At 64.0% G+C, this 56320-nt stretch carries 48 protein-coding genes and 1 tRNA gene (2 of these 49 only partly in view); 19 read left to right on the forward strand and 30 right to left on the reverse strand.

Annotated elements, in window-relative coordinates; genetic code table 11:
* Together ACPRTJ_RS12425 and ACPRTJ_RS12430 are read left to right on the forward strand one after the other, a co-directional pair.
* Positions 1 to 296, forward strand: the 3' end of a protein-coding gene (locus ACPRTJ_RS12425) for a GGDEF domain-containing protein (RefSeq protein ID WP_043863685.1). Its footprint begins 988 nt before the window's first position; only the last 296 of its 1284 coding nucleotides appear in the window; the start codon falls outside the window, past its left edge; it ends in the stop codon at positions 294 to 296.
* Positions 297 to 418: 122 nt separating this feature from the next.
* A complete protein-coding gene (locus ACPRTJ_RS12430) occupies positions 419 to 2197 on the forward strand; it encodes an acyl-CoA dehydrogenase C-terminal domain-containing protein (protein ID WP_100634783.1) in 1779 nt (592 codons plus the stop codon).
* A gap of 229 nt (positions 2198 to 2426) precedes the next feature.
* Here ACPRTJ_RS12430 and ACPRTJ_RS12435 read toward each other — a convergent pair whose 3' ends face one another.
* Positions 2427 to 3347: a LysR family transcriptional regulator gene (locus ACPRTJ_RS12435; protein WP_043863687.1), complete on the reverse strand. Its 921-nt coding sequence runs from the start codon at positions 3345 to 3347 to the stop codon at positions 2427 to 2429.
* A gap of 102 nt (positions 3348 to 3449) precedes the next feature.
* On the opposite strand from ACPRTJ_RS12435, the gene ACPRTJ_RS12440 reads away from it, so the two are divergent.
* The 3 genes from ACPRTJ_RS12440 (at position 3450) to ACPRTJ_RS12450 (ending at position 5738) form a co-directional block, all read left to right on the forward strand.
* Entirely contained in the window at positions 3450 to 4148 is a 699-nt protein-coding gene (locus tag ACPRTJ_RS12440; protein ID WP_043863688.1) for an MOSC domain-containing protein, read from the forward strand.
* Entirely contained in the window at positions 4145 to 5416 is a 1272-nt protein-coding gene (locus ACPRTJ_RS12445; RefSeq protein WP_058541824.1) for an aspartate aminotransferase family protein, read from the forward strand. Before ACPRTJ_RS12440 ends, ACPRTJ_RS12445 begins: the two co-directional genes overlap by 4 nt.
* A 163-nt stretch (positions 5417 to 5579) precedes the next feature.
* Complete coding sequence (locus tag ACPRTJ_RS12450; RefSeq protein WP_011063854.1) at positions 5580 to 5738, forward strand: YqaE/Pmp3 family membrane protein; 159 nt, start codon at positions 5580 to 5582, stop codon at positions 5736 to 5738.
* Between the two features lie 88 nt (positions 5739 to 5826).
* On the opposite strand, the gene ACPRTJ_RS12455 is transcribed toward ACPRTJ_RS12450, so the two are convergent.
* The 11 genes from ACPRTJ_RS12455 to panB all read right to left on the reverse strand — a co-directional run bounded on the left by ACPRTJ_RS12455 (position 5827) and on the right by panB (position 17437).
* Positions 5827 to 7653, reverse strand: a complete 1827-nt coding sequence (locus tag ACPRTJ_RS12455; RefSeq protein WP_426428958.1) for a S9 family peptidase — start codon at positions 7651 to 7653, stop codon at positions 5827 to 5829.
* On the reverse strand, positions 7619 to 8779 hold the full coding sequence (gene pqqE / locus ACPRTJ_RS12460) for a pyrroloquinoline quinone biosynthesis protein PqqE (protein WP_426428959.1): 1161 nt from the start codon (positions 8777 to 8779) through the stop codon (positions 7619 to 7621). Before pqqE ends, ACPRTJ_RS12455 begins: the two co-directional genes overlap by 35 nt.
* On the reverse strand, positions 8751 to 9026 hold the full coding sequence (pqqD, locus tag ACPRTJ_RS12465; RefSeq protein ID WP_043863692.1) for a pyrroloquinoline quinone biosynthesis peptide chaperone PqqD: 276 nt from the start codon (positions 9024 to 9026) through the stop codon (positions 8751 to 8753). The genes pqqE and pqqD overlap by 29 nt, the downstream gene beginning before the upstream one ends.
* Complete coding sequence (pqqC, locus tag ACPRTJ_RS12470; RefSeq protein ID WP_426428961.1) at positions 9023 to 9778, reverse strand: pyrroloquinoline-quinone synthase PqqC; 756 nt, start codon at positions 9776 to 9778, stop codon at positions 9023 to 9025. The genes pqqD and pqqC overlap by 4 nt, the downstream gene beginning before the upstream one ends.
* Before the next feature lie 8 nt (positions 9779 to 9786).
* On the reverse strand, positions 9787 to 10698 hold the full coding sequence (gene pqqB, locus ACPRTJ_RS12475; RefSeq protein ID WP_054915970.1) for a pyrroloquinoline quinone biosynthesis protein PqqB: 912 nt from the start codon (positions 10696 to 10698) through the stop codon (positions 9787 to 9789).
* Between the two features lie 67 nt (positions 10699 to 10765).
* Complete coding sequence (gene pqqA / locus ACPRTJ_RS12480; RefSeq protein WP_008365141.1) at positions 10766 to 10837, reverse strand: pyrroloquinoline quinone precursor peptide PqqA; 72 nt, start codon at positions 10835 to 10837, stop codon at positions 10766 to 10768.
* Between the two features lie 120 nt (positions 10838 to 10957).
* Positions 10958 to 13294: a pyrroloquinoline quinone biosynthesis protein PqqF gene (gene pqqF, locus ACPRTJ_RS12485; RefSeq protein ID WP_426428963.1), complete on the reverse strand. Its 2337-nt coding sequence runs from the start codon at positions 13292 to 13294 to the stop codon at positions 10958 to 10960.
* A 42-nt stretch (positions 13295 to 13336) separates the two neighbouring features.
* Positions 13337 to 14137, reverse strand: a complete 801-nt coding sequence (locus ACPRTJ_RS12490; RefSeq protein ID WP_043863696.1) for a carbon-nitrogen hydrolase family protein — start codon at positions 14135 to 14137, stop codon at positions 13337 to 13339.
* Between the two features lie 12 nt (positions 14138 to 14149).
* Positions 14150 to 15832 (reverse strand): flavin monoamine oxidase family protein, encoded by a 1683-nt coding sequence (locus ACPRTJ_RS12495; RefSeq protein WP_426428964.1) that lies wholly within the window; start codon positions 15830 to 15832, stop codon positions 14150 to 14152.
* Between the two features lie 247 nt (positions 15833 to 16079).
* On the reverse strand, positions 16080 to 16538 hold the full coding sequence (locus ACPRTJ_RS12500) for an Lrp/AsnC family transcriptional regulator (RefSeq protein WP_054915967.1): 459 nt from the start codon (positions 16536 to 16538) through the stop codon (positions 16080 to 16082).
* A gap of 77 nt (positions 16539 to 16615) precedes the next feature.
* Positions 16616 to 17437: a 3-methyl-2-oxobutanoate hydroxymethyltransferase gene (gene panB, locus ACPRTJ_RS12505; RefSeq protein ID WP_426428966.1), complete on the reverse strand. Its 822-nt coding sequence runs from the start codon at positions 17435 to 17437 to the stop codon at positions 16616 to 16618.
* Between the two features lie 87 nt (positions 17438 to 17524).
* Between panB and ACPRTJ_RS12510 the strand changes: the two genes are divergently transcribed.
* The 3 genes from ACPRTJ_RS12510 to prfH all read left to right on the forward strand — a co-directional run bounded on the left by ACPRTJ_RS12510 (position 17525) and on the right by prfH (position 20472).
* The gene (locus tag ACPRTJ_RS12510) at positions 17525 to 18316 is read left to right on the forward strand and encodes an AraC family transcriptional regulator (protein WP_054915965.1); all 792 of its coding nucleotides are present in this window, start codon (positions 17525 to 17527) and stop codon (positions 18314 to 18316) included.
* 399 nt (positions 18317 to 18715) lie between these two features.
* Positions 18716 to 19852 carry an RNA ligase RtcB family protein gene (locus ACPRTJ_RS12515; RefSeq protein ID WP_062575415.1) on the forward strand — a complete coding sequence of 379 codons (1137 nt, stop codon included), beginning with the start codon at positions 18716 to 18718 and terminating at the stop codon, positions 19850 to 19852.
* A complete protein-coding gene (gene prfH / locus ACPRTJ_RS12520; protein WP_100634836.1) occupies positions 19852 to 20472 on the forward strand; it encodes a peptide chain release factor H in 621 nt (206 codons plus the stop codon). The genes ACPRTJ_RS12515 and prfH overlap by 1 nt, the downstream gene beginning before the upstream one ends.
* A gap of 182 nt (positions 20473 to 20654) precedes the next feature.
* On the opposite strand, the gene ACPRTJ_RS12525 is transcribed toward prfH, so the two are convergent.
* The 5 genes from ACPRTJ_RS12525 to rpsU all read right to left on the reverse strand — a co-directional run bounded on the left by ACPRTJ_RS12525 (position 20655) and on the right by rpsU (position 29049).
* Positions 20655 to 20731 (reverse strand) — tRNA-Ile (locus ACPRTJ_RS12525).
* Between the two features lie 13 nt (positions 20732 to 20744).
* A complete protein-coding gene (locus tag ACPRTJ_RS12530) occupies positions 20745 to 24485 on the reverse strand; it encodes a bifunctional diguanylate cyclase/phosphodiesterase (protein WP_043863741.1) in 3741 nt (1246 codons plus the stop codon).
* Between the two features lie 127 nt (positions 24486 to 24612).
* Positions 24613 to 26466 (reverse strand): RNA polymerase sigma factor RpoD, encoded by a 1854-nt coding sequence (rpoD, locus tag ACPRTJ_RS12535; RefSeq protein WP_043863742.1) that lies wholly within the window; start codon positions 26464 to 26466, stop codon positions 24613 to 24615.
* Positions 26467 to 26533: 67 nt separating this feature from the next.
* Positions 26534 to 28513 carry a DNA primase gene (dnaG, locus tag ACPRTJ_RS12540; RefSeq protein ID WP_043863743.1) on the reverse strand — a complete coding sequence of 660 codons (1980 nt, stop codon included), beginning with the start codon at positions 28511 to 28513 and terminating at the stop codon, positions 26534 to 26536.
* Between the two features lie 320 nt (positions 28514 to 28833).
* Positions 28834 to 29049, reverse strand: coding sequence for a 30S ribosomal protein S21 (gene rpsU / locus ACPRTJ_RS12545; protein WP_002551877.1), 216 nt, complete (start codon positions 29047 to 29049; stop codon positions 28834 to 28836).
* Positions 29050 to 29251: 202 nt separating this feature from the next.
* Between rpsU and tsaD the strand changes: the two genes are divergently transcribed.
* On the forward strand, positions 29252 to 30277 hold the full coding sequence (gene tsaD, locus ACPRTJ_RS12550) for a tRNA (adenosine(37)-N6)-threonylcarbamoyltransferase complex transferase subunit TsaD (protein ID WP_054915962.1): 1026 nt from the start codon (positions 29252 to 29254) through the stop codon (positions 30275 to 30277).
* Between the two features lie 26 nt (positions 30278 to 30303).
* Here tsaD and plsY read toward each other — a convergent pair whose 3' ends face one another.
* Positions 30304 to 30873: a glycerol-3-phosphate 1-O-acyltransferase PlsY gene (plsY, locus tag ACPRTJ_RS12555; RefSeq protein WP_043863745.1), complete on the reverse strand. Its 570-nt coding sequence runs from the start codon at positions 30871 to 30873 to the stop codon at positions 30304 to 30306.
* 74 nt (positions 30874 to 30947) lie between these two features.
* On the opposite strand from plsY, the gene folB reads away from it, so the two are divergent.
* Entirely contained in the window at positions 30948 to 31301 is a 354-nt protein-coding gene (folB, locus tag ACPRTJ_RS12560; RefSeq protein ID WP_043863746.1) for a dihydroneopterin aldolase, read from the forward strand.
* On the forward strand, positions 31292 to 31801 hold the full coding sequence (gene folK / locus ACPRTJ_RS12565) for a 2-amino-4-hydroxy-6-hydroxymethyldihydropteridine diphosphokinase (protein ID WP_426428972.1): 510 nt from the start codon (positions 31292 to 31294) through the stop codon (positions 31799 to 31801). Before folB ends, folK begins: the two co-directional genes overlap by 10 nt.
* 47 nt (positions 31802 to 31848) lie before the next feature.
* On the opposite strand, the gene ACPRTJ_RS12570 is transcribed toward folK, so the two are convergent.
* From ACPRTJ_RS12570 to ACPRTJ_RS12620, 11 genes are all read right to left on the reverse strand, one after another.
* Positions 31849 to 33078: a multifunctional CCA addition/repair protein gene (locus tag ACPRTJ_RS12570; RefSeq protein WP_350488338.1), complete on the reverse strand. Its 1230-nt coding sequence runs from the start codon at positions 33076 to 33078 to the stop codon at positions 31849 to 31851.
* Between the two features lie 64 nt (positions 33079 to 33142).
* Positions 33143 to 34705, reverse strand: a complete 1563-nt coding sequence (locus ACPRTJ_RS12575) for a SpoVR family protein (protein WP_100634764.1) — start codon at positions 34703 to 34705, stop codon at positions 33143 to 33145.
* Complete coding sequence (locus ACPRTJ_RS12580; RefSeq protein ID WP_043863750.1) at positions 34702 to 35973, reverse strand: YeaH/YhbH family protein; 1272 nt, start codon at positions 35971 to 35973, stop codon at positions 34702 to 34704. The genes ACPRTJ_RS12575 and ACPRTJ_RS12580 overlap by 4 nt, the downstream gene beginning before the upstream one ends.
* A gap of 123 nt (positions 35974 to 36096) precedes the next feature.
* Positions 36097 to 38019: a PrkA family serine protein kinase gene (locus ACPRTJ_RS12585; protein WP_043863751.1), complete on the reverse strand. Its 1923-nt coding sequence runs from the start codon at positions 38017 to 38019 to the stop codon at positions 36097 to 36099.
* A 281-nt stretch (positions 38020 to 38300) separates the two neighbouring features.
* On the reverse strand, positions 38301 to 38630 hold the full coding sequence (gene glpE / locus ACPRTJ_RS12590) for a thiosulfate sulfurtransferase GlpE (protein WP_043863752.1): 330 nt from the start codon (positions 38628 to 38630) through the stop codon (positions 38301 to 38303).
* Between the two features lie 11 nt (positions 38631 to 38641).
* On the reverse strand, positions 38642 to 39517 hold the full coding sequence (locus ACPRTJ_RS12595; protein ID WP_054915960.1) for a symmetrical bis(5'-nucleosyl)-tetraphosphatase: 876 nt from the start codon (positions 39515 to 39517) through the stop codon (positions 38642 to 38644).
* Positions 39517 to 39897: a Co2+/Mg2+ efflux protein ApaG gene (apaG, locus tag ACPRTJ_RS12600; RefSeq protein ID WP_043863754.1), complete on the reverse strand. Its 381-nt coding sequence runs from the start codon at positions 39895 to 39897 to the stop codon at positions 39517 to 39519. Before apaG ends, ACPRTJ_RS12595 begins: the two co-directional genes overlap by 1 nt.
* 105 nt (positions 39898 to 40002) lie before the next feature.
* Positions 40003 to 40803 (reverse strand): 16S rRNA (adenine(1518)-N(6)/adenine(1519)-N(6))-dimethyltransferase RsmA, encoded by an 801-nt coding sequence (gene rsmA, locus ACPRTJ_RS12605; protein ID WP_253086206.1) that lies wholly within the window; start codon positions 40801 to 40803, stop codon positions 40003 to 40005.
* A complete protein-coding gene (gene pdxA / locus ACPRTJ_RS12610; protein WP_058541834.1) occupies positions 40800 to 41789 on the reverse strand; it encodes a 4-hydroxythreonine-4-phosphate dehydrogenase PdxA in 990 nt (329 codons plus the stop codon). Before pdxA ends, rsmA begins: the two co-directional genes overlap by 4 nt.
* A complete protein-coding gene (locus ACPRTJ_RS12615; protein ID WP_043863757.1) occupies positions 41786 to 43102 on the reverse strand; it encodes a peptidylprolyl isomerase in 1317 nt (438 codons plus the stop codon). The genes pdxA and ACPRTJ_RS12615 overlap by 4 nt, the downstream gene beginning before the upstream one ends.
* Positions 43083 to 45887 (reverse strand): LPS-assembly protein LptD, encoded by a 2805-nt coding sequence (locus ACPRTJ_RS12620; RefSeq protein WP_426428975.1) that lies wholly within the window; start codon positions 45885 to 45887, stop codon positions 43083 to 43085. The genes ACPRTJ_RS12615 and ACPRTJ_RS12620 overlap by 20 nt, the downstream gene beginning before the upstream one ends.
* A gap of 130 nt (positions 45888 to 46017) precedes the next feature.
* Here ACPRTJ_RS12620 and ACPRTJ_RS12625 point away from each other — a divergent pair, with 130 nt between their 5' ends.
* From ACPRTJ_RS12625 to ACPRTJ_RS12635, 3 genes are read left to right on the forward strand one after another with little or no spacing between them, the layout of a single operon-like run.
* Entirely contained in the window at positions 46018 to 47043 is a 1026-nt protein-coding gene (locus tag ACPRTJ_RS12625; RefSeq protein ID WP_426428977.1) for an aminoglycoside phosphotransferase family protein, read from the forward strand.
* On the forward strand, positions 47040 to 47711 hold the full coding sequence (gene murU, locus ACPRTJ_RS12630) for an N-acetylmuramate alpha-1-phosphate uridylyltransferase MurU (RefSeq protein ID WP_123753458.1): 672 nt from the start codon (positions 47040 to 47042) through the stop codon (positions 47709 to 47711). Before ACPRTJ_RS12625 ends, murU begins: the two co-directional genes overlap by 4 nt.
* A gap of 1 nt (position 47712) precedes the next feature.
* The gene (locus ACPRTJ_RS12635; protein WP_043863761.1) at positions 47713 to 48477 is read left to right on the forward strand and encodes a TerB family tellurite resistance protein; all 765 of its coding nucleotides are present in this window, start codon (positions 47713 to 47715) and stop codon (positions 48475 to 48477) included.
* Here the strand turns inward: ACPRTJ_RS12635 and ACPRTJ_RS12640 are convergent.
* Complete coding sequence (locus ACPRTJ_RS12640) at positions 48474 to 49478, reverse strand: alpha/beta hydrolase family protein (protein WP_255001607.1); 1005 nt, start codon at positions 49476 to 49478, stop codon at positions 48474 to 48476. The genes ACPRTJ_RS12635 and ACPRTJ_RS12640 overlap by 4 nt on opposite strands.
* A gap of 94 nt (positions 49479 to 49572) precedes the next feature.
* On the opposite strand from ACPRTJ_RS12640, the gene ACPRTJ_RS12645 reads away from it, so the two are divergent.
* The 5 genes from ACPRTJ_RS12645 to ACPRTJ_RS12665 all read left to right on the forward strand — a co-directional run.
* Positions 49573 to 51975: a PAS domain-containing sensor histidine kinase gene (locus ACPRTJ_RS12645; RefSeq protein WP_426428980.1), complete on the forward strand. Its 2403-nt coding sequence runs from the start codon at positions 49573 to 49575 to the stop codon at positions 51973 to 51975.
* Positions 51976 to 51977: 2 nt separating this feature from the next.
* Positions 51978 to 52607 carry a response regulator gene (locus tag ACPRTJ_RS12650; RefSeq protein ID WP_043863764.1) on the forward strand — a complete coding sequence of 210 codons (630 nt, stop codon included), beginning with the start codon at positions 51978 to 51980 and terminating at the stop codon, positions 52605 to 52607.
* A 270-nt stretch (positions 52608 to 52877) separates the two neighbouring features.
* Positions 52878 to 54002: an ABC transporter ATP-binding protein gene (locus ACPRTJ_RS12655; protein WP_043863765.1), complete on the forward strand. Its 1125-nt coding sequence runs from the start codon at positions 52878 to 52880 to the stop codon at positions 54000 to 54002.
* A gap of 40 nt (positions 54003 to 54042) precedes the next feature.
* Positions 54043 to 55074 (forward strand): ABC transporter substrate-binding protein, encoded by a 1032-nt coding sequence (locus ACPRTJ_RS12660; RefSeq protein WP_054915954.1) that lies wholly within the window; start codon positions 54043 to 54045, stop codon positions 55072 to 55074.
* Positions 55075 to 55139: 65 nt separating this feature from the next.
* Positions 55140 to 56320 carry the 5' portion of an ABC transporter permease gene (locus ACPRTJ_RS12665; protein WP_043863767.1) on the forward strand. It continues 67 nt past the right edge of the window, so the window shows 1181 of its 1248 coding nt (coding positions 1–1181); the start codon lies at positions 55140 to 55142; the stop codon falls past the right edge of the window.

Raw genomic sequence — 56320 nt, forward strand, 5'->3', positions numbered from 1 at the left:
TGCCGCACCTGGAGGCGGTGCGCGAGGTGATCGCCAACTACAATATCCAGCTGCGCAACCAGGACAGCCGCCCCCAGGACGACCAGCAGGGGCGACAACGCCGTGGGGCGGCCGGGGCCAGCAGCGTGTCGGTGACCATCAGCATCGGTGCCGCCGAGCGCCTGCCCGAGCACCGCAGCCCCGATGAGGTGCTCAAGTCGGCCGACCAGGCGCTGTACAGTGCCAAGGGAGCGGGGCGTAACTGCACCATGACCTACGGCCACCAGAGCAAGCGTGGAGCGGTGCGCACGGCGTGACCAGAAGTGACTATGCGGTCGCCAGATGACCCTATGTGTCACAAAAGTTGTTAGGTTACACTGGCTCGCAACTGTGTAGCGGCCCTGCGGGGCCGTCCCGACTCAAGGTGTGAGAGGTTGCCATGGCTGACTATAAAGCGCCCCTGCGCGATATGCGCTTCGTCCTCAACGAAGTCTTCGAAGTATCCCGGCTGTGGGCACAACTGCCCGGGCTGGCCGAGGCGGTCGACGAAGAAACCGCACTGGCGGTGCTCGAGGAAGCCGGCAAGGTCACCAGCCAGAGAATCGCTCCGCTGAGCCGCAGCGCCGACGAAGAGGGCTGCCATTGGGACAACGGCGCCGTGCGCACCCCGGCCGGCTTCATCGATGCCTACCGCACCTACGCCGATGGTGGCTGGGTGGGCGTGGGCGGCGACCCTGCCTATGGCGGCATGGGCATGCCCAAGGTGATCTCTGCCCAGGTCGAAGAAATGGTCAACTCCTCGAGCCTGGCCTTCGGCCTGTACCCGATGCTGACCGCCGGTGCCTGCCTGTCGATCAACGCTCACGCCAGCGAAGAGCTCAAGACGCGGTACCTGCCCAACATGTACGCCGGGGTCTGGGCCGGCTCCATGTGCCTGACCGAGCCCCACGCCGGTACCGACCTTGGCATCATCCGTACCCGCGCCGAGCCGCAGGCCGACGGCAGCTATAAGGTCACCGGCACCAAGATCTTCATCACCGGCGGCGAACACGACCTGACCGAGAACATCATCCACCTGGTGCTGGCCAAGCTGCCTGACGCCCCGGCCGGGCCCAAGGGCATCTCGCTGTTCCTGGTGCCCAAGTTCCTGGTCAACCCCGATGGCAGCCTGGGCGAGCGCAACCCGGCCACCTGTGGCTCCATCGAGCACAAGATGGGCATCCAGGCCTCGGCCACCTGCGTGATGAACTTCGACAGCGCCGTGGGCTACCTGGTCGGCGAGCCGAACAAGGGCCTGGCAGCGATGTTCACCATGATGAACTACGAGCGTCTGGGGGTCGGCATCCAGGGCCTGGCATCGGCCGAGCGTTCCTACCAGAACGCCATCGAATACGCCCGCGACCGCCTGCAGAGCCGTGCACCTACCGGGCCCCAGGCCAAGGACAAGACTGCCGACCCGATCATCGTGCACCCCGATGTGCGGCGCATGCTGCTGACCATGAAGGCACTGAACGAAGGCGGCCGGGCTTTCTCCACCTATGTTGCGATGCAGCTCGATACCGCCAAGTTCAGCGAAGACCGCGAGGCCCGCAAGCGCGCCGAAGACCTGGTGGCGCTGCTGACGCCGGTGTCCAAGGCGTTTCTCACCGATCTGGGCCTGGAAGTGACCGTGCATGGCCAGCAGGTGTTCGGCGGCCATGGCTACATTCGCGAGTGGGGCCAGGAGCAACTGGTGCGCGACGTGCGCATCACCCAGATCTACGAAGGCACCAACGGCATCCAGGCCCTGGACCTGATGGGCCGCAAGGTGGTGGGCAGCGGCGGGGCGTTCTACAAGCTGTTCGCCGACGAGATCCGCCATTTCATCGCCACCGCCGACACGGCGCTGGGCGAGTTCGTCAAACCGCTGGAGACGGCGCTGGACAGCCTCGACGAACTGACCGCCTGGGTGCTCGACCGCGCCAAGGCGAACCCCAACGAAATCGGCGCGGCGTCGGTGGAGTACCTGCACGCCTTCGGCTACACCGCCTATGCCTACATGTGGGCACTGATGGCCCGCACGGCCCTGGCCAAACAGGGTGAGGACGACTTCTACGCCAGCAAACTGGGCACCGCACGCTTCTACTTCGCCCGCCTGCTGCCGCGTATTCACTCGCTCAGCGCTTCGGTGAAGGCGGGCAGCGAGTCGTTGTACCTGCTCGACGCGGAACAGTTTTGATCTGACGGCGTCATGTAAGCATTTGCTTACATGACGTGGTGACGTTTGGCCTCTTCCGTAAGATTGGATCCACAGCTAATCTTCACCTCATGGACGTCGCGCAGGATGCGCACAGTACATAACAGGGACACGGAAGGATTTCCTGCCAGGACGGCGGGACGAAAAGGATGTCAGGGAAACAGTCTGCAAAACCCCGCTTCGGCGGGGTTTTCTTTTGCCCGGGTTTTTTCTAGCCGAGCACATCCAGAGGTGAACCGCCGATCTGGCGAGGGTCGATCTCTTCCTCCAGCAGATTGCGCAGCAACTCCACCGACGCCTGCTGGCGCTGCGCATCGCGAAACACCAGGCCTACCTTCAATGGCACCCGCGGCTCGCTCAGCGGCTTCCAGAGCAGCTCTGGATCGTCCGTGGCGTCGCGCGCACGCCCCGGCAACACGGTTGCCAGCGAGGTATGCGCCAGGCTGTCAAGAATCCCGCCCATGTTGTTCATCTCGGCCTGCACCTGCGGGCGGCGCCCGAGGTTGGCCAGTTGCGCCTGCCAGATCTGGCGTACCTGGAACTCTTCGCCCAGCATCAGCATGGGCAGTTCGGCGGCCTGCTTGAGCGAGACCTTCTTGAATTCGCGCAGCGGGTGCGTGTGCGGGATCACCAGTTGCAACTCGTCTTCGTACAGCAGCAGGCCGTGAAGGCCCGGCTGGCGCGGCGGCAGGTAGCTGATGCCGATGTCCAGGGTGCCGTTGAGCAGGCGCCGTTCGATCTCCAGCCCCGACAGTTCGTAGATCTGCACCACCAGGTGTGGTTGCGCCTTGCGCAGGCGGTCGAGCAGTTGCGGCACCAGGCTCGGCCGTACCGTCTGCAGCACGCCGATGGCCAGGGTCCGCAAGGCCTGCCCGCGGAAGTTGCGCAACGCCTCGCGGGCGCGCTGCAGGCCGTCGAGCAGGGGCAGGGCGTGGTTGTACAGGGTGTGTGCGGCCAGGGTCGGCAGCAGCCGCTTGTTGCCCCGTTCGAACAGGCTCACATCGAGGCTGTGCTCGAGCTGGCGGATCTGCTGCGACAGCGCTGGCTGCGACAGTGAAAGGCGTTCGGCGGCCCGGCCCACATGGCCTTCTTCGTACACCGCGACGAAATAACGCAGTTGGCGAAAATCCATAAGCAATACTTATCAAAAAAGCTCGAAAAACGAAATGGCCGAAGGCCCGCGAGAAGCCTAGTCTATCCCGTATTCACAAGGTTTACAGGGCCAGAAGGCGCGATGAATACCGTGTATGTGGATGGCGTTTACATAGGCAAGGCAAAAAATGTCGGTTATGGGTTACTCACCGATATCGATAAGGAACAGGTTGCAAGAAGGCTGTGGTTATGGCCACAGGGGCTGGGCAGCGACGAACACGGCGACCCGCGCTTCCATACCGGCCCCGAGCGGGCCTTGCACCACTATCCGGCCGAGCACTACGCCTGGTGGCGGCGACGTTATCCACAGATCGACTGGTGCGCGCCGGGTTTTGGCGAAAACCTCTCGACCCGCGGCCTTACCGAAGAGCACGTCTGCCTGGGCGATATGTTCCGCTGGGGCGGGGCGCTGCTGCAGGTCAGCCAGCCGCGCTCGCCGTGCTACCGCCTGAGCCATCGCTGGGGCTTGCCGAACCTGCCGCAACAGGCGCAGGACGCGCTGCGCTGCGGCTGGTTCTACCGGGTGCTCAAGCCTGGCTTCGTCAGCGCCGATGAGCCGTTCGAACTGATACAACGCAGCTATCCGGGCCTGACCGTGGCCTGGGCACTGCATACTTTTTACCGTGAACCTCTGGAGCATGCGGGTTTGAAAAAGCTGGTGGATTGTCCGGCCCTCTCGTCACGCTGGCGCGACATCGCGATCAAGCGCCTGCGCAGCGGCCAGGTCGAGGACTGGACCGCGCGCCTGCTTGGCCTGCCGCTGGAAGGGCTGCGCGCATGAACCTGTTCAATCTGCGTCGCCAGGCGGCGCGCGCTGCCGAGCAGGCACCAGCGCCGGTGGCGCTGGCCCAGGCCGAGCAGCTGTCGCGGGAATGCCTGATGCCGGCCACCGAGCGTGCGCCACAGGTGTTCGTGCGTGGCCAGGGTTCGTGGCTGTGGGACAACGAAGGCCGCGCCTATCTGGATTTCACCCAGGGTTGCGCGGTGAACAGCCTCGGGCACAGCCCCAAGGCGCTGGTGCAGGCACTGAGCAGCCAGGCCCAGGCATTGATCAACCCCGGCGCCGGCTTTCATAACCGTGGCCTGTTGAGCCTGGTCAACCGCCTGTGCCAGAGCACCGGCAGCGATCAGGCCTACCTGCTCAACAGTGGTGCCGAAGCCTGCGAAGGTGCGATCAAGCTGGCGCGCAAGTGGGGCCAGCTGCATCGCAACGGCGCCTACCACATCATCACTGCGCGCCAGAGCTGCCACGGGCGCAGCCTGGGGGCGCTGTCGGCCTCCGACCCGTCGGCGTGCAACCGCTGCGAGCCCGGCCTGCCGGGTTTTAGCAAGGTGCCGTTCAACGATCTGGCCGCGCTGCATGCAGCAGTGGACTCGCGTACCGTGGCGATCATGCTCGAGCCGATCCAGGGCGAGGCCGGGGTGATCCCGGCCACCCAGCATTACCTCAAGGGTGTCGAGCGCCTGTGCCGCGAACTGGGCATCCTGCTGATCCTGGATGAGGTGCAGACCGGCGTGGGCCGTTGCGGCGCACTGCTGGCCGAGCAGACCTACGGCGTGCGCGCCGACATCATCACCCTGGGCAAGGGCCTGGGCGGCGGTGTGCCGCTGGCCGCCCTGCTGGCGCGGGGTACGGCCTGCTGCGCCGAGGCCGGCGAGCTGGAAGGCAGTCACCATGGCAATGCACTGATGAGTGCGGCGGGCCTGGCGATTCTCGATGCCGTGCTGGAGCCGGGCTTCATGGAGCAGGTGCAGGCGTCGGGGCGGCACCTGCGTGATGGCCTGAGCCACCTGGCGGGGCGTTATGGCCAGGGCGAGGTGCGCGGCCAGGGCTTGCTGTGGGGCCTGGAGCTGAGCGACGACTCGGCCGCGGCCCTGGTCAAGGCGGCGCTGCAAGAAGGGCTGCTGCTCAATGCGGCGCAGGCCAATGTGCTGCGCTTTTCGCCGGCGCTGACCGTCAGCCGGGGCAACATCGACGAAATGCTGCTGCGCCTGGCGCGTGCCTTTGCCCGTGTGCACACGGCGCAACTCAACCAGCGGCGTGCCTGACCCGGTAGCGCCGTACCGAATTCAACGAACCGTCTCGCGTTCCTGCGCATCGCCCCGGGCCTGATCCTTTTGGCCTGGGGCGTTTTTTTATGGGGGATGGCTATTTGAACCAGTGGGGGGTGCTTGCAGTCTGTAGTTAGGACTTTAGACAAGGAGCTGCCCGATGGACCTGATCCGAATTATCTTCGCCATTCTGTTGCCGCCGCTGGGCGTGTTCCTGCAGGTGGGTTTTGGTGGCGCCTTCTGGCTGAACATCCTGCTCACCTTGTGCGGTTACATTCCGGGGATCGTGCACGCGGTGTACATCATCGCCAAGCGCTAGACCGCGTCGCGGCCATCGCGGGTCCAGCCCGCTCCCACAAGGATCATCGAGACCTTTGTGGGAGCGGGCTTGACCCGCGATGGGGGCATCAAGACTGGCCCAGTACCTCCCGGTAGAACTTCCACTCTTCTTCCAGCGCATGCGCCAGGTTCGCTGCCGTCCGGAACCCGTGCCGCTCGGTCGGGTAGAAATGCCCTTCGGCACGCACCCCATTGGCCTTCAGCGCCGCCAGCATCGAACGGGTCTGCTCCGGTACCACCACCGCATCCAGTTCGCCCAGGAAGAAAATCACCGGCACCTTGATCTGCGCGGCATGCAGCAGTGGCGTGCGCGCCTGATAACGCTGCACATCCTGCTGCGGGTCGCCGATCAGCCAGTCCAGGTAATCGCCTTCGAACTTGTGCGTGGCGCGCGTCAGCGCCAGCGGGTCGCTGACCCCGTACAGGCTCGCCCCGCCACGGAACACATTCTGGAACGCCAGCGCGCACAGCGTGGTGTAGCCCCCGGCGCTGCCCCCGCGGATGAACGCCTGCGTCGGGTCGATCAACCCTTGCCCTGCCAGGAAGTCGACCACCGCGCAGGCATCCTGCACGTCCACTTCGCCCCAGCGCAGGTGCAGGGCCTGGCGATAGGCGCGGCCATAGCCGCTGCTGCCACGGTAGTTGAGGTCGGCCACTGCAAAGCCGCGCTGGGTCCAGTACTGGATGCGCGGGTCGAGCACCGGGAAGCACGCCGAGGTCGGTCCGCCATGCACGAACACCACCAGCGGCGGCGCCTCGACACCATTCATGGCCGGGTAGAAGAAGGCGTGCGCCTGGGCATCGCCGCTGGGGTAGGTGATGCTGCGCGGCTGGCTGACCTGTTCGCTGGGCAAGGGCATCGCACCGCCGGCCAGCACCTGAACGGCATGGCTGTGGCGGTCGATGGCGATGACGGCGGGCGTGCTGACGGCAGAGGCGGCGATGGCATACAGGTACCGGTCGTCGATCTCCAGGCAGCGAAAGCGGGTGTAGACGTCACTGAAGTCTTCCAGGGTGCCATCGGCATGATGCACGCCCAGGCGGCTGAAGCCGCCCTCGAACCAGCTCGCCAGATACCCGCCGCCGTCCAGGGGCAGCCAGGTGCTGGCGCCCAGTTGCCACGGTGCGCCAGCATGGTCGGCGCGCTCGGCCGGCAGTGCTGCCCAGCCCTGCGGGGTTTCGCCCCAGGGTTGCCAGTAGCCGTCACGATCCGACAGGCAGTACAGGCGACCGTCGGCATCGAAGCGCGGCTGCTGCAGCGATTCCGGTTGCGCCTCGCTGCCGGCGATGCAGCGCGGCGCTTCCCAGGTGTGTGCATCGCGGCGTTCGGCGCACAGCAGGCGGGTGGCAGTCCAGGGTTGGTGCGGGCGGCTCCATTCGATCCAGGCCAGGCGCTGGCCGTCGGCGCTGAGGGTGGGAGCGGCATAGAAGTCGGCGCCTTCGGCCAGTACTGTGCGGGTGCCGGCGGCGATCGATACCAGCCGGTGCACATCGGCGTCTTCTTCAACCGCCAGCACCTGGCCGGCGCCCCAGCACAGGTCACCGTAGCGGCACTGGCCGTGGGTCAGCGGCTGCGGCTGCCCGCCGCCGAGCCCCTGGCTGTAGAGCTGCTGGTCGGCTTCGTTGACGAACACCAGCCCGTCGTCGCTCAGGCAGAAACCGCCGCCGCCATACTCGTAGACGCGGCTGCGCACGCTGAAGCCATCGGGGGTCAGGCAGCGGGCCTGGCCGTCACGCCACTGCCAGATGCGGCAACCGCCGTCCTGGGGGCGAAACTCGTTCCAGAACAGCCCCAGCGGGCTGCGCTTGAGTTCGGCGTAATCGGTGCCGGCGGCAACCGCCTGTTGTGCGCTGAAACGCTCAGCCGCGGGCGATGAGACGGGAGTTTCGATCATTGCGGAAGGTCATCTGGTCGATGGTCTGGGTGGCGGTTTCGGCCTCTTCCCGAGCAGCGAGGATGATCCCGTGGTCCGCCGATTTGGCGCAAACCGGGTCGGCATTGCTGGCGTCGCCGGTCAGCATGAAGGCCTGGCAGCGGCAGCCGCCGAAGTCCTTTTCTTTCTCGTCGCAGGAGCGGCACGGCTCGGGCATCCAGTCGTAACCGCGAAAACGGTTGAAGCCGAACGAGTCATACCATATGTGCTGCATGCTATGTTCGCGCACGTTTGGGAATTGTACCGGCAACTGGCGTGCGCCATGGCACGGCAGCGCGGTGCCGTCCGGGGTGACGGTGAGGAAGATGCTGCCCCAGCCGTTCATGCAGCCCTTGGGCCGCTCTTCATAGTAGTCGGGGGTGACGAAGATCAGCTTGCACGGGTTGCCCGCAGCCTGCAGCTTCTCGCGGTATTCGTTGGTGATGCGTTCGGCGCGCTCCAGCTGCGAGCGGGTGGGCAGCAGGCCGGCGCGGTTGAGCTTGGCCCAGCCGTAGAACTGGCACGTGGCGAGCTCGACGAAGTCGGCTTCCAGGGCGATGCACAGCTCGATGATGCGGTCGATCTTGTCGATGTTGTGCCGGTGGGTGACGAAGTTCAGCACCATCGGGTAGCCGTGGGCCTTGACCGCGCGGGCCATCTCCAGCTTCTGCGCGAAGGCTTTCTTCGAGCCGGCCAGCAGGTTGTTGACCTGTTCGTCGCTGGCCTGGAAGCTGATCTGGATGTGGTCCAGCCCGGCGCGCTTGAAGTCGGCGATCTTCTGTTCGGTCAGGCCGATGCCGGAGGTGATCAGGTTGGTGTAGTAGCCCAGGCGGCGCCCCTCGCCGATCAGCTCGGCCAGGTCCTGGCGCACCAGTGGCTCGCCGCCGGAAAAGCCCAGTTGCGCGGCGCCCATTTCACGCGCCTCGGCCATCACCTTGAACCACTGCTCGGTGCTCAACTCCTTGCCCTGCTCGGCGAAGTCCAGCGGGTTGGAGCAGTACGGGCATTGCAGCGGGCAGCGGTAGGTCAGCTCGGCCAGCAGCCACAGCGGCAGGCCGACTGCGGGCTTGGCCGGTACCTCACTCAAGGACGATCCAGTGTTGCTCACGGGCGACCTCCATGAATTGCTCGATGTCGTCACCGAGTTCGGGTACACCGGGGAATTGAACGTCCAGCTCGGCAATGATCGCGGCCACATCGCGCTTGCCGTCGATCAGCCCGCCGATCAGCGCGGCGCTTTCGTTGAGCTTGATCATGCCTTCGGGGTAGAGCAGCACATGGCCCTTCTGCGCCGGTTCGTACTGGAAGCGGTAGCCGGGGCGCCAGTGCGGCGTCTTCGAACGGTCGAAACTCATAAGGTGATCCCCTTGTGCCACACCCGCTCGCTGGTGACGCTGTGGTAGGGCGGGCGGTTCAGTTCATAGGCCATGCTCATGGCGTCGAGCATGCTCCACAGAATATCGAGCTTGAACTGAAGAATCTCCAGCATGCGTTGTTGACCCTGCACCGTGGTGTAGTGCTGCAGGGTGATGCTCAGGCCATGCTCCACATCGCGCCGGGCCTGGCCCAGGCGGGTGCGGAAGTACTCGTAGCCGGCCGGGTCGATCCAGGGATAGTGCTGTGGCCAGCTGTCCAGGCGTGACTGGTGGATCTGCGGGGCGAACAGTTCGGTCAGCGAGCTGCTGGCCGCTTCCTGCCAGCTGGCACGGCGGGCGAAGTTGACGTAGGCGTCGACCGCGAAGCGCACGCCGGGCAGCACCAGCTCCTGCGAGCTTAGCTGGTCGGGGTCCAGGCCCACGGCCTGGCCCAGGCGCAGCCAGGCTTCGATGCCGCCGTCTTCGCCGGGGGCGCCGTCGTGGTCGAGCAGGCGCTGGATCCACTCACGGCGGATCTCGCGGTCCGGGCAGTTGGCCAGGATCGCCGCATCCTTCATCGGGATGTTGACCTGGTAGTAGAAGCGGTTGGCGACCCAGCCCTGGATCTGCTCGCGGCTGGCGCGGCCTTCATACATGGCCACGTGGTAGGGGTGATGGATGTGGTAGTAGGCGCCCTTGGCGCGCAAGGCCTGCTCGAACGCGGCGGGGGAAAGCGGTACGGCTTCGCTCATGGGGGCTCCTACAGCTCGATGCTCATGCCGTCGAAGGCCACTTCGACGTTGCGGCGGGCCAGTTCGGCGCGCTCGGCGGAGTCTTCATCGAGAATCGGGTTGGTGTTGTTGATGTGGATAAGTACCTTGCGCTGGTCGGGGAAGCCTTCGAGTACCTCGAGCATGCCGCCGGGGCCATTCTGTGCCAGGTGACCCATCTCGCGGCCCGTGCGGGTACCGACACCGCGGCGCTGCATCTCATCATCCTCCCACAGCGTGCCGTCGACCAGCAGGCAATCGGCGTCGTGCATCAGTTGCAGCAGCTTGTCGTCGAACTGGCCAAGGCCCGGGGCGTAGAACAGCTTGCCGCCGGTGCGCAGGTCTTCGACCATCAGCCCCAGGTTGTCGCCCGGGTGCGGGTCGAAGCGGTGCGGCGAGTAGGGCGGCGCGGCGCTGCGCAGCGGGAACGGGGTAAAGCGCAGGTTCGGGCACGCCTCGATCACGAAGCTGCCTTCGAGCTCGATGCGGTTCCACTGCAGGCCACCGTTCCAGTGGCTGAGCATGGTGAACAGAGGGAAGCCGGTGCTCAGGTCCTGGTGGACCATGTCGGTGCACCACACCTGGTGCGGGCAACCTTCGCGCAGGCTGAGCAGGCCGGTGGTGTGGTCGATTTGGCTGTCGAGCAGGATGATCGCGTTGATCCCGGTGTCGCGCAGGGCGCGGGCCGGCTGCATGGGGGCGAAGCCTTGCAGCTGCGCGCGGATGTCCGGCGAGGCGTTGCACAGCACCCAGTGCACCCCGTCGTCGGACAGCGCGATCGAGGACTGGGTGCGTGCGCTGGCGCGCAAGGTGCCGTCGCGAAAGCCCTTGCAGTTGTCGCAGTTGCAGTTCCACTGCGGGAAACCGCCGCCGGCGGCGGAACCTAGAATCTGGATGTACATGGCCACTCCTGCTGCGTCCAAAAATGAAAACGCCCCGGCTGACCGAGGCGTTGTACCGCAAGCAGACTCAGCGACTTGCGAAATACATGGTCACTTCAAAGCCAATACGCAGGTCAGTGTAAGCAGGTTTGGTCCACATGGGAGTACTCCTTCCGGATAGGTCTGGGGGCGGGTGGCTACATATTTAGGCCCCCCTTTGAAACAAGGGGTTACAACGGCCCGAGTAGCGCCATCTTACTAAAATTAATGGACAGTTTGGTTAAACCTGCGAGAAAGGCTGTTGCGTTGCCGGTAACAATCCGCCCTGTGCGGCGCTGGCCAGGTACAGGGCGTTGTCGAACAGGTGCCGGGCGGCGTGTTCGAGCTGCTGTGCGGTGACGGCCAGCAGCTGCTGTCGCAGCGTGTCCAGGCTGGGGGTGTCGCTGCCTGCCAGCCGGGCCTGCCAGGCCCATTCGGCGACGTCGGCATTGCCCATGTCCGGTTCGTGGAACTGCGCCGCCAGGGCCTGACGCGCCTCGGCATCATCGGTCAGGTCATGGGTGAAGCCTGCGACCATGCAGCGCATGTGCTCGAGGATCTGTGCCGGGTCGGCCTTGGGCGACTGCACGCCCAGCAGCAGGCCGGTATGGCCCTGCACCTGGCGCAATGCGCTGAACACTGCATAGCCCAGTTGCAGCTCCACCCGCAGGCGCTGGTAGAAGGGCCCTTGCAGTCGATGTGCCAGCAGCCGGTACACCGCCTCGCTGCCGGGCGGGGCGGGGCAGAACACCAGCAGTGCGTGCTCGCCTTCGGGCAGCGGCACATGCTGCCAGGGCCCTGTGGCATCGCCGGTTATCGGCTCGGCCATGCCCGGCTGTCCCGGTACCTGGGCCAGCAGCGCATTCAGCGCCGGCTGCACCGCTTCGGTGAAGCCGCAGGTCATGCCCTGCCAGCGGGCATGCTGCCAGAGCGCATCCAGCTCGGGCTGGGCGATCAGGCAGGTCGGCAATGGCCCCGGGTCACGCCCGACGATATAGCCCGGCAACTGCTTTAGCAGCAGGCGGATCGGGATCAGCGCCGGCTCGGTGCCTGAGCCTGCGCTCCAGTCCTGGGCGGCAGGCAGGCGCAGCAGCGCCAATGCCTGCTCGACGACTGCGACAATGGCGGGCGGTGACCCGGCGCAGCGCAGTTGCCAGAGGTGCTCGCACTCGCTCCATTGCAGCTCCACCGAGGCGCGGGTGGCGCGCTCGACCAGTGGGCGCAGGGCACCTTCGAGTACGCGCCACAGCCGCGCGCGCAACGCCGAGCGCACCTGCCAGCGCAGGTAGATCACGCCGTACTGCCGCACGGCCGGCAGCGCCGGGCTGTGGATAACCCCGGCGGGTGTCGGCGTGGCGGGTGCATCGCTGAACCCGACGGCCAGCAAGGGCTCGGCAGGTGGCAGTCGCCAGGGCTGGCGGGCTTGCTCGGTGAAGGGTTCGAGCAGGCCTTGCAGTGTCGCCAGGCCCTGGGCGTCGAGTGCACTGAATGGCTGGCCGCTGCTGTCGCGGCGCGCCAGTTCCAGGGCGCCGGCGGCCAGCGCGCGTGACTGCTGGATACGTGCATATTCGCTGTTCAGCGCCGTCAGGTCGGCATCGCGCAAGAAGCTCAGCCAGTCCCGGAACAGGTCTTCGACCTGGTCGGCAGGTGCCGCGTCATTGAGCTTGAAGCGCGCGTGCAGCAGTGCCTGTGCGGCGAACTGATGCAATGCCGAAAAACTGAAATCCTCCAGCCAGCGCCGTTCGCGCAAAGCGGCCAGCAGCCCGCCCGGGCGGGTGTCCGAAAGCCAGGTGTCGAGAAAGGCGATCGCCTGGGCAGCGCCGGCGGGCAGCCGTTCATAGCCGAGCAGCACATCCCGTTGCCCGGGCAGCTGTTCAACCCGCGCAGCGCGAAGCTGCAGCGCCGGTGCCGGGCCTTGTTCGATGGGCTGCCCGGGTGCGAAGACGGCGCCGTACTGCATGGCCAGGGCTTCAAGGGTGGCCAGCGGCTGTGGGCCGACCAGGCTCAGGGTCATCTGCCCGGCCTGGTAGTAGCGTTGGTGAAAAGCTTGCAGGGCGCTCTGGAAGGCCGCGTCGGGTACCGGCAGGCTGTAGCGGTTGCCAGCGTGAAAACCGCTCAGCGGATGCTGCGCCGACACGCTCTGCAGCAGTGCGTGCTGACGCTGCGCTTCGGGGTTGCGCGCCCAGGCAATGAACTCGGCATGGATCACTTCGCGCTCGCGCAGCTGTTGCGCACGGTCGGCCTGGGGGTTGGCGAGCATTTCACACAAGCGCTCGATGCCCCCCTCGAAGGCGGCAGCCGGCACTTCGAAGAAGAAGTCGGTGGTGCGCTCCCGCGTGCTGGCATTGACCTGGCCGCCCTGGCGCTGCACGTAGCGCATCAGGGCGTCGTCGATGGCAAAGCGCGGGTTGCCGAGAAAGAACAGGTGTTCGAGAAAGTGCGCCAGCCCCGGCCAGGCGTTGGGAGCATCGTGGCTGCCGGCGCGTACCCGCACTGCCGCTGCACAGCGCTTGAGCCGCGGTGCATGGCGCAGGGTGACGTGCAGGCCGTTGGGCAGGGTGAGGTGGGCGCAGGACATGACGGCTCCGGTAACGTGCGAACCGTCATGCTAGCGGATAAATCAGTGCTTGCGCGGGCCGCCGTGGAGTTCCACACGCAGGTCGTGCAGGTACGGTGTGCTGGCGCGGCCTTCGTGCACCCGTTGCAGCTCGAGGTCGGCCACCAGCAGCGTGGGCTCATGCCCGGCCATGGCCAGCAGGCTGCCGTCCGGGCCGATGATGCTGCTTTGGCCGCAATAGTGGATCTGCTCCTCGGCGCCGCAGTAGTTGGCATACACCAGGTAGCACTGGTTCTCCTGGGCGCGTACGCGCACGGTGAACTGGCAGATGAAATCGTAGGGCTGCATGTTGGCTGTCGGCACCACGATCAGCTCGGCCCCGGCCAGGGCCAGGCGGCGGGCGTTTTCCGGGAACTCGATGTCGTAGCAGATCAACAGGCCCAGCTGCCAGCCATTGAGCGTGACCACCGGGAAATGGTCGGGGCCGGGGCTGAACATGGCGCGGTCCAGCCCGCCGAACAGGTGGGTCTTGCGGTAGTTGGCCAGGCTGCTGCCGTGGGCGTCGATCAACTGCACGCTGTTGTACACCTGGCCGTCCTCGCCAAGCTCGGGGTAGCCGTAGACGATGGCGATGCGGTTGGCCTGGGCAATTTCCACCACGGCCATGGCCGATGCGCCGTCCTGCGGCTCGGCCAGGCGTGCGACCGCTTCGCTGCCGATGTTGTAGCCGCTGAGGAACATCTCGGGGCACACCAGCAGTTCGGCGCCGCGTGCCGCCGCCAGCTGCGCCTGCTGGTGCAGGCGCTCGAGGTTGCCGGCCACGTCCATCGGGTGGGGCTGGCCCTGGTACAGGGCTATGCGCATGGGTCTCTCCTTTCAGTCGGCCAGGGCGATCGGGCCGATCTCGTTGAATACATCGCCAGGGCCGGGGTTGTCGGCGTGGGTGCGGCCACCGAAGTGGTTCATGATGCCCCATACCGCGTTGAGCGAGGTCTGCACCGCGCCTTCGACCCAGGCCGGGGTCCAGGAGACGTCGTCGCCTGCGATAAAGATGCCGCGCTGCTCGGCAGGCAGGTCCTGCTGCATGAAGTGCGCGTACATGCGCTGATTGTAACGATAATGACCGGGCAGGGCGCCCTTGAACGCCCCCAGGAAATGCGGGTCGGCTTCCCACGACACAGTGATCGGGTCGCCGATGATGTGTCCGGCGATATCGACCTTGGGGTAGATCTTCTTCAGGGCGTCCAGCGCCAGTTTCACGCGTTTTTCCACCGGGTGCGGCAGCATCTTGAGCGCATCGCTCATCCACGAGTACGACAGGCAGATCACCCCCGGCCTGTCGTCGCCGTTGTCGAACAGGTAGGTGCCGCGGGTGAGGCGGTCGGTGAGGGTCATGCTCATCAGGTCGCGGCCGGTCTGCGGGTCCTTGTCCTTCCAGAACGGGCGGTCGACCATCACGAAGGTCTTGGACGACTGCATGTAGCGGGTGCGGTCCAGGGCCATCCACATCTTCTGCGAGAACAGCGACTCCTCGCACTCGATCTGGGTGGTCAGCAGCCAGCTCTGACAGGTGGTGAGCACCGCGGCGTAATGGCGGGTGACGCCCCAGGTGTCGGTAACGGCCAGGCGCCCATCGTCGGCGCGCGCGATGCTTTTCACCCCTGAATGTGGCGTGCCACGGTGCAACGAGCTGAGGCTGGTGCCTTGCGGCCAGTGGGCGCGGCGTTGCGGCACATGCCGCCAGATGCCCAGGGGCACCTGCTCGACACCGCCCACCACCAGGTGCTGGTGATCGTCGCAGTTGGTCATCACCACGCGGAAGATCTCGAGCATCGAGTTGGGGAAGTCGGAGTCCCAGCCGCCGGTGCCAAAGCCGACCTGGCCGAACACTTCGCGGTGCAGGAAGCTGAGCTTGGCGAAGGCCTTGGAGGTGGCGACGAAGTCGTAGAAGGTGCGGTCGTCCCACAGCGGCACCAGGGTGTTCCACAGCGCCTTCAGGCGCGGCACGTCGCGATCGCGGATTGCCTGCTGGATGTCGCCGAAGCGTGCACCATCCTCCAGCGCATCGGCCCAGGCGTCGGCGACTTCCTGGAACAGTGCCGGCAGGTCGCTGAGTTTTTCGGCGTAGTGGGTCTGGCCCTCGAGGTCGATCACCGTGCTGCCGGAGGCGGGGGTCAGCGGGTTGGGGAAGGGTCTGGTCTCCAGGCCCAGCTTGTCGACGTAGTGATAGAAGGCCGTGGAAGACACCGGGAAGCGCATGCCACCCAGCTCGGCGACGATGCCTTCGGCGCCGGAGAAGGTCTGCGAGCGCAGGCGCCCGCCCATTTTCGACGCCTCGTACACCACCGGCTTGAGGCCCAGCTTCATCAGCTCGTAGGCGGCCACCAGGCCGGCGATGCCGGCACCGACGATGGCCACCTCCTCACCGTGGCGCTCGGCGGGAATGCTGCCCAGGCCGGCCGGGTGCTCGATCCAGTCGTCGAAGGCGAAGGGGAAGTCCGGGCCGAAGATGGTGACCGGTTTTTTGCCGTCGGCGGGGTGGCGATTGTTCTTGTTCATGGGAGACCTTGCCAGGGCTGCGCGGGGAGCGGAGCTTGAGTATAGGAAATGCTGGCGGTCATTCTACGAGGGGAGGGTGTTGGTTATTAAGATGCAGAGTGTCGTCGTTTTGTGGGGATTTTTGTCATTGTGACGGGATGCTTGAGCAGAGTGATGCCTTCGCCGGCAAGGCCGGCTCCTACAGGTTTGCGAGCACCGTTAGCATGCTTGCCAGCGAAGGGCCCTATCTGTTCCCCGCTAACCCATGTCAAACCGGTTGGCCGCGGTCCACCTTGCTGCTGAGGATGATCGAGGTGGTGGTTTTCTCCACGCCCTCGACACTGCCGATCTGGTCGAGCAACTGGTCCAGTTGTTCGGGCGAATCGCTGCGCAGCCACGCCACATAGTCGAACTCGCCACTGACCGCACACAACTGCTGGATCTGCCCCATGGCGCTCAGGCGGCGTACCACCTCCTTGCCCGAGCGGGGGCGCACGGTGATGCCCACATAGGCCTGCAGGCCGCCGTCGATCACGCGCTGGCCAAGGCGCACGCCGTAACCGCTGATGACGTTGGTTTTCTCCAGGCGCGCCAGGCGCGAGGTCACGGTGGTGCGGGCAATGCCCAGTTGCCGGGCAAGCATGGCCACGCTTTCGCGGGCATTGATCTGCAGGGCGGCGATCAGTTGACGGTCGATTTCATCGAGGGCGACAGGGCGGGTGGGCATGGACAGGGATCGTTTCTTTCGCTTGGGAAGTGGGCCGATTAAGGCAGCTAATCGACCCACTGTCCACGCCGGTGCTATCAGGGCGCGGCCTTGAAGCAGTGCTCCAGCCCCGGGAACTCCCCGCTGCGCACCTCGCGGGCGTAGTGCTCCAGTGCCTGTTCGATCTGCGGTTGCAGCTCGGCATAGCGTTTGACGAAGCGCGGCTGGTACTCGCCGAACAGGCCCAGCAGGTCCTCGGTCACCAGCACCTGCCCATCGCACGCAGGGGATGCGCCAATGCCGATGGTGGGGATGTGCAACGCTTCGCTCAGGCTGCGGGCCAGCGGCTCGGCGATGCCCTCGAGCACCACCGAGAACGCACCCGCCGTCTGCATGGCCAAGGCATCGTCGCGCACCTTGGTTGCGCTTTGTTCATCCCGCCCCTGGGCCTTGAAGCCGCCCATGCTGTTGACCTGCTGCGGCATCAGGCCCACGTGCGCCATCACCGGAATGCCACGGCGCACCAGAAATTCGACGGTGTGGGCCATTTCGGCGCCACCTTCGAGCTTGATGCCCTGTGCACCGGTTTCGCGCAGCACCCGGGCGGCGCTGACAAATGCCTGCTCCGGCGAGGCCTGATAGCAGCCGAACGGCAGGTCGACCACCACGCAGGCGCGCTCTGCCCCGCGCATCACCGCCTGGCCATGGGCAATCATCATGTCCAGGGTCACGCCCAGGGTGCTGGGCATGCCGTACAGCACCATGCCCACCGAATCGCCGACGATGATCAGGTCGGCATGGGCATCCACCCAGCGGGCCATGGGCAGGCTGTAGGCGGTCAGCACCACCAGGCTGCCGGCGCCCTTGCGCTGCTGGATGGCGGGAATGGTCAGGCGGTTTTGACGTACATGGGTGCTCATCGACAAGTCTCCGATCAGGTTGTGCAACGGGTCGCGGCGCAGGCTACCATCGGCACTTTTGGCTCACTTGAGCAAAGGGGACAGCTGATGCCGCAAGCGGGACAGATACCGCAGGTGCCGCCCGTACCGCTGGCGCTTTCGCGCCCGGTGCAGCGGCGCATGTTCGGCATACCGGCAGGTTATGAAGTGCAGATGCACAGCCATGACTGGGTGCAGTTCACCTATGCCAGCGCCGGGATCATGCAGGTGCTGACCGAGCGCCACAGCTATCTGCTGCCGCCGCAGTGCGCGTTGTGGATTCCGCCAGGGGTGCAGCACACGGCGTTCAGTGAGCAGGCGCTGGCGTTTCGCGGGCTGTACCTGGATGCCGCGGTGCTGCCGGGCGCTCGCCGTGACTGCGCGGTACTGCAGGTGACGCCGCTGGTGCGCGAGCTGATCGAACGGGTCAGCCACTTTCCCGCCGACTACCCTGACGACGGGCCGCAGGCGCGCCTGCTGCAGGTGCTGGTGGACGAGTTGCAGGGGCTGGCCGAAGCACCGTTCAGCCTGCCGCTGCCCAGCGACCCGCGCCTGCGCCGGATCACCGATGCACTGCAGGCCGAGCCTGGGGACAACCGCACCCTCGAGCAATGGGCGCAGCAGGTGGGGGCATCGCGGCGCACCCTGGTGCGCCTGTTTCAGGCGCAGACCCAGCTTTCATTCCGTGAATGGCGCCAGCGCCTGCGCTTGCTGGCCGCATTGCCGTTGCTGGCGCAGGGCATGAGCGTGACTCGGCTGGCGAATGAACTGGGGTATGACTCGGTGTCGGCGTTCATCGGGTTGTTTCAGCGCCACTATGGGAAGACGCCGGGGGTGTATGCGGCCAGTTTGGGGATGTGATTGTGAAGTTCTGAGGGCCGGAAACGCAATGCGCGGCTTTGAGTATGGTGGGCCCACACGGACTAGTGTTTAGCGTAATTGGCGAAATGGTTGGAAGCTGGGCACTGTACCGCCAGGGTATGTTTTTTGTACCGCGGAGCGGTCAGGTTTTACGGCCATGACGTTGTTCTCCTGGTAAAAATGTGATCAAGGTTGTTGCAGGGTGGCAATTACACACCTAAGATGCCCGCCTTCTCTCACCCGACAGCAAAGGAGGTACATCATGCAACAGTTGATCACCCTTTGCAGGTCGCGCCTGGCTTGAACGCATTCGCCGCTACTCGTTAGCGGTACCGCAACGCCCGGCCTCTGGCCTGCCAATCCGAACATCTTTTTGTTTCAACCCATCAGGATTGGACTATGGGCACTTGCATTCGCAATTTGTCCGACGGCGCCGTATTGGTCGCCGCGGACGACACCTGGATCGAAGGAAAAGCGATCCAACAACTCGAAACCACCGCTCGCCTAGGGGGCATGCATCGGGTGGCCGGCATGCCGGACCTGCATCCGGGGCGTGGCTATCCGGTCGGCGCGGCATTCTTTTCCGTGGGGCGTTTGTACCCGGCGCTGGTCGGCAATGACATCGGCTGTGGCATGGCGCTGTGGCGTACGGACATCCCGACCGCCAAGCTGCATCTGGACAAGCTGGAGAAACGCCTTGGCAACCTCGACCTGCCGCTCGACGAGACGTGGCAGGAGGCCGTCGCCAGCTTCGGTTTGCCTGCCACGGGGCACGAGCGTTCTCTAGGCACCATTGGTGGTGGTAACCACTTCGCCGAGCTGCAGCAACTTGATGAAAGCTACGACGATGCGGCCCTGGCAGCCTTGGGCATCGAGCGCAAACACCTGCTGTTGCTGGTGCACAGCGGCTCGCGTGGTTTGGGCGAGGCGATCTTGCGTGAGCAGGTCGACCTGTTCGGTCATCACGGGCTGGAGGCGGGCAGCGAGGCCAGCACTCATTACCTGGGCCGGCACGACGGCGCGCTGCGTTTTGCCGAAGCCAACCGTCAGTTGATTGCCCGGCGCATGCTCGACCGCTTGCGTGCCGATGGCGATGTACTGCTCGACATCAACCACAACCTGGTGTCGCCAGCGCAGGTCGACGGGCTCGATGGTTGGCTGCATCGCAAAGGCGCCACACCGTCGGATCAGGGGGCGGTGGTGATCCCTGGTTCGCGCGGCGACTACAGCTACTTGGTACAGCCGATCGCCGACGAGCGCAGCCTGTTGTCCCTGGCCCATGGCGCCGGACGCAAATGGATGCGCAGCGAGTGCAAGGACCGCCTCGCCTCGCGCTACAGCGTCGAGCAACTGAGTCGTACGGCACTAGGCAGCCGCGTGATCTGCGCCGACCGGGCGCTGATCTACGAGGAAGCGCCGGAGGCCTACAAGGCTATCGACTCGGTGGTGGGTGCCTTGCGTGAAGCGGGGTTGGTTCGCGTGCTGGCACGACTGAAACCGGTGCTGACCTACAAGACGCGGGGAGGGTGCTGCTGATGATCCTGCTGCAACTCTCGGCGGCTCAGGGGCCGGAAGAATGTGCCCTGGCAGTGGCCAAGGCATTGCTCAGGCTGCAGGCCGAAGCGGATGCCCAGGCCGTGGCGGTACAGATACTCGAAGAAGAGCCGGGGCCGCGGCGCGGTACCTTGCGCTCGGTGTTGCTGGCACTGGATGGCGAGCAGGCCGAGCGCCTGGCGGATCACTGGACGGGCTCGCTGCAATGGACGTGCAGCAGTCCGTACCGGCCGGGGCATGCGCGCAAGAACTGGTTCTTTGGGGGTGCACGGTTTGCGCCACCGGCACCGGAATTGGCGAGCGAGATCCACTTCGAGACCTTGCGTTCGTCCGGGCCGGGTGGTCAGCATGTCAACACCACCGACTCGGCAGTGCGCGCCACGCACCTGGCCAGCGGCGTCAGCGTCAAGGTACAGAGCGAGCGTAGCCAGCACGCCAACAAACGCTTGGCGCTGCTGCTCATCGGTCAACGCCTGGCGCAACAGGCAGAGCAGGTCGACAGCGAACTGCGCGCGGAGCGGCGGTTGTTCCATCACCGCATCGAGCGTGGCAATCCACGTCGGGTGTTTCGCGGCGAGCGCTTCGAGCCGGCTGAAGAGTAGATTGTGTGCGAATAGTCGTCGAGCAAAAGTCAGGCCGGGCGGCGTAGGCGATGCCGGCCTCACAAAAACGGATGAGGAAAGGACCCGGCTCGCACTCGGGTTTACGAGTTGCCAATGAGCACTGCGTATTTGAGGCGATCCCGCCAAAAACGCAAAAGCCGCGCAATGCGCGGCTTTGAGTATGGTGGGCCCACACGGACTTGAACCGTGGACCAAAGGATTATGAGTCCTCTGCTCTAACCAACTGAGCTATAGGCCCCAGTGGTCGCGGATTATAGCGAGGGTTTCGAGGCTGTGCTATCCGAAAGATCCGAAACTGCCCGGCGTAGAAAGGTCGCGGCGAATTCAGGCGCCGCCAGCGGCAGGCTGACGATGTAGCCCTGGATCTGTTCGCAACCCTCGGCCGCCAGAAATTGCTGCTGCGCCTGGTTCTCCACGCCCTCGGCGATGATGGTCAACTGCATGCTGCGCCCCAGCGCAATGATCGCCCGCGCAATCGCCGCATCGTGCGGGTCATCCGGCAGGCCGCGGATGAACGACTGGTCGATCTTGAGGATGTCCAGAGGCAGGCGTTTGAGGTAACTGAGCGAGGAGTAGCCGGTGCCGAAGTCGTCGATGGCCAGTTGTACACCGATGCGCTTGAGCTGGTGCAGGATGGCCAGCGCCTCCTCGGCCTGGCTCATGATGAAGTTCTCGGTGATCTCCAGCTGCAGGTCACCCGCCTTGAGCTGGTGAGTGCGCAGCAATTGCTCGATGCGCTGTACCAGCAACGGCTGACGCAACTGCGCGCCCGCCAGGTTGACCGACAGCGGCCCGAACGCAAGGTAGCTGTGCTTCCACGCTTGCATCTGCCGGCACGCCTGCTCCAACACCCAGTCGCCCAGCTGCAGAATCATGCCATTTTCTTCAGCCAGCGAGATGAAGTGCTCCGGCGGTACGTCGCCGAAGGTCGGGTGGCGCCAGCGAATCAGTGCCTCGGCGCCCACCAGGCTCTGGGTCTTGAGGCTGAACTTGGGCTGGTAGCTCAGGCTCAGTTCCTTGCGCTCGATGGCGCGGCGCAGTTCGTGCTCCAGCGCGATGCGCTCGGCGGCCTGGGCGGTCAGGTCGCGGGTGTAGCTCTCGACCCGGTTGCGCCCCTTGGCCTTGGAGCGGTACATGGCCGCATCGGCGTTGCGGATCAACGAGGCCACGTCGGTGCCGTCCTGGGGGTACAGGCTGGTGCCGATGCTGGCACTGGTGAAGAACTCGTGTTCGCCGGCCTGGAACGGCGCACCAAAGCAGGCCAGTAGCTTGTTGGCGATATGCTCGGCATCGCTTGGCTGGTGCAGGCCGGGCAGCAGGATGATGAATTCGTCCCCGCCCAGGCGTGCCACGGTGTCGTTGTCGCGCACCTGTTCTTTCAGGCGCTGCGCGATTGCCTTGAGCAGCAGGTCGCCGACCGGGTGGCCGAGGCTGTCGTTGATGTGCTTGAAGCGGTCCAGGTCGAGGAACAGTACCGCGCCCTGGCGACCCGAAGGCTGTGGGCTGCTGAGTGCGGCCTGCAGCCGGCTTTCAAACAGGGTGCGGTTGGGCAGGCCGGTGAGGGGGTCATGGTGGGCCTGGTAGTCGAGCTCGGCCTGGGCATGCTTGAGGCTGGAGATGTCGGCGAACACGGCGACGAAGTGGGTGATCTCACGCTCGTGATTGCGCACGGCGCTGATGGTCAGCCACGCAGGGTAGAGCTCGCCGCTCTTGCGCCGGTTCTGGATTTCGCCCTGCCAGTGACCCTCGGCGGTCAGCTGGTGCCACAGGGCGGCGTAGAAGGCGCTGTCGTGCTGGCCCGAGGCGAGCAGGCGCGGGGTCTGGCCCAGCGCTTCGAACTCGCTGTAGCCGGTGATTTCGCTGAACGCGCGGTTGACCGCACTGATGTGCTGGTCGATGTCGGTGATCAGTACGCCTTCGGCCGTGTTTTCGAACACAGTGGCCGCCAGTTGCAGTTTTTCCTGCATCAGATGGCGTTCGGTGATGTCGCGGGCGATGGTCAGCATGCAGTCCACGCCGGCAATCGGCAGCGGCCGCGCCGAGACTTCGCACAGGCGGATCTGCCCGTCGGCGCGGCGGATGTGGCAGCTGAAGTCGCGTACGAAGCCGTTTCGGTTCAGCAGCTCGAGCAGTTGCCGGCGCTCGTTGAGGTCTACCCAGATGCCCAGCTCCAGGGTGCTGTGGTCCAGTACCTGGCTATCGAAGCCGGTGATGCGGCAGAACCCGTCGTTGACCTCGATCAGCAGCCCGTCGCTCTGGCGCGACAGCAGCAGGCCGTCAGGCGAGGCGTGGAAGGCCTTGGCGAACTTTTCTTCGGAGGTCTGCAGTTGCTCCTGGGTCTGTTTGAGCTGGCTGATGTCGCGCACCGCCACCACCAGCGCCGGGGTGCTGTCCAGGTCGAAGATCTCCGCCGAGGTGAGCCCGGTGAACAGCTGGCCGTTGCTGCGCCGAAAAGGCATTTCGAGGTTGCGGATGTTGCCGCCCTGCAGGCGCTGCAGCGGGGCTGGCCCCTGGTCTTCGATGCCCCACAGGTTGAGCTCGGCGGCGGTGCGGCCGATCACCTGGTCCTGGCTCAGGCCGATCTGGTCCTCGAAGGCTTCGTTGACCTCCAGCAGGCAGCCATCGCTGACCCGGGCGATCAGCAGGATGTCGGGGCATTGCTGGAACACCGAGGCGAATTTCTGCTCCGACAGACGCAGGGCCTGCTCGGTGTTCTTGGTTTCGCTGATGTCGATCATCAGCCCGCGCATCACCGGGGTGTGCCCATGCTCGATCAGGCTGACGATGTCGCGTACCCACAGCACCCTGCCATCGGCGCGGATCACCCGGTAGTCCAGGCTGTGGTCGCGGCCGGCGGCGGTTTCGCTGTCGCAGTAGGCCTGGGCCCAGAGGGCGTCGTCCGGGTGCAGGATGTCGCGCCAGAAGCCGGGCTTGAGCCATTGGCTGATCGGGTAGCCGAGCAGGTCTTCGGCGTGGGGCGAGACATAGCTGTAGGTGAAGTTGTTGGCATCGGCTTCCCAGGCAATCGCCGAGAGGCTCTCGACCAGGCCGCGGTAGTGGTACTCGCTGCTGCGCAGCTCCTGTTCCAGGGCTATGCGCCGGGAAATTTCCGAGCTTAGCCGACGGTTGACGCGCATCACCGCCGCCAGTATCGCCACCAGCAGCAGGATGCCGGGCAGGCCGTAGAGCAGCAGGTCGCGCCAGCGGTTGCTGTTTTCCAGCACTTTGCCGACCCAGCGCTCCTGGATATGACTGAGCTCGGCCGGGCTCATGTCGGCAATCACCTTGTCGAGGATGCCGATCAGCATCTTCTGTTGGCGCGGGGCCGCCATGGCCAGCTGGTAGCGGTAAGGGGTTTCGCCGCTGACGTAGAGCCCTTCGAGCTTTAGCTGGCGCAGGCTCCAGACGCTGGAGGCGAGGTCGCCGACCACGGCATCGACTTCGTCGGTGGCCAGGGCCTGAAGCGCTGAACTGACATTGGGCAGCGCCACCAGGTTGAGGTCGGGGTGGTGGGTACGCAGCAGTTCGTGTGGGGCGTAGTTCTCCACCACGGCCACTTTCAGGCCGTACAGCTCCTTGAGGTCACGTGGCCTGGGCCCGCCTTCGTGGGCCAGGATCACGATGGGGAAGTCGAGGTAAGGGCGGGTGAAGGCCAGGTAGCCCTGGCGTTCGGGGGTGGACATGATGCCGGGCAGCAGGTCCAGCTGGCCCTGCCGGGCCTGTTCGAGCACGGCCGACCAACTGCTCGGCTCGATTGGCGTGAACACAACACCCAGGCGCTCCTGGATCAACGCAATGTAGTCGGCGGCCAATCCCTGGTACTTGCCGTCCTGGTCACGGTATTCGAAGGGTGGCCAGGATGCGTCGACGCCCAGGCGCAGCTGCGGATGCGCACTGAGCCAGGCTTTCTCTTCGTCGTTCAGGGTCAAGGCGCCGGCCGCTGCACTCCACATCAGCAGGAGGGGCAGCACGAGGGCCGGCAGTCTGGGCATAGCGGCCTCGTCACTCAAGTGGATAGATTCGAGTGTAGACGGGGGTTTGGCCGAAGGGCGAAGAACGCAGGGGTTAAAACGTCAGGGCCTGAAAAAGAAAAACCCCGGCATTTGCCGGGGTTCGTCATTACTCGTCGAGGAAGGAGCGTAGATGCTCGCTTCGCGTCGGGTGGCGCAGCTTGCGCAACGCCTTGGCTTCGATCTGACGGATCCGCTCGCGGGTCACGTCAAACTGCTTGCCTACCTCTTCGAGGGTGTGGTCGGTGTTCATGTCGATACCGAAACGCATGCGCAGCACCTTGGCTTCACGTGCGGTCAGGCCGGAGAGCACGTCCCGGGTCGCTTCCTTCAGGCTTTCGACCGTGGCCACATCGATTGGCGACTGCATGGTCGAGTCCTCGATGAAGTCACCCAGGTGCGAATCTTCGTCGTCACCGATCGGGGTTTCCATGGAGATCGGCTCTTTGGCGATCTTCAGTACCTTGCGGATCTTGTCCTCAGGCATCTCCATGCGCTCACCCAGCTCTTCCGGGGTCGGTTCACGACCCATTTCCTGCAGCATCTGCCGGGAAATGCGGTTGAGCTTGTTGATCGTCTCGATCATGTGCACCGGAATACGGATGGTGCGGGCCTGGTCGGCGATCGAGCGAGTGATCGCCTGACGGATCCACCAGGTGGCATAGGTCGAGAACTTGTAGCCACGACGGTATTCGAACTTGTCCACCGCTTTCATCAAGCCGATGTTGCCTTCCTGGATCAGGTCGAGGAATTGCAGGCCACGGTTGGTGTACTTCTTGGCGATGGAGATCACCAGACGCAAGTTGGCTTCGACCATCTCTTTCTTCGCGCGGCGGGCCTTGGCCTCACCGATCGACATGCGACGGTTGATGTCCTTGATCTCGGCGATCGTCAGGCCGGTCTCTTCCTGCAGGTCGATCAGCTTTTGCTGGCAACGCACGATATCGGCGTCCAGGCGGCCCAGTGCTTCGGCCCACTTGGCGCTGCGCTTGGACAGATCGCCGCTCCAGGTGGTGTCCACTTCGTTGCTCGGGAACAGACGCAGGAAGTCGGCACGTGGCATGCGGGCATCACGCACACACAGTTGCATGATGGCGCGTTCCTGGGCGCGCAGGCGCTCCAGGGCGCTGCGCACGCGCTCCACCAGTACTTCGAACTGCTTGGGTACCAGCTTGATCGGCATGAACAGCTCGGCCAGTTGCAGCAGCTCGGCAATACCTTGCTTGCTGTGGCGACCGTGCTTCTTCAGGACCTTGGCGGTTGCTTCCAGCTGGTCGGCGACAGCGCCGAAACGCTGCTGGGCGACGACCGGATCGGGGCCGCTTTCGACCTCGTCCTCTTCATCGCTGGCGCCTTCCTTCTCTTCTTCCTCGTCGTCGTCCGCATCGGCCTTGGCCGGGGCTTTTGGATCGACAGGCGGCGGTACTTCGGCCGGCGGCGCGATGCCGTCATCCGGGTCGATGTAGCCACTGAGCACGTCGGACAGACGGCCACCTTCGGTGGTGACGCGGTCGTATTCGCCGAGGATGTAGTCGACGGTGCCCGGGAAGTGCGCAATGGCGCCCATCACTTCACGGATACCTTCTTCGATACGCTTGGCGATTTCGATTTCGCCTTCGCGGGTCAGAAGCTCGACGGTACCCATTTCACGCATGTACATGCGCACCGGGTCTGTCGTGCGACCGATATCGGTCTCCACGGCCGCCAACGCTGCGGCAGCTTCTTCGGCGGCGGCTTCGTCGGTATCGGCCTCGGCCAACAAAAGGGCATCCGCATCCGGAGCACTCTCGAATACGTTGATCCCCATGTCGTTGATCATGCGGATGATGTCTTCCACCTGCTCCGGATCTGAAATATCCTCTGGCAGGTGGTCGTTGACCTCCGCGTAAGTCAGGTAGCCCTGCTCACGACCGCGGGTGATCAACTCTTTGATGCGAGACTGCTGTTGCGCTTTTCCGGACATAACACCCTATCCACTGAAGGTCTTGGCGGGCAAAAAACAAGCCGAGGATTATACCCGAGCTAGGACCTCACGCGCCAGTTGAGGTCGGGGTTTGTGCGGGAACATTCCGGCTTAACAGGTCACGCAGCTGATTTTTCTCGTCTGCGCTCAACTCACTTTGACGTGCTTTCCTGAGCAGATGTTCCAGGCTGCGCTCGCGTTGGCGAGCGGACAAGCTAGTTATGGTGTCGAAAAACTGTTGTTCAAGGTTGTCGGCATCGATCAGCCATTCCTTTTCTGCCAATGCGCGCAACAATCGGCCCTGTTCGGTGCCGTGCCAACGCGCGATCAGCTGTAAGGAGCGTAGCTCAGGATTCTTTTGCAAGGCTTCGAGCAACGCCACCAGCAGCTGGGCATACACATGCTCTTCAGCGGCGAAATGGCTGGCATCCTCGACCTTCTTGGCCAGTTGCGGATGGTGCATGAGGGTGCGCAGGGCGCTCAAGGTCGGCGGTTCCACCGACGTCGGCACCCGCGGCGGTGGCTGGAAGTCGCGTTTGCCGTTCTTGTCCCACGGCTTGCCCTTCTTGTCCCAGGGCTTGCCTTCCCACTTCTTCTTCTGCCCGCCCTGGCTTGGTGTCCATTGTTGCTGCTGCGGCTGGAAATGCTCGGGCTGGTGGAAGTCGCTGTAATCCGGGCTGTAGTCGGGAATCGCATCGTAGTCGATGCCCGGGTCGTACGCCGGTGGCGCCTCGCTGGGGGCGCTGTGGGCCAGTTGTTCGACCTGGTGCAGGTCCAGGCCGGTTATTTCGCGCAGGCGGTTGCGCATCAGGGCCTTGAGGTTGGCACCGGGCACTTTGTCGATCAACGGCGCGGCCAGGGTCACCATGTGCGCCTTGCCTTCGAGCGACCGCGGGTCGGCTTCTTCGGTCAGTTGCTGGAAGAAGTAATCGGCCAGCGGCTGAGCATGCTGGTTGATGCGCGCACGGAAGGCGTCGGTGCCCTCGGCACGCACCAGGGTGTCCGGGTCTTCGCCTTCGGGCAGGAACAGAAAGCGCGCCTTGCGCCCGTCCTGCAGGCTCGACAGCGTGGCTTCCAGGGCACGCCAGGCGGCATTGCGGCCGGCCTGGTCGCCGTCGAAGCAGAACAGCACGCTGGGCACCACGCGGAACAGGCGCTTGAGGTGGTCTTCGCTGGTGGCGGTGCCAAGGGTGGCCACGGCATTGCGCAAACCTTGCTGGGCCAGGGCGATGACGTCCATGTAGCCCTCGACCACGATGATCTCGTCGAGGTTGCGGTTGAACTTGCGTGCCTCGTACAGCCCGTAGAGCTCCTGGCCCTTGTGGAACACAGGGGTTTCGGGGGAGTTCAGGTACTTAGGCTTGTCGTCGCCCAGCACCCGCCCACCGAAGGCGATGACCCGGCCACGGCTGTCGCGGATGGGAAACATCACGCGGTCGCGGAAGCGGTCATAGCGCTTGCCGGTCTCGGCATTCTCGATCAGCAGGCCGGCGTCGACCATGGCCTTTTGCTGCAGGGCGTCGCTGCTCAGGTGCTTGAACAGGTTGTCCCAGCCCGGCGGCGCGAAGCCCAGGCCGAAGTCGCGAGCGATTTCGCCGGACAGGCCGCGGCCCTTGAGGTATTCGACGGCCGAGCGGCGTGTCGGGTGGTTCTTCAGGGCCTGGCGATAGAACTCGGCAGCGGCCTCGAGCAGCGGGTACAGCGGCGAATCGGTGGGCTGGCGGGGCTTTTGCCCGCGGCTGCTCTCTTCGCGCGGCACTTCCATGCCGGCGGCCTTGGCCAGCTCTTCGACAGCCTGGGGGAAGTCCAGGTTGTCGTGGTCCATGATGAAGCCCAAGGCGTTGCCGCCGGCGCCGCAACCGAAGCAGTAGTAGAACTGCTTGTCGGGGCTGACGCTGAAGGAGGGGGTCTTCTCCTTGTGGAACGGGCAGCAGGCCGTGTGGTTCTTGCCGGACTTTTTCAGGTTTACACGCGAACTCACCACGTCGACGATGTCGGTGCGGTTGAGGAGGTCGTCAATAAAACTCTGGGGAATCAGCCCGGCCATGGCACTCTCGTCATCAGGCGACAATCAAGTGTAATCGCTAATGCTGCGGGAACAGCGACGCATTCGATGCAAGCTCGAATGACGTGACACAAAAAAGGAAAGGGGTGTGCTCGTCTGCAGCCGGTGAAGGCTCGTCAGGGGTGACGTGCACTGCTGGCGGTTAGGCCAGGTCTGACGTGTGAGGCAGGCTTGCCCTTGCTGCATAGCAGTTTGGGCATCTCAGGCGCTCGACCCGAAGGTCCAGGCCAGAGGAAACAGCATCAACTGCCGACAGCCCGGCTTGCACCGGGCATGGCAGAAGCTGGCGACGAACGTCTGTATCAGTACAGACGAACGGCGCGGCGCTGTTCGCGCTGAACTTTCTTGGCGTGGCGTTTGACAGCGGCTGCTGCCTTGCGCTTACGCTCGGAAGTTGGCTTCTCGTAAAATTCGCGGCTACGAACTTCAGCCAGTACACCGGCTTTTTCGCAGGAGCGCTTGAAACGACGCAGAGCTACGTCGAAGGGTTCGTTCTCTTTAACTTTGACGGCTGGCATCCAGAGCTACCTTCATTCATTACCGGGGGTCAACGAACTCGTGGCAAATATGTGCACTGGAGAACGTCGGTTTTTAAGGGTTGCGGATGTTAACCCTTAGCTGGCCTGAATGCAAAGCCTCTGATCGAAAACCGCTGGTCGGCACCGGGAGCGAGGACTATCATGCGCGCCTTCGAATTCAGCCCCAACAAGGCGCAAACCCATGCTAGTACTGGGATTGGAAACATCCTGCGACGAAACTGGTGTCGCATTATACGACAGCGAACGCGGCCTGCTGGCCGATGCACTGTTCAGTCAGATCGACCTGCACCGCGCGTATGGCGGGGTTGTGCCGGAGCTGGCCTCGCGTGATCACGTCAAGCGCATGCTGCCGTTGATCCGCCAGGTGCTGGCCGAGGCCGACTGCGTGGCCACCGAGATCGACGCCATCGCCTACACGGCAGGCCCTGGCCTGGTCGGGGCGCTGCTGGTGGGGGCTTCGTGCGCCCAGGCGCTGGCGTTTGCCTGGGGCATCCCGGCCCTGGGCGTGCACCACATGGAGGGCCACCTGCTGGCACCGATGCTCGAGGCGCAACCGCCGGAGTTTCCGTTCGTCGCCTTGCTGGTGTCGGGCGGCCATACGCAGTTGGTACGTGTGGATGGCATCGGCCAGTACGAACTGCTTGGCGAGTCCCTCGACGATGCGGCCGGCGAAGCGTTTGACAAGACGGCCAAGATGATGGGCCTGAACTATCCCGGTGGCCCGGAGATCGCGCGCCTGGCGCTGCAGGGCGTGCCGGGTCGGTTCGTGTTCCCGCGGCCGATGACCGATCGTCCGGGCCTGGATTTCAGCTTCAGCGGCCTGAAGACCTTTGCCCTGAACACCTGGCAGCAGTGCCAGCGTACCGGGGACGACACCGAGCAGACCCGTTGCGACATCGCTCTGGCGTTCCAGCAGGCGGTGGTGGAGACTTTGACCATCAAGTGCAAGCGCGCCCTCAAGCAGGCCGGGCTCAAGCGCCTGGTGATCGCAGGTGGGGTGAGTGCCAACAAGGCCCTGCGTGCCTCGCTGGAGGAGATGCTGGCCGGGCTCAAGGGCAATGTGTACTACGCGCGACCCGAGTTCTGCACCGACAACGGCGCGATGATCGCCTATGCCGGGTGCCAGCGTCTGGCGGCCGGGCAGCGGGAAACCCTGGCGATCAGCGTGCAGGCACGCTGGCCGATGGAGCAGTTGCAGGGGCTGTGAGCATGAGCGCCGCTCATGTGAACGCCTCAGAAATGCCGTTCGCGCCCGGCAAAAAGGTCGCGTAGATTGCCGCGATGGCGCCATACGATGAGCACGGTCAGCACGCTCATCGGCAGCAGCGCCTCGGGCTCGCGCCAGGCCAGCAGGGGCAGGGCCAGGGGCGTTGCGATCAAGGCGGCCAGCGAGCTGGTGCGGGTCAGGTAGAAGGTCAGCAGCCATGCGCTGATGGCCAGCAGGGCGGCCGGGGGGTAGAGCCCCAGCAGCACGCCGGCGGCAGTGGCCACGCCCTTGCCGCCGCGAAAGCGGAAGTACAGCGGAAACAGGTGGCCGACCACCGCGCACAGGCCTATCCAGGCCTGCTGCTGCTCGTTGAGGCCGACCAGGCTGGCGATCAGCACGGGCAACAGGCCCTTGCACAGGTCGCCAAGCAGGGTCAGGATCGCCAGCTTGCGGCCTGCCAGACGCAGCATGTTGGTGGCGCCAGCATTGCCTGAGCCGCAGGCACGCGGGTCGGGGCTGCCGCTCAGGCGGCTGAGAACGATGGCGAAGGACAGCGAGCCGAGCAGGTAGGCGAGCGACGCCAGTAACCAAAACATGCTAACTATTCCGGGCGAGGACGCCCTGATTCTAGCGGCGCAAGGCGCCCTTGTCGTGCTGTGGAGAGAAGTGCTTGGACAGAGTGTTCATCGAAGGGCTGGAAGTCGACACCGTGATCGGCGCCTATGACTGGGAACGCGGTATTCGCCAGTGCCTGCGCCTGGACCTGCGGTTCGCCTGGGACAATCGCCCGGCGGCGGCCGGCGACGACCTGAGCCTGGCCCTGGACTATGCCAGCGTCACGGCACGTATCCAGGCATTTGCCGAACAGGCCAGCTATGAGCTGGTCGAGACGTTCGCCGAACGCCTGGCCAAGGTGCTGATGGACGAGTTCCAGATTCCCTGGCTGCAACTGAAGCTGACCAAGCCTGGCGCCATCGCGGCGGCAAGCGGGGTGGGCGTGGAGATCGAGCGCGGATGTCTCTGACCCCGGTATACCTAGGCCTTGGCAGCAACATCGAGCGCGAGCGGCACCTCGGCGCCGGGCTCGATGCGCTGGCTGCGATGCTCAGGGACATGCGCTGCTCGACGGTGTTCGAAAGCCAGGCGGTGGGCATCAAGAGCGGGCCGTTTTTCAATCTGGTGGTCACCGGCCTGACCGACCTGCCATTGCTTGAACTGGACCGTCGCCTGAAGTTCATCGAGGCCGACAACGGCCGTTATGCTCCGGATCGCAAGGGGCTGCCGCTGGATATCGACGTGCTGATGTATGGTAACCTGCACGGCAGTTTCGACGGCCTGGTGTTGCCAAGGGCCGAAATTCTCAAGAATGCGTTCGTCTTGTGGCCATTGTCGCTGATCGCGCCGGAACTGGTGCACCCTGGAGCAGGCAAGAGCATGGCCCAGCTGTGGCAGCAGGCGCAGATCGACCAGGTACTCGAACCGGTGCCATTCACCTGGAATGGCAAGGCGCTGCCGCTGGACTGACGGTCAGGGGCGGCATCAGGAATCGCCGCCCTTGCCGGCCTATCGATTCAGGGTTTGGCGCTTTCCTTGTAGGCCTTGAGCGCATTCAGCCGCTCGCGCTTGATCGCCTCGCCCAGGCCCTGGCCGGTGAAGCCCTTCTCTACCAGTGGCTGCACCGCCACTGCCCGCGCGGCGTCTGCTGCGCCACGCAGGTAGGCGGCCTGTGGATAATCACGCTCCTCCAACCCCAGTCGCCCGCGCGCGTCCATCTCGCACGCGGCGATGAACTCTTCAAAGCGTTGCGGGCGCCGGTACACGTCGAAGCGCTGCAGCAACTCCAGCAAGGTCGATGCCTTCAGCTCCAGGGCCCGGTGGCCATGGGTATGGTACTCGCCCACCAGCAAGGCCAGTTCCTGGCAGTCGCGCGGTGCCTTGAAGCGCTGGTTGACCGCCTTGATCGCCTTCAGCCCGCGGTGCTCATGGGCGATATGCCGCGGCCACTCCTCTTCGGGGGTCAGGCCTTTGCCCAGGTCATGCAGCAGGCAGGCCCAGCGTACCGTCAGCGGCTGGTTGTGACGGGCCGCCTGCTCCAGCACCGACAGGGTATGCACGCCGGTGTCGATTTCAGGATGATGCGCCGCAGGTTGCGGAACGCCGAACAGCACGTCGAGTTCGGGCATCAACTGCTTCAGTGCCCCGCAATCACGCAGCACCTGAATGAACACCTGGGGTTGCTCTTCCATCAGGGCGCGGGCGATTTCCTTCCAGCTGCGCTCGGCGGTAAGGGCTTGCAGTTCACCCGACTCGCTCAGCTCGCGCATCAGTGAGAGGGTTTCGGGGGCTACCTGGAAACCCAGCCCGGCATAGCGCGCAGCGAAACGCGCTACGCGCAGCACACGCAAGGGATCTTCGGCGAACGCGGGGGAAACGTGGCGTAAAATCCGGTCTTGGAGATCCTGCTGGCCGTTGTACGGGTCGGTGATCCGGCCCTGTTCGTCCTCGGCCATTGCATTGATGGTCAGGTCGCGCCGCACCAGGTCTTCTTCCAGTGTGACCTCGGGGCTGGCATGGAAGGTGAAGCCGCCATAGCCGCGCCCGCTTTTGCGCTCCGTACGCGCCAGTGCATATTCTTCACCGCTGTGAGGGTGAAGGAAGACGGGGAAGTCGGCCCCCACCGGACGGTAGCCCTGGGCCTGCATCTGCTCGACCGTCGCACCCACCACCACCCAGTCGATATCGGTGACCGGCCTGCCCAGCAGGCGGTCGCGCACAGCACCACCGACTTTATAGATCTGCATGAAAAAACCTCCGTTGAGGCCACAGGATACCCTGTCTGGCCACAACGGAGGTTGGCGCGGGCGGCTACAGGTGGACGACAGCCAGGTCCAGCCGTCCGTAGTCACCTTCGCCGTGTTCGCCCTTTGGGGGGACGTGGTGGGTCTTCATCACGTGGTCGCCTTGCAGGGTCTCCAGATGGATGTCGAAGCCCCACAGGCGGTGCAGGTGCTTGAGCACCTCGTCGGTGGAGTCGCCCAGCGGTTTGCGGTCATGTTGCTGGTGACGCAGCGTCAGCGAGCGGTCGCCACGCCGGTCTATGCTCCAGATCTGCACGTTGGGTTCGCGGTTGCCCAGGTTGTATTGCGCGGCCAGGATCTCGCGGATGGTGCGGTAGCCTGCTTCGTCGTGGATGGCCGGTACCAGCAGGTCGTCCTTCTGGTCGTCGTCCAGGATGCTGAACAGCTTGAGGTCGCGAATCACCGTGGGCGACAGGTACTGCAGGATGAAGCTCTCGTCCTTGAAGCTGCTCATGGCGAACTTGATGGTCGACAGCCAGTCGCTGCCGGCAATCTCGGGGAACCACCGGCGGTCTTCCTCTGTGGGGTGCTCGCACATGCGCCGGATGTCGCGGTACATGGCAAAACCCAGGGCATAGGGGTTGATGCCGCTGTAATAGGGGCTGTCGAAGCCTGGCTGGAACACCACGCTGGTGTGCGACTGCAGAAACTCCATCATGAAGCCCTCGGTCACGAGGCCTTCGTCGTACAGGTCGTTCATCAGGGTGTAGTGCCAGAAGGTCGCCCAGCCTTCGTTCATCACCTGGGTCTGGCGTTGCGGGTAGAAGTACTGTGCGATCTTGCGCACGATGCGCACAATCTCGCGTTGCCAGGGTTCGAGCAGCGGGGCGTGCTTCTCGATGAAGTACAGGATGTTTTCCTGCGGTTCGGCCGGGAAGCGCGCGTTGTCTTTCTCGTTGTACTTGTCGGTGCCCTTGGGAATGGTGCGCCACAGGTCGTTGATCTGCTTTTGCAGGTGTTCTTCGCGGTCCTTCTGGCGGCGACGCTCTTCTTCGGCGGAGATCGGGTAGGGCCGCTTGTAGCGGTCGACGCCGTAGTTCATCAGGGCATGGCAGGAGTCCAGCAGGTCTTCCACCGCGTCGATGCCGTGGCGCTCCTCGCACTGGGTGATGTACTGCTTGGCGAACACCAGGTAGTCGATGATCGAGCTGGCGTCGGTCCAGGTGCGGAACAGGTAGTTGCCCTTGAAGAAGCTGTTGTGCCCGTAGCACGCGTGCGCTACCACCAGCGCCTGCATGCAGATGGTGTTCTCCTCCATCAGGTAGGCGATGCAGGGGTCGGAATTGATCACGATTTCGTAGGCCAGGCCCATCTGGCCGCGGCTGTACGATTTTTCTGTGCTCAGGAAATGCTTGCCGTATGACCAGTGGTGATAGCCCAGCGGCATGCCGACCGACGCATAGGCGTCCATCATCTGCTCGGCGGTAATCACCTCGATCTGGTTGGGGTAGGTGTCCAGGGCGTAGCGCTCGGCCAGGCGACTGATTTCGCGGTCGTAGGCCTGGATCAGCTCGAACGTCCACTCGGACCCGGTGGAAAGGGGTTGGCGCTTCTGCTCTCTGGCGGTCATGTGGCTAACCTGCGCTGGAAGAGTTCACGGAAGACCGGGTAGATATCGCCGGCCGACACCAGCTGCTGCTGGGCGAAGGTATCGGCGAAGGCTTCGCCGATGCGTTCGTATTCGAACCACAAGGCCTGGTGCTCGCGAGGGGTGATCTCGACGTAAGTGTAGTACTGCACGAACGGCATGATCTGCTTGGTGAGGATCTCGCGGCAGATGGGCGAGTCGTCGTTCCAGTTGTCACCGTCCGAAGCCTGGGCCGCGTAGATGTTCCATTCGCTGGCCTGATAGCGCTCGGCCATGATTTCCTGCATCAGTTTCAGGGCGCTGGAGACGATGGTGCCGCCCGTCTCGCGGGAATAGAAGAACTCTTCCTCGTCCACTTCGCGCGCGCTGGTGTGATGGCGGATGAACACCACCTCGATCTTGTCGTAGTTTCGCTTCAGGAACAGGTACAGCAGGATGAAGAAGCGCTTGGCGATGTCCTTGGTGGCCTGGGTCATGGAGCCGGACACGTCCATCAGACAGAACATCACGGCCTTGGAACTGGGGTTGGGCTGCTTGACCAGCAGGTTGTACTTGAGGTCGAAGGTGTCGAGAAAGGGAACGCGGTGGATACGTGCACTCAGACGTTCTATTTCCCCTTCGATTTCCTGAATATCGCCGAAGTTGTCCGGCTCTTCGCGCTTCAGGCGTGCCAGCTCTTCCTGGGCGGCGCGCAGTTTGGCGCGGCTGCTGCCCGACAGCGCAATGCGCCGCGCATGGGCTGAGCGCAGGGTGCGGATGATATTGATGCGCGACGGGTTGCCTTCGTTGCTGATGCCCGCGCGCACGGTCTTGAAGGTGTCGGTGCCGGTCAGGTGACGCTTGACCAGGTTGGGCAGCTCGAGGTCTTCGAACATGAACTCGAGGAATTCTTCCTGGGTGATCTGGAAGACGAACTCGTCCATGCCTTCGCCGGAATTGCCGGCCTTGCCCTTGCCGCCGCCTCCACCGCCGCCCTGCGGACGCGCGATATGCTCGCCGGCGGTGAACTCCTTGTTGCCCGGGTGTACGACGGTCTGCTTGCCGCCGCGTCCATGGTGCAGTACCGGTTCGTCGATATCCCGGCCAGGAATGCTGATCTGCTCGCCATGCTCCATGTCGGTGATGGAGCGACGGCTCACGGCCTCTTCGACGGCCTTCTTGATGTGGTCACGGTAACGCCGCAGAAAGCGCTGGCGGTTGACCGTGCTCTTGTTCTTGCCGTTCAGGCGTCGGTCGATCACATAGCTCATAGGCCCCTCCGGGAGTAGGCAGTAGCTGCAAGCTTCAAGCTTCTAACTTCAAGATGGGCAGCGCTGTCGCTGCAGGCCCGGCGCGTACTCCGGGCTTGCCGCTGACAGCCTGACGCTTGCCGCTTATTGCGATTTCCTGACCCGCAGGTACCATTCCGAGAGCAGCCGGACCTGTTTGTCCGTGTAGCCGCGTTCGACCATTCGCGTAACGAAGTCGTTGTGCTTCTGCTGGTCCTCCTTGCTCGCCTTGGCGTTGAAGCTGATGACCGGCAGCAGGTCTTCGGTGTTGGAGAACATTTTCTTCTCGATCACCACCCGCAGTTTTTCGTAGCTCAGCCAGGTCGGGTTCTTGCCGTTGTTGTTGGCCCGGGCGCGCAGCACGAAGTTGACGATCTCGTTGCGGAAATCCTTCGGATTGCTGATGCCAGCCGGTTTCTCGATCTTCTCCAGCTCCTCGTTGAGGGCGATGCGGTTGAGGATCTCGCCGGTTTCGGGGTCGCGGTACTCCTGGTCCTGAATCCAGAAGTCGGCGTACAGCACATAACGGTCGAAGATGTTCTGCCCGTATTCGCTGTAGGACTCCAGGTAGGCGGTCTGGATTTCCTTGCCGATGAACTCGATGTAGCGCGGTGCCAGGTATTCCTTGAGGTAGCGCAGGTAGCGCTCGCGCACCTCGGCCGGGAACTGTTCCTGTTCGATCTGCTGCTCCAGCACGTACAGCAGGTGCACCGGGTTGGCCGCGATTTCATGGGGGTCGAAGTTGAACACCTTGGACAGGATCTTGAAGGCGAAGCGGGTCGACAGGCCGTTCATGCCTTCGTCGACACCGGCCGAGTCGCGGTACTCCTGGATCGACTTGGCCTTCGGATCGGTGTCTTTGAGGTTCTCGCCGTCATACACGCGCATCTTGGAGTAGATGTTCGAGTTCTCCGGCTCCTTGAGGCGCGACAGCACCGTGAACTGGGCCAGCATCTTCAGGGTGTCGGGTGCGCAGTGGGCCTTGGCCAGGGAGCTGTTGAACAGCAGCTTGTCGTAGATCTTGATCTCGTCGCTCACGCGCAGGCAGTACGGCACCTTGACGATGTAGATCCGGTCGATGAACGCCTCGTTGTTCTTGTTGTTGCGAAAGCTGTGCCATTCCGATTCGTTGGAGTGGGCCAGCAGAATCCCGGAGTAGGGGATGGCGCCGAGGCCTTCGGTGCTGTTGTAGTTGCCCTCCTGGGTGGCGGTGAGCAGCGGGTGCAGGACCTTGATTGGTGCCTTGAACATCTCGACGAATTCCATCAGGCCCTGGTTGGCCCGGCACAGTGCGCCCGAATAGCTGTAGGCGTCGGCGTCGTTCTGCGGGAATTCCTCGAGCTTGCGGATATCGACCTTGCCCACCAGCGCCGAGATGTCCTGGTTGTTCTCGTCGCCCGGCTCGGTCTTGGCCACGGCGATCTGGTTGAGGATCGAGGGGTAGAGCTTGACCACCTTGAACTGGCTGATGTCACCGCCGAACTCGGCCAGGCGCTTGGTCGCCCAGGGCGACATGATGGTGTTCAGGTAGCGGCGCGGGATGCCGAAGTCCTCTTCGAGGATGGCGCCGTCCTCGGTGGCGTTGAACAGCCCCAGCGGGGACTCGAACACCGGCGAGCCCTTGATGGCGTAGAAGGGCACCTTTTCCATCAGTTGCTTGAGTTTTTCAGCCAGGGACGACTTGCCGCCACCCACCGGGCCGAGCAGGTAGAGGATCTGTTTCTTTTCCTCCAGGCCCTGTGCGGCATGGCGGAAGTAGGAAACGATCTGGTCGATGCATTCTTCCATGCCATGGAAGTCTTCGAAGGCGGGGTAGCGCCGGATCACCTTGTTGGAGAAGATCCGCGACAGCCGCGAGTTGTTCGACGTGTCGACCAGTTCCGGCTCACCAATAGCCATCAACAGGCGTTCGGCCGCCGACGCATAGGCACTACGGTCCTGCTTGCAGAGCTCAAGATACTCCTGCAGCGAGAGCTCTTCCTGACGGGTGGACTCGAAACGTTGTTGGAAGTGGCTAAAAATACTCATGACGTCACCTCGCTCGATACGTGGAGCCGACGTCGGATCGATCAGTTGATGCTGGCATGCAGACGGCACTGCCGCCTGCTGTATACCCCCCAGAACACCCTTGGAACCTTACCGATGACCCGCACGCCGGTGTACCGGCTCTCCCCTTTTTGGATGGCCTGGGCTTAAGGATAGTTGGTAATCGGCGAGGTCAAGGGCGGTTGGGCGATTAGTTCGCCACGACCGTTCGTCTGGTCTGGCGCGAGCCCGCGCAGGGCGCGGGCTGCAGGCCAACAAAAAAATTATTCGGCAGAGCCCTGGGCGGTTTCTGCCGGGAAGGTGGCGCGCCACAGCTCGAAGCCGCCGTCGAGGCTGTAGACGTCGGAAAAACCCTGGCTGACCAGATACGCGGCCGCGCTCTGGCTGGAGTTGCCGTGGTAGCAGACCACCACGGTGGGGGCGTCGAGGTCGGCGCCGCGGATGAAATCGGCGACCGACTGGTTGTCCAGGTGGCGGGCGCCGGTGATGTGGCCGTTGGCAAAGGTGGGCTGGTCGCGGATATCGACCACCACGGCGCCTTGCGCACGCAGCGCCTGAGCCTGCTCTGGAGGGATACGTTTGAATTCGCTCATGGGCGGGTCCTTCAGGATTGATCGGCTATTCTAGCCGGTTGCACGGGGCTGGCCAGCGGGCGTACGGTGCCTTCTTCGGTGCACTCGCAGCGGTGGTACTGGCCGGTATCGACATTGAACAGGGTCATCGCACCGCCCCACACGCAGCCGGTATCCAGTGCGTACACGCCTGGCTCGGTGCAGCGGCCCTCGAGGGCTGCCCAGTGTCCAAAGATGATCTTCACGTGACGCGAGCGACGGCCCTTGTGGGCGAACCACGGTTTGTAGCCGGGTGGGGCGGTGTCGGCGCCTTCCTTGCCCTTGAGGTCCAGTTTGCCCTCGGCGGTGCAGAAGCGCATGCGGGTGAAATAATTGGTGATGACCCGCAGGCGTTCGACCCCGCCCAGGTTCTTGCTCCACTTGTTCGGCTCGTTGCCGTACATGCCGTCCAGATAGAGCTTGAGCCGATTGTCATCGCGTAGCACTTCTTCGACCTCGCCAGCCAGCTCCAGCGCCTTGCCCAGGGTCCACTGCGGTGGAATGCCGGCATGCACCATCGCCACGCCGCGCTGCTCGTCGTAATGCAGCAGCTTTTGCCGGCGCAGCCAGTCGAGCAGTTCGTCGGCATCCGGGGCGTCGAGAATCTCGCGCAGGGTGTCGCTTTTCTTCAGGCGCTCGATGTTGTGCCAGGCGGCCAGCAGGTGCAGGTCGTGGTTGCCCAGCACGCACACCAGCGAGTCGCGCATGGCGTACAGATAGCGCAGGGTTTCCAGCGACTCGGGGCCGCGGTTGACCAGGTCGCCGACCAGCCACAGGCGGTCGACCGACGGGTTGAAGTTGACCCGCTCGAGCAGGCATTTGAGCGGTTGCAGGCAGCCCTGGAGATCGCCGACGGCATACACCGCCATCAGTGCAGCGACCCGGGTACGGCCAGGCGGAACGCCTTGATCGGGGCCTCGAAACGGATGCCATCCTCGGCGAACATCTGATAGCTGCCTTCCATGGTGCCCACCTGGGTGCTGAGCACGGCACCACTGCTGTAGGTGTGGCTCTGGCCAGGCTCGATCAGCGGCTGCTGACCGATCACCCCGGCGCCCTTGACCTCTTCCACCTGGCCATCGCCATTGGTGATGAGCCAGTGACGCGACATCAGCTTGGCGGCCACCGAACCGTTGTTGTGCACGGTAATGGTGTAGGCAAAGGCAAAGCGGTCGTTTTCGGGATCGGAATGTTCTTTGAGGAAGCGGGTGACGACGTCGACGTCGACCTGATAGCGGGGATCGGACATTCAAGAGGGCCTTGGCAACAGACGCGAATACGGCAATGGCATCAGTCTAGGCTATCGGCGGGGTTGCCGGCCAGTCATGCGGGCATGACCGGCCGTTATCAGGTGTTACTGCGGCTGTTCGGCCAGCTTGTCGGCCAGGCGCACGAAGGCGGCCAGGTCCAGTTGCTCGGGGCGCAGGCTGCCATCGACACCGGCGGCGGCGATCTCGTCGCTGCTGAGCAGGGCCTTCAAGGTGTTGCGCAGTGTCTTGCGGCGCTGGTTGAACGCTTCGCGCACGATGCGCTCGAGCAGGCGATGATCCTTTGCCGGGTGCGGCAGGGTGGTGTGGGGTACCAGGCGCACGATGGCCGAATCGACCTTGGGCGGTGGGTTGAACGCCCCCGGGCCGACGTTGAACAGGTGTTCCACGCGGCAGTGGTACTGCACCATGATCGACAGGCGGCCCCAGTCGCCACCGCCCGGGCCGGCGGCCAGGCGCTCGACCACTTCCTTCTGCAGCATGAAGTGCATGTCGCGGATCAGCCCAGCGTTGGCCAGCAGGTGAAAGATCAGTGGGGTGGAGATGTTGTACGGCAGGTTGCCGACCACCCGCAGGCTGCGCGGCGCGGCGCCCAGGCTGGTGAAGTCGAACTTGAGCGCATCGCCCTGGTGCAGGCGGAAGTTGTCGCGGCCGGCGAACTGCTGGTTGAGGATCGGTACCAGGTCCTTGTCCAGTTCCACCACATCCAGCTGGCCGCCGCTGTTGAGCAGGCCCTGGGTCAGGGCGCCCTGGCCCGGACCGATTTCCAGCAGGCGCTCACCTGCCTTGGCGCTGATCGAGCGCAGGATGCGGTCGATGACGCCGGCGTCGTGCAGAAAGTTCTGGCCGAAGCGCTTGCGCGCCTTGTGTTGGTATTGCTCGGTCATAAATGGGTCTCGGCCATCTGGTAGGCGGTTTCCAGTGCTACCTGCAGGCTGCCGGTGTCGATCCTGCCGGTGCCGGCAAGGTCCAGGGCGGTGCCGTGGTCCACCGATGTGCGAATGATCGGCAGGCCCAGGGTAACGTTCAAGGCGGCGCCGAAGCCCTTGTACTTGAGCACCGGCAGGCCCTGGTCGTGGTACATCGCCAGCACTGCGTCGCAGTGCTCCAGATATTTGGGGGTAAACAGGGTGTCGGCAGGCAACGGGCCGCGCAGGTCCATGCCTTCGCTGCGCAGGTGCGCCAATGTCGGTTCGATGATGTCTATTTCTTCGCTGCCCAGGTGGCCGCCTTCACCCGCATGCGGGTTGAGCCCACACACCAGGATGCGTGGCTGGGCGATGCCGAACTTGCTCTGCAGGTCGGCATGCAGGATCCGCGTGACCCGCTCCAGGCGTTCGGCGGTGATGGCGTCGGCCACTGCGCGCAGCGGCAGGTGCGTGGTCACCAGGGCCACGCGCAGCCCGCGGGTGGCAAGCATCATCACCACTTGCGTGGTGTGGGTCAGCTCGGCGAGGAATTCGGTATGCCCGGAAAACGCAATGCCGCTTTCGTTGATCACGCCCTTGTGCACGGGCGCGGTGATCATCCCGGCAAAGTGCCCGTCAAGGCAGCCCTGGCCCGCACGGGTCAGGGTTTGCAGTACGAAGGCGGCGTTGCGTTTGTCCAACTGCCCGGCGACTACCCGGCTTGCCAGCGGCGTGTCCCACACATACAGGCTGCCCGCAGGGGCAGGCGCATCCGGGAAGGCGTCGGGGCTGACAGGCAGCAGCGTGACGGCCACGCCCAGTTGCGCGGCCCGCTCGACGAGCAGGTCACGACTGGTAATGGCGATCAGGGGGTGGGGCTGGGCGTGCTCGGCGAGCAGCAGGCACAGGTCAGGTCCTATGCCGGCCGGCTCGCCGGGTGTCAGGGCGAAGCGCTGGTGTTTCACTGGGCTGCCTGGTCGGCGCCAGGAAGCTTGATTTCAACATAGGCTTCGTCGCGGATCTGACGCAGCCAGCTTTGCAGCTCTTCGTCGTACTTGCGGTTGCGCAGCACGTTCATGGCTTGCTGCTCGCGTGCCTGTTCGGTGCTGTCGGTGGAGCGACGGCCCAGGACTTCCAGTACGTGCCAGCCGTATTGGGTCTGGAACGGCTTGGACAGCTGACCCTGAGGGGTGCTGGCCATGACTTCGCGGAACTCGGGTACCAGTGCGTTCGGATCGACCCAGTTGAGGTCGCCGCCATTGAGCGCCGAACCCGGATCTTCGGAGAAGCTCTTCGCCAGCTCGGCGAAATCTTCGCCGGCGCTGATGCGTTCATAGAGCTTTTCCGCCAGTTGCTGGGTGGCGGCTTCGCTGCGCACTTCGCTTGGCTTGATCAGGATGTGGCGAACATGCACTTCGTCGCGCAGCTGTGTCTGGCCGCCGCGCTTTTCCTGCAGCTTCAGGATGATGAAGCCACCCGGTGTGCGTACAGGCTCGGTGACGTCACCCACAGCCATGGTGCTGAGCAGGCGATCGAAAGGAGGTGGCAGCTGGGCGGCCTTGCGCCAGCCCATCTCGCCACCTTCCAGTGCGTTCTCGCTGGCCGAACGGGCAGTCGCCAGCTGGGCGAAGTCGGCGCCTTGCTTGAGCTGCTGGTAGATCGCGGCCGCTTGCTGGCCAGCCGCCTGGATAGCCGCCGAGTTGGCGCTTTCCGGGGTCGGGATCAGGATGTTGGCCAGGCGGAACTCTTCGGACAACTGCATCTTGCCCAGGTCCGAGGCGAGGAAGTTCTTCACTTCCTGTTCCGAAACCTGGATGCGTTCGGCTACCCGGCGCTGGCGCACGCGGCTGATGATCATCTCGCGACGGACCTGCTCGCGGGCGTCATCGAACGACAGGCCGTCATGGGCCAGGGCCGCACGGAACTGGCTCATGTTCATGCCGTTGCGCTGGGCAATGGTGTCCATGGCCTGGTTGAGTTCTTCGTCGGTGATGCGGATGCCGGAACGATCGCCAATCTGCAGTTGCAGGTTTTCCACGATCAGGCGCTCCAGCACCTGCTGGTCGAGCACGCCGGGCGGAGGTGTGGCGCCGCCGCGCTTGGCGATGGTCTGTTCGACCTCGCGCACGCGCTGGTCCAGCTGGCTTTGCATGACCACGTCGTTGTCGACGATGGCCACCACCTTGTCCAGGGTCTGCACCGCGGCGTGCGCGGTGCTGCTCAGTAATACAGCGCCCAGCATCAGCGGGCGCAGACAGTCAATAAGCTTGGTCTTCACGTGAACGGTAACCTTGAATGCCTTCGTCGAGGAAAGTTTCGACCTTTTTACCCACTACACCACCGAGGCCTTTCAGCACGATCTGCAGGAAGATCCCATGGTCGCCTTTTTCGTTGGAGGGTGCGTCCTGGCTGGACTCGTCGTAATCGACCCAGTAGCGGTTGATCAGACGCAGCTTCCAGCAGCAGTTGTCGTACTCGAAACCGCCCATGGCTTCCAGGGTGCGGTTGCGGTTGTAGTCGTGCTGCCAGCGGGCGATTGCGGTCCACTGCGGAACGATCGGCCACATGACGGAGAAGTCATGCTGCTGGATCTTGTAGTAGTCCTTGACGTAGCCCGGTTGGCCTGGGGTGCCGTAGTCGCCACCACCCACCTGCCATTGGCCGGTGCTCTGGTTGTAACGCACTGTGTCGTTACGATAGCGATAACCCAGGTTGACGATCTTGTTGACATTGTCTTCCGGCTGGTAGTGGAACATGGTGCTGCCGGAGCGTGTGCTGTGGCTGTCCGGGTCCCAGTTGAAGTCGGATCTCAAGCTCCAGTCTCGGTTAAAGCGATATTCGTGCTCCAGCGCGTAGGGCGAAACATTGGCTTGCGCGTCTTCACGGTTTTTATAGTAGATACCGGGCAACTGAACCTTGCGGTCCTTGAAGTACATAGCTTGACCGATGCTGAAGCGCATACGTTCAAAGCCGTTTTCTTCAATCCAGCGGTTTGTTACGCCCAGCGACAACTTGTTCTCGTCGCCGATGCGGTCTGAACCACTGAAGCGATTGTCACGGAACAGGGATGAGTAGCTGAACGTGCTTTCGCTGGTATCAAATACCGGGATGTCGTTCTGATCCCTGTATGGCACGTTCAGGTAGAACAGACGTGGTTCCAGAGACTGACGGTAGTTGTTGCCGAACCACTGGGTATCACGGTCGAAATACAGGCCGCTGTCGACACTGAAGATCGGTACGTTACGACTTTGTGAGCTGCTGAACGACTCTCGAGTGTTCGAGTTCAAGTTCTGGTTACTAGCCAGAAAGTCTTTGCCTTGCTGGTCTAGATCAAGGTCGTACCGGGTGTAGGCATACTTAACGGACGGCTTGATAAAGCCATAACTCCATTCCATCGGAAGGCTGACCTCAGGTACGGCGTTGATTCGATTGCCGTTGGAGCGAGCCAAGCCCCTGACTCGTTCGTCATAACGAAGTTCTGGGTTACCATTTTTATCAATGAAATTGCCGTTACGTAGATCACGCTCGAAGCGTACGAACTCGGTCTTGTAGGCGAAGTCCAGGCCACCAGGGTTGTACGGCAGCTTGCCGTTGAACGTAACCTGCGGCAGGCGCCCGTAAGGAGTGATCTTGCTGATGGTCGCCAGCTTGTAGTCCTGCACATTCAACCGCGCAGTGTAATCGTCGCCTCGATAGGTCAACGCACCTTGCTGGTTGATGTAGTCCTGGCTCTGTACGCCGATCTGATCCGATTCCAGATCCTGGAAATAGTACGGATCGCTGATGTCGGTGTAATCGACTTCGGTCATCAGGCGCTCGTCCAGGCCACCCTTGTGCTGCCAGTTGATCAGCCAGCGTTTTTCCTTGTAGTCGGACTGGCGCTTGCGCTCGTCCTCCTCGTCATTCAGCCACGCACCACCGAACTGCCCTTCGCTGGACTTGGTCAGGTAGCGGAACTCGCCTTCCATCAACAGGCCGCGCTTGGCCATGTAGCGTGGATACAAGGTGGCGTCGTAGTTCGGTGCCAGGTTGAAGTAGTACGGCGTGACCAGCATGAAGCCGGTGTCGCTGCTGGTACTGAACGATGGCGGCAGGAAGCCGGACTGGCGACGGTCATCGATCGGGAAGTAGATGTACGGGGTGTAGAACACCGGTACATCCTTGACCCGCAGGGTGACGTTGGTCGCGGTACCGAAGCCGGTGGCCGGGTTCAGTGTGATGTTGTTGCCCTTGAGTTGCCAGGCGTTGCTGTTCGGCTCGCAGGTGGTGTAGGTACCGTCCTTGAGGCGAATGATCGCGTTTTCGGCACGCTTGGCGTACAGCGCGTTACCGCGGATACGCGACTTGTGCATCACGTACTCGGCGTTGTCGACCTTGGCTTCACCGGTGTCAAGCTGGATGTCGGCGTGATCGCCAACCACCAGCGAACCGTTGTCGCGGATCTTGACGTTGCCGCTCAGTTCGCCACGGTTCTCGGCCTGATACAGATTGGCCTCGTCGGCCTCGACCTGCATGCTGCCCTGGCGCATCACCACGTCACCGGCGAGGGTGGCGATCTGCTGCTCCTGCTGGTAGCGCGATACCTTGGCACCGATGAAGGTCGGCGCCTCGTCCTTGGGCGTGGTGTCATCCATGCCCGGACGGGTTGGCTCGATGTAGGCCCCGGAGCAATACGGGCCGGCTTCGGCGAGCTGGGCAGGGGTCAGCTGATCGCGTGGTACCCAGTCCAGATGGCTGTAGTCGGCGCTGCGTGCCTTCAGGCCGCGCCCCTTGGTTTCGGTGACGAGTGCTGGGCCTTTGCCCGCCGCTTCGGCACTGCCGTCGGCGCTCTGGGCAGGCGTTTCGCCGGCCGAGCTGACTGCCGCACCGTCATGCACAGGGCGTGGTGGCAGGTTCGCGGTGCTGGTCTTGGGCTTGCAGTCCCAACCTCCGGCAGCGGAAACTTGGCAGTCGAACTGCTCGGCAGCCACCACGTACGACGTGGCCAGGGGTTGCATCGCCAGCAGACCGCCGGTGACGAGCAACGGGAATTTTTTACGAAACGCGGGGGATTTCAATGCCATCTTATTAGTCCGGGCTTCCTGCGTGCCATCTGCCCGCGTGTGGGGCCGCACGCCTCTCGATGGTCTGAAAAAGATGCTGGATAATAAAGCATGACCCGCTTGACGGCTAGGGCCGTCGGAGACCCATGTAATGCCCGAACATGATGTACGCCTGCAACACCTGAATGTATGGCTGGCCGAACAGCTGGCAAATCTTTTCCATAAACAGGGCTGGGGTCCGGTTCCAGCGGGCTGCCTGACCGCTGCCAGTAGCGACGCGAGCTTTCGCCGCTACTTCCGCTGGGCCGCCGAAGGACGCAGTTTTATTGTGATGGATGCCCCGCCGCCGCAGGAAAACTGCCGGCCTTTTGTGGAAATTGCTCATTTGTTGGCCAGCGCCGAGGTCAATGTGCCGCAAATTCACGCTCAGGATCTCGAGCGCGGCTTCCTGCTGCTGAGTGATCTGGGCAACCACACCTACCTCGATGTGATCACCAGCGACAACGCCGATGGCCTGTTCGACGATGCCATCCAGGCGCTGCTGGCCTTCCAGCAACTGCCGATGCAGGCGCCGTTGCCCAGTTATGACGTGGCCCTGCTGCGCCGCGAGCTGGAGCTGTTCCCAGAGTGGTACGTGGGCCGTGAACTGGGCCTGCAGTTGAATAATGAGCAGCAGGCGGCCTGGCAGCGCATCAGCACCCTGCTGATCGACAGCGCCCTGGCCCAGCCCAAGGTGCTGGTGCACCGTGACTACATGCCGCGCAACCTGATGCAGAGTGTGCCCAACCCGGGCGTGCTGGATTTCCAGGATGCGGTGTACGGCCCGGTGACCTACGACATCACCTGTCTGTTCAAGGACGCCTTCCTCAGTTGGCCGCAGGCACGGGTAGAGGGCTGGCTCAAGGACTACTGGCAGCGGGCGCAGGCTCTGGGCGTACCGGTGCAGGCCGATTTCGAGGACTTCCAGCGTGCCAGCGACCTGATGGGCGTGCAGCGCCACCTCAAGGTGATCGGCATCTTCGCGCGCATCTGCCACCGTGACGGCAAGCCGCGCTACCTGGCCGATGTGCCGCGGTTCTTTGCTTATATAGATGAAGTGATCGCCCGCCGCCCTGAGCTGGCCGAGCTGGATGAACTGATCGACAGCCTGCAGGCCGCAGGCGGGGCGCGCGCATGAAGGCGATGATTCTGGCCGCAGGCAAGGGCGAGCGCATGCGCCCGCTGACCCTGCATACACCCAAGCCGCTGGTGCCGGTGGCCGGCGTGCCGTTGATCGAGTATCACCTGCGCGCCCTGGCGAGGGCGGGCTTCACCGAGGTGGTGATCAATCATGCCTGGCTGGGGCAGCAGATCGAAGAGCACCTGGGCGATGGCGCGCAACTGGGCCTGAGCATCCTCTATTCCGCCGAAGGCGAACCACTGGAAACCGGTGGCGGGATCTACAAGGCGCTGCCGCTGCTTGGCGACGCGCCTTTTGCGCTGATCAACGGCGACATCTGGACCGAGTACGACTTCAGCCGCCTGCCTGCGTCGCTGTCCGGGCTGGCGCACCTGGTGCTGGTGGACAACCCGGGCCATCACGGCAAAGGTGATTTCCGCCTGCAGGCCGGGCAGGTCAAGGATGCCGACGCGGTTTCGCCGACCTTGACCTACAGCGGGATCGCCGTGCTGCACCCGGAACTGTTCGACGGTTGCCAGGCCGGCGCCTTCAAGCTGGCACCGCTGTTTCGCCAGGCGATGGCCAAGGGCCTGGTCAGTGGGGAGCATTTCACTGGCCAGTGGGTGGATGTGGGTACCCTCGAACGCCTTGCCGAAGTCGAGCGCCTGCTCGCCGAGCGCCGCTGACATGTTGTGGCCGAGCACAGTGATTGGTGCCGGAGCGGGTTTTGCCATCGCCAGCATTCCAGGGGCGTTGCTGGGGGCATTGCTCGGTCAGGCGATGGACCGCCGTCTGCAACTGCACAGTTGGGCGCACCTGCGCGAGCGTCTGGGCGGGCGCGCGGTGCTGCGCGACGACGAAGTGCTGTTCGTGCTGCTTGGGCGCCTGGCCAAGAGTGAAGGGCGGGTGGTCGACGGACATATCCAGCAGGCGCGTCAGGAAATGCAGCGCCTGGAGATGAGCGAACCGGCACGTCTGCGCGCGATTGCCGCATTCAACCGGGGCAAGAGCGGCAGCGAGCGCCTGCATCCGCACCTGCGTCGCCTCAAGCAGCAACCCCATGCTGCCGAAGGCTTGCTGCGTGCCTGCTGGCGCATGGTCTGGGCCGACGGCCGGGTAGGGCGTCACGAGCGCGAACTGTTGATGCAGTGGGGGCAGCAGTTGGGCTGGTCGACGACCCGGGTGCAGGCACTGGCCAGCGACTACGAGCCGCACCGGGCGGCCCTGGGCAATCAGGGCATCAGCTATCCCGAGGCCCTGCGCTTGCTGGGGGTGTTACCCGAGACCGAGCCTGTACAGGTCAAGCAGGCCTACCGGCGCCTGCTCAGCCGGCATCATCCGGACAAACTGGTGGGTAGCGGCGCGAGCCCGGCGCAGGTGCGCGACGCCACCGAGCGTACCCGTGACCTGCATCAGGCCTACGCGGTGGTACGCAAGCGGCGCGGCTTCTAGTCGACCGCTTGCGGGCTCAGCCAGCCGCGAATGCGGCGGAACAGTTGCTCCTGCTCGGCAGCCTGGTTGCCGGGCATGGCCGTCAGGGCGACCTGGTGGTAGCTGCTGTCCTTGAGTCGCTTGCTGGCCTGCAGGCGGTTCACGGCCGCCTGCCTGACGCCGGCCTGGTTGGCATAGTAAAAGTCGGCGGTCGGCAGCTTGAGCGTGGCGGCCAGGCTGTCGAGGCTGTGTTCGACGCGGGCCGGGTTCTGCGCAGCGACCATCACCAGCTTTTGCACCTGCGGCGGTTGCCGTTCGCTGATGTAACGGGCTGACCAGTAGGCACCGCTGCCGCTGCCCAGCAGCACCACGCTGCGTGCGTTCTGCTGCTGTGCGTAGGCGACGGCGGCATCCAGGCGGGCGAAGATGCGCTCGGCGTCGGCCTTTTCACTGGCCGCCGGATCGGTACTGGCGGGCGCTTCGGCGCTTTCGCTGTTTTCGGTTTCTGCTGCGGTGGCCTGGGCGATGTTGGCATTGGCATCGGCCGGCGTGGCCTTGGCCGGTGCGCCCTTCACGTCCTTGTCCGGTTGCGGGGGCGGTGCCGGGGTTTCCTTGCGGGCCACCGGGCTCTCGGCCAGCAGATCCGGCAGGCTCAGGCTCAGACTGGCCCACTTTGCATCGGGGAACTTGCGCCGCAGGGGGCCGACGGTGCGTGGCCAGTCGGCGCTCTCGCCGGCACCCGGGACGATGATCACCACGCCTTCGGGTGCCGGGGTGTTGGCAGGTTTCCACAGGGCCAGGAAGCTGTCGCTGCCGGCCTGCAGGGTTTGCTGCTCGTCCTTGGGCACTTGCCGCTCCAGGGCCTGGGCGTCTTCCTGGCTGCGCTCGGGCAGCGCCTGGCGCGTGGCCGGCGCGGCATCGGCGTCGGCGGCCGGCGTTTCCTGCGCCAGAACTTGTGCGGTACAAGGTAGTATCAAGGACAGGCATAGCGCCGAAAGCGCCGTGCGTTTGAGTACGAACATTGATCGATCCAGGCCAGAGTGATACCGGCAGCCTAATGGTATTTGTCGACGACGGCCATGTTCGATGGCGGTCCCTTCATTGACGAGATTCAAGATGATGCGTTTGCGCTGCCTGTTGTTTATCGGCTGCTTGTGCTGGCCCTTTATGGCGAACGCGGAGCAGGCATCCGTACCGGCTGCGGTACGCCTGGCCCCGGCGCAACAGCAATGGCTCGACCAGCACCGCAGCTTGCGGGTAGGCCTGGTGTTGCAGGCCCCGTTCGCGCAGTTCGACCGGCGCCTGCAGCAGCTGTCAGGTGTCAATGTCGAGCTGATGAACTGGCTGGGCAGGGCATTGGACCTGGACCTGACGTGGCGCAACTTCCCCGACCAGGCCGCGCTCGAGCATGCCCTGGCCGGCGGCGAGATCGACCTGGCGCCAGGGCTGACCCAGACCCCGGCCAGCCTGCGTCGCTGGTTGTTCAGCGACCCCTACATGCGCGTACCGCAGTTGATCGTGGGCCCGCGCAACGGCTCGATGGCAGTGGACCTGGAGCGGCTCGCCGAAAACGAGCGGGTGGCAGTGCGCATGCCCAGTTCACTGGCCGACTATCTGCGCGCGACCTATTCCAACCTGAATCTTCAAGGCGTGCCGGCCGAGCGCCAGGCCTTGCAGCTGTTGCTCAGCGAGCAGGTGCGCTACGCGGTGCTGGATGAAGCGCAGTTGAGCCGGTTGTCGCGCGAGAACGAATTCAGCGATCTGGTGGTGGTGGGCGACATCGGTTTGCCGCAGTTGCTGCGGGTGGGCTCGCGGCGTGACTGGCCGATACTGGCCGACATCATCGAGGTCGGCCTGCAGGCCATCCCGGCCAAGGACCTGGAGCAACTGCACAACCGCTGGCTGCAACCCCGCTACCCGCGCCTGAGCGAGTCACCGGGGTTCTGGCAGAACCTGGCGTTGCTGTTCGCAGCGCTGTTCTTCAGTTGCGTCTTCATCGTGATCTGGCAGCGGCGCCAGCAGCAGCAGTTGGAACTTAATCTGCTGGCTGCGCGGGAAAACATCGCCAAGCGCCTGGCCCGCGAAGAGGCGCTGCGCCTGAGCCAGTTCTCCCTCGACCAGAGCACCGTGGGCATCCTGTGGGTGCATTGGGACAGCCATGTGCGCTACGCCAACCGCGCGGTCGAAAGCATGCTCGGCTATACCTCGGGGGCGCTGAACGATCGCCCGCTGATCGATATCGAGCCCAACCTGCACATGGACCGCTGGCTGGACCTGTGGAAGCGTGCACGGGCCAGCGACGAGGCGGCGCAGCGCTTCGAGACCCAGTGCCTGCGCGCCGATGGCAGCCTGGTACCGGTGGATGTGTCGTTGAGCTTCTTGCGCTTTCGCGATGCCGAATACCTGGTGGTGTTCATCAATGACGTCACCGAGCGCCGCCGTGCCCTGGCGGCGCTGCGCGAGAGCGAGGCGCGGCTCAAGGGCATTGCCGGCAACGTGCCGGGGCTGGTGTTCCGGCTGGAACGCAACCCGGCGATCGGCGACCTGGAGTTCCCCTATATCAGCGAAGGCAGCGAGGCCCTGGTCGGCTACTCGCCCATCGAACTGCAGCACCCGGACATGGGCTTGCGCAACCTGGTGCACAGCGAAGACCGCGCCGACTATCACCGCGTGCAGGACCAGGCGCTGGCCACCGACCAGGACTGGTCGTGGCAGGGCCGCATCGTCACGCGCCAGGGTGAGGAGCGCTGGGCCGACATCAAGGCCAGTACCCGCAATCTGCGCGACGGCCGCGTGGTGTGGGACGGGGTGGTATGGGACATCAGCCAGAGCAAGCGCGCCGAGCTGGAACTGGCGCGCTCCCAGGAGCAACTGCGCGAACTGTCGGCGCACCTGGAGAGCGTGCGCGAGGAAGAGAAAGCGCGGATCGCCCGCGAGGTGCATGATGAGCTCGGGCAGATGCTGACCGTGCTCAAGCTGGAAACCTCGATGTGCGAGCTGGCCTATGCCGGGCTGGACCCGGGCCTGAACGAGCGCCTGGGCAGCATGAAGCGCCTGATCGCGCAGCTGTTCCAGCTGGTGCGCGACGTCGCCACGGCCTTGCGCCCGCCGATTCTGGATGCCGGCATTGCCTCGGCCATCGAGTGGCAGGCCCGGCGTTTCGAGGCCCGCACGCAGATCCCGTGCCTGGTCGAGGTACCGGACAACCTGCCGCCGCTCAGCGACGCCAAGGCCACCAGCCTGTTCCGCATTCTGCAGGAGGCCCTCACCAACGTCATGCGCCACGCCCACGCGCATACTGTGCAGATCAACCTGGGCCTGGACGGTGCGATGCTGTGCCTGACCATCAGCGACGACGGCGTGGGTTTCGTGCAGAGTGACCAGCGCCCGACCTCGTTCGGCCTGGTGGGCATGCGCGAGCGCGTGCTGATGCTGGGCGGCAGCATGCGCCTGGACAGCGAGCCGGGCGAGGGCACCACGTTGAGCGTACGCATCCCCCTGAACAACGACAGGAGCTGACAGTGATTCGAGTATTGGTTGCCGAAGACCACACCATCGTGCGCGAGGGCATCAAGCAGTTGATCGGCCTGGCCAAGGACATGCAGGTGGTGGGCGAGGCCGGCAATGGCGAGCAGTTGCTCGAAGCCTTGCGCCACACCGAATGCGAGGTGGTGTTGCTGGATATCTCGATGCCGGGGGTGAACGGGCTGGAGGCGATACCGCGAATTCGCGCGTTGAGCGCGCCGCCGGCGATCCTGGTGCTGTCGATGCATGACGAAGCGCAGATGGCGGCGCGGGCGCTGAAGATCGGCGCGGCGGGGTACGCGACCAAGGACAGTGATCCGGCACTGCTGCTGACCGCGATTCGCCGGGTGGCGGGGGGCGGGCGCTACATCGATCCGGACCTGGCCGACCGCATGGTGTTCGAGGTGGGGCTGACGGATTCGCGCCCCCTGCACTCGATGCTGTCGGAGCGCGAGTTCTCGGTGTTCGAACGGTTGGCCCAGGGGGCGAACGTCAACGACATTGCCCAGCAGCTGGCGCTGAGCAACAAGACCATCAGCACCCACAAGGCGCGCCTGATGCAGAAGCTGAATGTGACTTCGCTGGCGGAGTTGGTGAAGTATGCGATGGAGCACAAGCTGGTGTGAGTGTTCCAAAAACGACATCGGGTTGATCCCTTCGCTGGCAAGCCAGCCGCCACAGGTTCGGCGTGTACCGACAAACCTTGTGGGGGCTGGCTTGCCAGCGAAGGTGGCAGCACGGCTATCAACGTGTCTGAAAACGCCACCCTTGTAGGGCAATCCCTACCCGCAAGTTTCCATCCGGCTGATGGCATTCTCTCAGCACCCCCGATTTGCGCCACCTTCTGCCTTCTCTAGTCTTGGGTCACAGCAGTCATCCAACAAGAAGGTGCAGGTATGAGTGAGGTGAATTCGAACGCTGCAACCGGCGAAGTGCTGGTCAGCTTCCGTGGTGTGCAGAAGAGCTACGACGGCGAGTCGCTGATCGTCAAAGACCTGAATCTGGATATTCGCAAAGGCGAGTTCCTGACCCTGCTCGGCCCCTCGGGCTCGGGCAAGACCACCAGCCTGATGATGCTGGCAGGGTTCGAAACCCCTACCGCCGGCGAGATCCTGCTGGACGGGCGTTCGATCAACAACGTGCCGCCGCACAAGCGCGACATCGGCATGGTGTTCCAGAACTATGCGTTGTTCCCGCACATGACCGTGGCCGAGAACCTGGCCTTCCCGCTGAGCGTGCGCAACCTGAGCAAGACCGACATCAGCGAGCGGGTCAAGCGCGTGCTGAACATGGTGCAGCTCGAAACCTTCGCCCAGCGCTACCCTGGCCAGCTTTCCGGCGGCCAGCAGCAGCGTGTAGCGCTGGCTCGCGCCCTGGTGTTCGAACCGCAACTGGTACTGATGGACGAACCCCTCGGCGCCCTCGACAAGCAGCTGCGCGAACACATGCAGATGGAAATCAAGCACCTGCACCAGCGTCTGGGCGTGACCGTGGTCTACGTGACCCACGACCAGGGCGAAGCGCTGACCATGTCCGACCGCGTGGCCGTGTTCCACCAGGGCGAGATCCAGCAGATCGCCGACCCGCGCACCCTGTATGAAGAGCCGAAGAATACCTTCGTGGCCAACTTCATCGGCGAGAACAACCGTATCAACGGGCGCCTGCTCAGCCAGACCGGCGATCGCTGCCTGGTGGCGCTGCCCCGTGGCGAGAAGGTCGAGGCACTGGCCGTCAACGTCGGCCAGCCGGGCGAGCCGGTCACCCTGTCGATCCGTCCGGAGCGCGTGCGCCTGAACGGTCACAGCGAAAGCTGCGTCAACCGCTTCTCTGGGCGGGTGGCCGAATTCATCTACCTGGGCGACCACGTGCGGGTGCGTCTGGAAGTGTGCGGCAAGGCGGACTTCTTCGTGAAGCAACCCATCGCCGAACTCGACCCGGCCCTGGCCGTGGGCGATGTGGTGCCACTGGGCTGGGAGGTCGAGCACGGTCGCGCACTCGATCCTATTCTGGAAGCCCAGTGAGGATCGCCTCACCCATCCCAGCAACGCGGAGAGAACAATAATGAACAAACACTTGAAGCTGACCGCTCTGACCCTGGGCCTGTTCGCAGCAAGCCAGGCCATCGCCGCCGACCTGACCGTGGTCGCGTTCGGGGGGGCCAACAAGGCCGCCCAGGTCAAGGCGTTCTACGAGCCGTGGGAAAAGGCCGGCAACGGCAAGATCATCCCCGCCGACTACAACGGTGAAATGGCCAAGGTCAAGGCCATGGTCGACACCAAGAGCGTGAGCTGGAACCTGGTGGAGGTGGAGTCGCCGGAACTGGCCCGCGGTTGTGACGAAGGCATGTTCGAGCAGCTCGACCCGGCCCTGTTCGGCGATGAGTCCGACTATGTGGCCGGCGCCATCCAGCCGTGTGGCGTGGGCTTCTTCGTGTGGTCGACCGTCATGGCCTACAACGCCGACAAACTCAAGACTGCGCCCACCAGCTGGGCGGATTTCTGGGATACCCAGAAATTCCCGGGCAAGCGCGGCCTGCGCAAGGGTGCCAAGTACACCCTGGAATTCGCGCTGATGGCCGACGGTGTGGCACCTAAAGACGTCTACAAGGTGCTGGGCACCAAGGAAGGCCAGGACCGCGCCTTCAAGAAGCTCGACGCCCTCAAGCCAAACATCCAGTGGTGGGAAGCAGGTGCACAGCCGCCGCAGTACCTGGCCTCGGGCGACGTGGTGATGAGCTCGGCCTACAACGGTCGCATCGCTGCGGTGCAGAAGGAAAGCAACCTGAAGGTGGTATGGAACGGCGGTATCTACGACTTCGATGCCTGGGCCATTCCGAAGGGCGCGAAAAACCTCGAGGACGCCAAGAAGTTCATCGCCTTCTCGATCCAGCCCGAGCAGCAGAAGGTGTTCTCCTCGAACATCGCCTACGGTCCGGCCAACAGCAAGGCCGTGGCGTTGCTGACGGACGAGGTCAAGAAGGACATGCCGACCACGCCGGAGAACATCGCCAATCAGGTGCAGATCGACGTGGTGTTCTGGGCTGACAACAGCGAGCAGCTGGAACAACGCTTCAACGCCTGGGCGGCCAAGTAAGCCGTGCCAATGGGGCGTCGGCATCGTGCTGACGCCTCTTGTTTCCAAGATTTTCGGAGTTCGCTATGGCCATCGCAGTGCCCCTGAACGAAGGCGCAGGTTCCAACCTCAAGAAGCGCCTGGCGCGTGCTGAACGCGTCAACCGCTGGAAGGCAAAAGCATTGATCGCACCGCTGGCAGTGTTTCTGCTGCTGGTTTTCATCGTGCCGATCGCCGCGCTGCTGTACAAGAGCGTCGGCAACCCCGAGGTGGTTGGCGGCTTGCCGCGCACCGTCGCCGCGGTGGCTGAATGGGACGGCAAGAGCCTGCCTGGCGAGGACGTGTACAAGGCCCTCAGCGAAGACCTCGCCGAATCGCGCAAGAATCAGACCCTGGGCGATGTTTCCAAGCGTCTGAACATGGAGCTGGCCGGCTACCGCAGCCTGCTGGCCAAGACTGCCCGGGCCCTGCCATTCAAGACCGAGCCGCAATCCTACAAGGATGCGTTGCAGGAGCTGGACGAGCGTTGGGGCGACCCGGCCTACTGGCAGGCGATCCGCCGCAACACCAGCAGCGTGACGCCGTTCTACCTGCTGGCCTCGGTGGACCACCGTATCGATGACCTGGGCGAGCTGGCGCCGACCACCCCGGACCAGGCCATCTACCTTGACATCTTTGCCCGCACCCTGTGGATGGGCCTGGTGATCACCGTCATCTGCCTGGCGTTGGCGTACCCGCTGGCCTACCTGCTGGCCAACCTGCCGACCCGGCAGAGCAACCTGCTGATGATCCTGGTGTTGCTGCCGTTCTGGACCTCGATCCTGGTGCGGGTGGCGGCGTGGATCGTGCTGCTCCAGTCCGGGGGGCTGATCAACAGCGGCCTGATGGCGCTGGGGCTGATCGACAAGCCGATGGAACTGGTGTTCAACCGTACCGGCGTGTACATCTCGATGGTCCACATTCTGCTGCCGTTCATGATTTTGCCGATCTACAGCGTGATGAAGGGCATTTCCCCGACCTACATGCGTGCGGCGATCTCCCTGGGTTGCCATCCGTTCGCCAGCTTCTGGCGGGTGTACCTGCCGCAGACCTATGCCGGCGTCGGCGCAGGGTGCCTGCTGGTGTTCATCCTGGCGATCGGCTATTACATCACCCCGGCACTGCTGGGCAGCCCGAACGACCAGATGGTCAGCTACTTTGTTGCCTTCTACACCAACACCAGCATCAACTGGGGCATGGCCACCGCACTGGGCGGGTTGCTGTTGCT

This window comes from Pseudomonas palmensis (assembly GCF_049942755.1).
Classification (GTDB): domain Bacteria; phylum Pseudomonadota; class Gammaproteobacteria; order Pseudomonadales; family Pseudomonadaceae; genus Aquipseudomonas; species Aquipseudomonas palmensis.

Excerpts from the sequence above, each read along its gene's own strand:
- ACPRTJ_RS12655 (WP_043863765.1), top strand. The coding sequence starts at position 52,878 with ATGAGTGAGGTGAATTCGAACGCTGCAACCGGCGAAGTGCTGGTCAGC.
- ACPRTJ_RS12645 (WP_426428980.1), top strand. The coding sequence starts at position 49,573 with ATGATGCGTTTGCGCTGCCTGTTGTTTATCGGCTGCTTGTGCTGGCCC.
- plsY (WP_043863745.1), bottom strand. The coding sequence starts at position 30,873 with ATGTTTTGGTTACTGGCGTCGCTCGCCTACCTGCTCGGCTCGCTGTCC.
- ACPRTJ_RS12620 (WP_426428975.1), bottom strand. The coding sequence starts at position 45,887 with ATGGCATTGAAATCCCCCGCGTTTCGTAAAAAATTCCCGTTGCTCGTC.
- glpE (WP_043863752.1), bottom strand. The coding sequence starts at position 38,630 with ATGAGCGAATTCAAACGTATCCCTCCAGAGCAGGCTCAGGCGCTGCGT.
- ACPRTJ_RS12640 (WP_255001607.1), bottom strand. The coding sequence starts at position 49,478 with ATGTTCGTACTCAAACGCACGGCGCTTTCGGCGCTATGCCTGTCCTTG.
- ACPRTJ_RS12580 (WP_043863750.1), bottom strand. The coding sequence starts at position 35,973 with ATGAGCTATGTGATCGACCGACGCCTGAACGGCAAGAACAAGAGCACG.
- ACPRTJ_RS12455 (WP_426428958.1), bottom strand. The coding sequence starts at position 7,653 with ATGATCGAAACTCCCGTCTCATCGCCCGCGGCTGAGCGTTTCAGCGCA.
- ACPRTJ_RS12530 (WP_043863741.1), bottom strand. The coding sequence starts at position 24,485 with ATGCCCAGACTGCCGGCCCTCGTGCTGCCCCTCCTGCTGATGTGGAGT.
- ACPRTJ_RS12585 (WP_043863751.1), bottom strand. The coding sequence starts at position 38,019 with ATGAGTATTTTTAGCCACTTCCAACAACGTTTCGAGTCCACCCGTCAG.
- folK (WP_426428972.1), top strand. The coding sequence starts at position 31,292 with ATGTCTCTGACCCCGGTATACCTAGGCCTTGGCAGCAACATCGAGCGC.
- pqqF (WP_426428963.1), bottom strand. The coding sequence starts at position 13,294 with ATGTCCTGCGCCCACCTCACCCTGCCCAACGGCCTGCACGTCACCCTG.
- ACPRTJ_RS12635 (WP_043863761.1), top strand. The coding sequence starts at position 47,713 with ATGTTGTGGCCGAGCACAGTGATTGGTGCCGGAGCGGGTTTTGCCATC.
- ACPRTJ_RS12515 (WP_062575415.1), top strand. The coding sequence starts at position 18,716 with ATGGGCACTTGCATTCGCAATTTGTCCGACGGCGCCGTATTGGTCGCC.
- pqqB (WP_054915970.1), bottom strand. The coding sequence starts at position 10,698 with ATGTACATCCAGATTCTAGGTTCCGCCGCCGGCGGCGGTTTCCCGCAG.
- ACPRTJ_RS12445 (WP_058541824.1), top strand. The coding sequence starts at position 4,145 with ATGAACCTGTTCAATCTGCGTCGCCAGGCGGCGCGCGCTGCCGAGCAG.
- ACPRTJ_RS12575 (WP_100634764.1), bottom strand. The coding sequence starts at position 34,705 with ATGACCGCCAGAGAGCAGAAGCGCCAACCCCTTTCCACCGGGTCCGAG.
- rsmA (WP_253086206.1), bottom strand. The coding sequence starts at position 40,803 with ATGACCGAGCAATACCAACACAAGGCGCGCAAGCGCTTCGGCCAGAAC.
- ACPRTJ_RS12440 (WP_043863688.1), top strand. The coding sequence starts at position 3,450 with ATGAATACCGTGTATGTGGATGGCGTTTACATAGGCAAGGCAAAAAAT.
- rpsU (WP_002551877.1), bottom strand. The coding sequence starts at position 29,049 with ATGCCAGCCGTCAAAGTTAAAGAGAACGAACCCTTCGACGTAGCTCTG.
- ACPRTJ_RS12450 (WP_011063854.1), top strand. The coding sequence starts at position 5,580 with ATGGACCTGATCCGAATTATCTTCGCCATTCTGTTGCCGCCGCTGGGC.
- ACPRTJ_RS12430 (WP_100634783.1), top strand. The coding sequence starts at position 419 with ATGGCTGACTATAAAGCGCCCCTGCGCGATATGCGCTTCGTCCTCAAC.
- tsaD (WP_054915962.1), top strand. The coding sequence starts at position 29,252 with ATGCTAGTACTGGGATTGGAAACATCCTGCGACGAAACTGGTGTCGCA.
- panB (WP_426428966.1), bottom strand. The coding sequence starts at position 17,437 with ATGAGCACCCATGTACGTCAAAACCGCCTGACCATTCCCGCCATCCAG.
- pqqD (WP_043863692.1), bottom strand. The coding sequence starts at position 9,026 with ATGAGTTTCGACCGTTCGAAGACGCCGCACTGGCGCCCCGGCTACCGC.
- rpoD (WP_043863742.1), bottom strand. The coding sequence starts at position 26,466 with ATGTCCGGAAAAGCGCAACAGCAGTCTCGCATCAAAGAGTTGATCACC.
- pqqC (WP_426428961.1), bottom strand. The coding sequence starts at position 9,778 with ATGAGCGAAGCCGTACCGCTTTCCCCCGCCGCGTTCGAGCAGGCCTTG.
- ACPRTJ_RS12510 (WP_054915965.1), top strand. The coding sequence starts at position 17,525 with ATGCCGCAAGCGGGACAGATACCGCAGGTGCCGCCCGTACCGCTGGCG.
- ACPRTJ_RS12495 (WP_426428964.1), bottom strand. The coding sequence starts at position 15,832 with ATGAACAAGAACAATCGCCACCCCGCCGACGGCAAAAAACCGGTCACC.
- ACPRTJ_RS12660 (WP_054915954.1), top strand. The coding sequence starts at position 54,043 with ATGAACAAACACTTGAAGCTGACCGCTCTGACCCTGGGCCTGTTCGCA.
- prfH (WP_100634836.1), top strand. The coding sequence starts at position 19,852 with ATGATCCTGCTGCAACTCTCGGCGGCTCAGGGGCCGGAAGAATGTGCC.
- ACPRTJ_RS12500 (WP_054915967.1), bottom strand. The coding sequence starts at position 16,538 with ATGCCCACCCGCCCTGTCGCCCTCGATGAAATCGACCGTCAACTGATC.
- ACPRTJ_RS12490 (WP_043863696.1), bottom strand. The coding sequence starts at position 14,137 with ATGCGCATAGCCCTGTACCAGGGCCAGCCCCACCCGATGGACGTGGCC.
- ACPRTJ_RS12435 (WP_043863687.1), bottom strand. The coding sequence starts at position 3,347 with ATGGATTTTCGCCAACTGCGTTATTTCGTCGCGGTGTACGAAGAAGGC.
- murU (WP_123753458.1), top strand. The coding sequence starts at position 47,040 with ATGAAGGCGATGATTCTGGCCGCAGGCAAGGGCGAGCGCATGCGCCCG.
- apaG (WP_043863754.1), bottom strand. The coding sequence starts at position 39,897 with ATGTCCGATCCCCGCTATCAGGTCGACGTCGACGTCGTCACCCGCTTC.
- ACPRTJ_RS12595 (WP_054915960.1), bottom strand. The coding sequence starts at position 39,517 with ATGGCGGTGTATGCCGTCGGCGATCTCCAGGGCTGCCTGCAACCGCTC.
- ACPRTJ_RS12625 (WP_426428977.1), top strand. The coding sequence starts at position 46,018 with ATGCCCGAACATGATGTACGCCTGCAACACCTGAATGTATGGCTGGCC.
- ACPRTJ_RS12570 (WP_350488338.1), bottom strand. The coding sequence starts at position 33,078 with ATGCAGATCTATAAAGTCGGTGGTGCTGTGCGCGACCGCCTGCTGGGC.
- dnaG (WP_043863743.1), bottom strand. The coding sequence starts at position 28,513 with ATGGCCGGGCTGATTCCCCAGAGTTTTATTGACGACCTCCTCAACCGC.